Consider the following 57,056-nt stretch of genomic DNA (forward strand, 5'->3'; position numbering starts at 1 on the left):
CCATGAGCTCCCTGCGCTCCCGTCTCGATGCCGCGACGTCCCACCTGCCTGCGCCGCTCGCCGTCGTCGACCTCGACGTGCTCGAGGCCAACGCCGACGACCTCGTGCGGCGTGCCGGCGGCACGCCGGTGCGTCTCGCGTCGAAGTCGGTGCGGGTGCGCGCGCTCCTCGACCACGTGCTCGCCCGGCCGGGCTGGGCGGGGATCATGGCGTTCTCGCTCGCGGAGGCGCTGTGGCTCGTCGAGGAGGGGCACGGTGACGTGCTGCTCGGCTACCCGGTCGTCGACCGGACGGCGCTCGCGGCGCTCGCGGCGTCGCCCGCGGCGCGGGCGGCGGTGACGCTCATGGTCGACGACGTCGCGCAGGCCCGGCGCGCGTCGGAGGCTCTCGCGGCGACGGGCGGGCCCGACGTGCGGGTGTGCCTCGACGTCGACGCGTCGTGGCGACCAGGTGTCGGGCGCCTCCGCGTGCACCTCGGCACGCGGCGTTCGCCGTTGCACGAGGTCGGAGACGTCGTGCGGGTCGCGCGCGCGGTCGACGGGCTGCCGGGTCTCGTCGTCGGCGGGCTCATGTTCTACGAGGCGCAGGTCGCGGGCCTGCCGGACTCGAGCGCGGCCGTGCGGCTCGTCAAGGCGCGGTCCGTCGCGGATCTCGACCGGCGTCGCGGTGTCGTGCGGGCCGCGGTCGAGGACGTGCTCGGGCGCGGGCTCGACCTCGTGAACTCGGGCGGGTCGGGTTCGCTCGGGACGAGCTCGGCGGACCCGACGGTCACGGAGGTGACGGCGGGCTCGGGTCTCTACGTGCCGGGGCTGTTCGACGGCTACCGGAGCTTCGAGCCGCGGCCGTCGGCGTTCTTCGCGCTCGACGTCGTGCGTCGGCCTGCGCCGAGCCTCGCGACGCTCTTCGGCGGCGGCTACATCGCGTCGGGCCCTCCGGGGCACGCGCGCGAGCCGCGGCTCGCGCTGCCCGCGGGACTGCGGCTCACGGGGTCCGAGGGTGCGGGCGAGGTGCAGACACCCGTGCGGCTCCCGCGCGGCACGGACGTCCGGATCGGCGACCGCGTGTGGCTGCGGCACGCGAAGGCGGGCGAGCTCATGGAACGCTTCGGCGTCGTCCACCTCGTCCGTGGCGAGCGGGTCGAGGCCAGCGTGCCGACGTACCGCGGCGAGGGCCGCACGTTCGGCTGAGCCCCTGCACGCCGTGGTCCCGGGCGCGGCAGAGCCGTGCGGGTGCGGGCCGATAGGCTAGGGCCTGTGACTCTCCGCCTCTTCGACACCGCCGCGCGCGAGCTGCGCGACCTCACGCCCCTCGAGCCGGGCAGGGTCGGCATCTACCTGTGCGGTGCGACGGTCCAGAGCGCGCCCCACGTCGGGCACATGCGCGCGGCCGTCGCGTTCGACGTCCTCGTGCGCTGGCTGCGCCGGAGCGGGCTCGACGTCACGCTCGTCCGCAACGTCACGGACATCGACGACAAGATCCTCGCGAAGGCCGAGGCCGCGGGGCGGCCGTGGTGGGCGCACGCCGCGCTCTTCGAGCGCGCGTTCACCGAGGCGTACGACGCGCTCGGCGTCGACCGCCCGACGTACGAGCCGCGCGCGACCGGTCACGTCACCGACATGGTCGACCTCATGGAGCGGCTCGTCGAGCGCGGCCACGCGTACACGACGACGCCCGGCAACGTCTTCTTCGACGTCGGCTCGTACCCTGAGTACGGGTCGCTCACGCGTCAGCGCCGCGAGGACCTCCAGCCGGCCGAGGAGACCGCGGACGCGCACGGCAAGCGTCACCCGCATGACTTCGCGTTGTGGAAGGCCAACCGTCCGGGCGAGCCCGCGTCAGCCTCGTGGCCGACGCCGTTCGGCCCCGGACGCCCGGGCTGGCACCTCGAGTGCTCCGCGATGGCCCGCCGCTACCTCGGCGACGCGTTCGACATCCACGGCGGAGGCCTCGACCTGCGCTTCCCGCACCACGAGAACGAGCAGGCCCAGTCACGGGCCGCAGGCCTGGGCTTCGCGCAGCACTGGATGCACTCGGCGTGGGTGACGCAGGGCGGCACGAAGATGAGCAAGTCGCTCGGCAACGGGCTCGGCGTCGCCGAGCTCCTCGAGCGCGCACGCCCGGCCGCCGTCCGGTGGGCGCTCGCGACCGTCCACTACCGCTCGATGCTCGAGTGGACCGACGAGACCCTCGTGGACGCCGAGGCCATGTGGTCGCGGCTCGAGGGCTTCGTCGAGCGTGCCTCCGAGCGTGTCACCGTGACGTCCGACGACGTCGCAGCGGCGCCCGTCCCGCAGGCGTTCGCCGACGCGATGAACGACGACCTCAACGTCTCGGTCGCGCTCGCGGTCGTCCACGAGGCGCTGCGTGCCGGCAATTCTGCGCTCGCCGCCGGCGATGACGCGGCGCTGCGTGCGGCGCTGCTCGACGTCCGTGTCATGCTCGACGTCCTCGGCCTCGACCCGGCGTCGCCCACGTGGGCCGGTGCCGCGAGCGACGACCGAGCGCAGCGCGCGCTCGACGTCCTCGTCGAGGCCGAGCTCGCCCGCCGCGCGCAGGCGCGCGCGGACCGTGACTTCGCGACGGCCGACGCCGTGCGCGACCGCCTCGCGGCGGCCGGCGTCGTCGTCGAGGACTCTCCGACGGGGGCCCGCTGGTCCCTCGCTTCCGACTCACCGAAGGACCTCTGATGGCAGCAGGCAAGGCGAAGCGACCCGGAGCGGTCCGCAAGGCGGGCTCGAAGAAGGGCCCGAAGGTCGGGACGGGCGGGCACAGCCGGAAGGCGCTCGAGGGCAAGGGCCCGACGCCCAAGGCCGAGGACCGCTCGTACCACGTGGCCGCGAAGCGCAAGGCTGCCGCGGCCGCACGTTCGCCGCAGCGTCCCGCGGGCAAGGGTGTGCAGGCGGGGCGTCGCACGGGCGGCGGACGGTCGTCGACCCACGAGATGGTCGCGGGCCGCAACTCGGTTCTCGAGGCGCTGCGCGCGGACATCCCGGCGACGAGCCTCTACCTGGCCTCGCGCCTCGAGCAGGACGACCGTACGAAGGAGATCCTCCAGATCGCCGTCGAGCGCAACGTCAACCTTCTCGAGGTGACGCGCACGGAGCTTGACCGGCTCACGGACGGTGCAATCCACCAGGGTGTCGCGCTCCAGGTGCCGCCGTACGAGTACGCGGACCTCGACGACCTGCTCGACGCCGCCGCGGCGTCGGGGCGGGCGCCGCTCATCGTCGCGCTCGACCAGATCACGGACCCGCGCAACTTGGGCGCTGTGCTGCGCTCGGCGGCGGCGTTCGGCGCGCACGGTGTGCTCGTGCCCGAGCGGCGTGCGGCGCAGATGACGGCGGCCGCATGGAAGGTGTCGGCCGGTGCGGCAGCGCGGCTGCCCGTCGCGCGTGTGACGAACCTCGTGCGGGCGCTCGAGGAGGCGCGCAAGGCCGGGTGCTTCGTCGTCGGGCTCGACGCCGGTGGCGAGACGACGATCGACGCGCTGCCGTTCTCGACGGACCCGCTCGTGCTCGTCGTCGGCTCGGAGGGCAAGGGGCTCGCACGGCTCGTGCGCGAGACGTGCGACGCGATCACGTCGATCGAGATCGACGCTGCGACCGAGTCGCTCAACGCGGGTGTCGCTGCGGGCATCGCGCTCTACGAGGTCGCTCGCACCCGCCGCAACGCCTGACCCGCTCTCGAGCGCTCCGCGCCCACGGTCGATAGCCGATCCATACACGTCAGGCGTACCGAACTGCTATCGAGCGCTCCGCGCCCACGGCCGATAGCCGATCCGTACACGTCAGGCGTACCGACCCGCTATCGAGCGCTCCGCGCCCACGGTCGATAGCCGATCGGACCACGTGAGGTGGGCCGATCGGCTATCGGAACATCTCAGCCCCAGCTGCCGCCGTCCTCCTGGAGCGCTGCGTCCTCGGGCGCGAGGCCGAGCAGCTGCTGCTCGTCGCGACGGTGCGCGAGGACGTTCGTCACGTAGCTCTCGACGGCCTCGGGCATCGGGACGTCGCGACGCTGCTTCTCCGAGATGTACCAGCGGTGGTCGAGGATCTCGTGGAACATCTGCGCGGCCTCGAGCTTGCCGCGCATGGTCCGTGGCACGGCACGGACGGTCGGCTCGAACACCTCGGTCACCCAGTCGTGCGCGACGAACTGCTCCTCCTCGCCCTGCCGGTCGGACGCGGCACGGTACTCGTCGAGGTCGTTGAGGAGCCGGCGTGCCTGGTTGTCCTGGACGTCGAGGCCCGTGAGCCGCAGCAGGCGACGCGAGTGGTGGCCGGCCTCGACGACCTTCGGCTGGATGTGCACCTTGGTGCCGTCGAGGTCCGTCGTCATCTCGAGCTCGCCGACATCGAAGCCGAGAGCGTTGAGACGCTCGATACGAGCGGCGACGCGCCAGCGATCGGCCGCACCGAACGTCTCTTCGTCGGTGAGGGCGGCCCACAGCTCGTTGTACCGCTGCACGAGGGCGTCGCCGATCGCGATGATGTCGGTGTCCTCGTCCATGTACTCGCCCGCCTGGAGGTCCATCATCTCGCCGATGATGTTCGTGCGGGCGAGGTCCACGTCGTAGTTGCGCTGCCCGTCGGTGAGCTTCGCGTGGAGGTCACCGGTCTCGGCATCGACGAGGTACGCGGAGAAGCGGTCGGCGTCGCGCCGGAAGAGCGTGTTCGAGAGCGAAACGTCGCCCCAGTAGAAGCCGACGAGGTGGAGGCGGACGAGGAGGACGGCGAGCGCGTCGATGAGGCGCGTCGCGGTCTCGGGGCGCAGCTCCTGGCTGAAGAGCGCACGGTAGGGCAGGGAGAACTGCAGGTGGCGCGTGATGAGGACGGCCTCAAGGGGTTCGCCGTCGTCGGCGGTGCGGCCCGTGATGACGCCGACGGGCTCGACGCACGGCACGCCGCCGATGCGGCCGAGCTGGCGGAGCAGCTCGTACTCGCGGTGCGCGACGGTCTCGCCGATCTCCTTGACGGCGATGATGCCGCCCGAGAGTCGCACGAACCGCACGATGTGGCGGGAGATGCCGCGGGGGAGGGCCGCGAGCCGGTCGGCGGGCCATTCCTCGAGCGGGATGTTCCACGGCAGGTCGAGCAGCGCGGGGTCGGGGTCGGCTGCGGTGATCTGCAGGCGTTGGAGCGGCACGGTGTCCTCGTTCGGTCGCGGCGGGCGGGCGCGGGTGCGGCGAGCATCCGCATGCGGGGTGCGGCGAGCACCCGCGGGTGGGTGCGACGAGCACCCTCACCCAGCATAGGGAGCAGGAACGCCGCAGGGGCGGCCCGGCGTGCTGCCGGACCGCCCCTGCGTGCGCTGTACGTCAGGCGGGAAGACGCAGGCCCGAGCCGGCGCCGAAGAGGTGCTCCTCGCCGGGACGGATCGCGACGAAGATGCGCTCGCCCTTGGCGGGCACGTTGCGCGGGTCGATGCGGACGATGACCTGGTTGTCACCGGCGCCCGAGTGGACGTCCGCGTCGGCGAGCGAGCCCTTGAGAGTGCCGTAGACGAAGGCGTCGGAGCCGAGCTCCTCGACGATGTTGACCTCGACGGGGAACGCGGACGCCTCGGCCTGCGAGACGACGTCGAGCGACTCGGGGCGGAAGCCGAGCGTGATCTTGCCGTTGTCCTCGGCGCCAAGAGCCGCGATCGCGGCGCGCGAGACGGGGATGCGGGCGGGGCCGACCTCGGCGAAGCCGCCGTTGACCTTGAACGTGCCGAGGTTCATCGCGGGCGAGCCGATGAAGCCGGCGACGAAGACGTTCGCGGGCGTGTCGTACATGTCGCGCGGCGTGCCGACCTGCTGGAGGAGACCGTCCTTGAGGACCGCGATGCGGTCACCCATGGTGAGGGCCTCGGTCTGGTCGTGCGTGACGTAGACGGTCGTGACGCCGAGGCGGCGCTGGAGCGACGCGATCTGCGTACGGGTCTGGACGCGGAGCTTGGCGTCGAGGTTCGACAGCGGCTCGTCCATGAGGAACACCTGGGGCTGACGCACGATGGCGCGGCCCATGGCGACACGCTGACGCTGACCACCGGAGAGGGCCTTGGGCTTGCGGTCAAGGTACTCGGTGAGGTCGAGGATCTTCGCGGCCTCTTCGACGCGGGCACGGATGTCCGCCTTCGGGGTGCCGGCGATCTTGAGCGCGAAGCCCATGTTGTCGGCGACGGTCATGTGCGGGTACAGCGCGTAGTTCTGGAAGACCATCGCGATGTCGCGGTCCTTCGGCTGGATGTGCGTGACATCCTTGTCGCCGATGAGGATGCGGCCGCCGTTGACGTCCTCGAGGCCTGCGAGCATGCGCAGGGAGGTCGACTTGCCGCAGCCGGAGGGGCCGACGAGGACGAGGAACTCGCCGTCCTCGATGTGGAGGTCGAGCTGGTCGACCGCCGGGCGCTCGGTGCCCGGGTAGATCCGCGAAGCCTTGTCGTACGTGACGGTAGCCATGGTGGTAACCGTTCCCTTCACCGGCAGGTACGTGCCGGACGATCCGTCGTGAAGAGTGTCAGCGTTGATTCGATTGTGCGTCGTCTCTGACACGGACCGCGCGTCGGCGCGTGGTCCGCCGCCTATCCTGCCACAGGTCTGGGTGTGCGGGCTGCGGGACCTAGGTCACGGACCGAGTTCACCCGTCCGCGGAGCCTGTGAGGTGGTGACCGCGCCGCCGACGTGTGCGAGCACGCTGGCTGCCGCCGCCGTCCCGGGCACGCGGAACCGGGCAACGGTGTCGCCCGGTCCGACGCGGACTGTGACGTCGTCGGGCCCGAGGACGGCGAACGCACGCTCGTCGGTGACGTCGTCGCCGAGGTAGAGCGTGCGGGCCGCGTCGGTCTCGGCGCCGAGCGCCGTGAGCGCGGCGCCCTTCGACGTTGTGACGACGTTGCAGTCGACGACGTCCTTGCCGAGCATCGCGTCGACGCCGAGCGCGCGGACCTGCGCGAGGGCGTCGGCGCGCAGCTCCTCGGCGCGCTCGTGCGCCACGAGACGGACGTGGAGGACGGCGGACGTCGGCTTGCGCTCGACCCACGCGCCGTCGGCGCGTGCGGCGACGTCCTTGAGCGTCGTGACGACCGCCTCGAGACGGGCCGAGTCGGCGGCTGGCAGGTCGAGGGGCCGGGCGTCGAGCGTCCCGTCGGGTGCGACGATGCCCCGCTCGGCACCGTGCGAGCCGATGAGCACCGTCCCTGCGGGGGCGCTGGACAGTCGCGCGAGCGTCGCGACGTCGCGTCCCGAGACGAGCGCGAGGACGACGTGCTCGCCGGCGCGGGCGAGCACTGTGAGTGCTGCCGTGGCCTCGGGGCGCGGCCGGGACGCCTCGGGGTCGTCGACGAGGTCGGCGAGGACCCCGTCGAAGTCGGACGCGACGAGGACGGTCCGCCCGGCGCGCGTGAGAGCGGCGAGGTCGTCGAGCGCGGCGGCGAGGTCGGCGGGCAGGGCTGTCACGCAGGCGCCCCCGAGACGTTCGCGTACGAGTCGGGGTGACGCTCCTCGAGGGACGTGTCGGCGTGCGTCGACGTGCCCCGCACGACATCGAGGAACGTGCGCGACCACAGCGCGACGTCGTTCTCGAGCACCTGCTTGCGCAGCCGTCGCATGCGGGTGCGCATCTCGCGCCGCGGCATTGACGCCGCCCGCATCATCGTCGCCTTGAGGCCGTCGATGTCGTGGGGGTTGCACAGGAGCGCACCGCGGGCGAGCTCGTCGGCGGCGCCCGTGAACTCGGAGAGCACGAGGACGCCGGACTCGTCGGAGCGGGCGGCGACGTACTCCTTGGCGACGAGGTTCATGCCGTCGCGCAGCGACGTGACGAGCATGACGTCGGCGGCGCAGCACAGCGCCGCCATCTCCTCGGCCGGGTAGGAGTGGTGCATGTAGTGGACCGCGGTGTGCCCGAAGTCGGCGACCTCGCCGTTGATGCGCCCGACGAGTCCTTCGACCTCCTCGCGCAGCTGCATGTACGCGCCGACGTTCTCACGGCTGGGGCTCGCGACCTGAACGAGCGTCACGGAGGAGACGTCGACGGTGCCGTCCTCGACGAGCTCGCCGAACGCCTTGATGCGGTGGCGGATGCCCTTGGTGTAGTCGAGGCGGTCGACGCCGAGCATGATGACCTCGGGGTCCCCGAGCTCGTGGCGGATCTCGCGGGCGCGGGCCTGGACCTCGGGGGTGCGGGCGAGGGCGTCGAACGAGCTCGCGTCGATCGAGATGGGGAACGCGCCGGCTCGGACCTCGCGCGTGCCGCCGTCGGCGTCCGGGACGACGACGTGGTGGCGGCGGGTCGTGCGTGCCGTGAGGCGGCGGACTGCCCGCAGGAAGTTCGCGGCGTCCGCCGTGCGCTGGAAGCCGACGACGTCCGCGCCGAGGAGACCTTCGAGCACCTGGCTGCGCCACGGGAGCTGAGCGAAGAGCTCGACGGGCGGGAACGGGATGTGGTTGAAGAAGCCGATGCGGAGGTCGGGCCGCAGACGGCGGAGGATCGCGGGGACGAGCTGGAGCTGGTAGTCCTGCACCCAGACGACGCCGCCGGGCGCCGCGACGTCCGCGGCGGCGCGCGCGAAGCGTTCGTTGACCTCCTGGTAGGTGTCCCACCATGCGCGGTGGTACTTCGGCGGCGCGATGACGTCGTGGTAGAGGGGCCACAGGGTGTCGTTGGAGAAGCCCTCGTAGTAGCGCTCGACCTCGCCCGCGGACAGGGTGACGGGGACGCAGCGGATGCCGCTCGCGTCGAACGGCTCGTGCTCGACGTCGGCGGCGCCCGCCCAGCCGACCCAGGCGCCCTCGTCGGCCTCCATGAGCGGGGCGATCGCGGTGACGAGCCCGCCGGGGGCCCTGCGCCACGTCGTCGTGCCGTCGGGCTGGACTGTGTGGTCGACGGGAAGGCGGTTGGCGACGACGACGAGGTCGTAGCCGTCGTCCGTCGTGCTCGTCGTGGGGGCGCTGCTGAGGTCCTCGGTCATGCGTCTTCCGCTCCTCCGTGGTACGTGCCGTCCCTGCGCGCGCGTCGCACCGGGGCGGCGACTCTGCTCGGCGCGACGCCTGCTGGTGCGCGGCGTCGGCTCCGGGCCTCACCCTACCTGGGGAGACGTTGACCGTCCTGGGGAGAAACCATGGGGTCGCTCCCGGGCGGGGACGGCGTGTGCCGGGCGCGGCTGCGGACCCGCTCGGTTAGGTTGCGAGGATGGAGCGCAACGAACGGAAGCCCGGGGACGAGGTCGGCGGCTACACGATCGAGCGGGTGCTCGGCGCAGGGGCGTCGGGCACCGTCTACCGCGCGGTCGACGGTGGTGGCACGCCCGTCGCGCTCAAGGTCCTCCACCGGTCGCTCGCCGCGACCGACGACGCGCGCGCACGCCTCGTGCGCGAGGTCGCGGCTCTGCGTAAGGTCGAGGACGACGCGTTCGTCACGGTCCTCGACGCGGAGGTCGACGCGGACGAGGCGTTCGTCGTCACCGAGCTCGTCGACGGCCCGAGCCTCGAGGACGAGGTCCTCGGCGGCGGCCCGCTCGACGCGGAGGACACCCTCGAGCTCGCGGAGAAGCTCGCGCGGGCGCTCCACGCGGTCCACGACGCAGGCCTTGTGCACCGTGACGTCAAGCCGTCGAACATCCTCCTCGCGGAGCATGGGCCGGTCCTCATCGACTTCGGCATCGCGCAGGCGGTCACGGACGCGCGCGTCACGTCGCACGGCTTCGTCATGGGCACGCCCGGCTATCTTGCGCCCGAGCTCCTCGACGGCGCCGACCCGTCCCCGGCGGGGGACTGGTGGGGCTGGGCGGCGTCGATCGCGTTCGCGGTGACGGGCCGCGCCCCCTTCGGGGTGCGTCCGCTCGAGGCCGTGCTCGGTCGCGTGCGTGCCGGCGACGTCGACCTCGGCGGTGCCGGCCCGCTCACGGCGGCGGCGCTGCGTGGCGCGCTCGTCACGGACCCGTCGGCGCGGACGTCGCCCGACGAGGTTGTCGCAGCCCTCCGGGAGGCGGCCGCGGCGGGGGAGACGCACGCGGTCGTGCCGGCTGCGCTCATGGTCGGGCATGCTGCCCGCCCGGACGACGAGGCGGCGGCGGAGCCCGACGCACGCGTCGTCGAGCACGAGGGCACGGGCCCGTACGGTCCGGGCGCGGGCCCGCGTGTCACGACGACCCCCGGTCCCGTCAACGACGGCCGCACGGACGTCCTGCGCGTGCCGACGGGCGCGTTCGGCACGCCCGTCCCCGAGCCCGAGCCCGATGCCCCGCCGCTGCCGGCCTTCGACGACGTCGTCGCGGGGCGTGCCGTCCCGACGGGCGGCGTCGCGCTCGCGGCCGCCGCGGCGGCCGCCTCGCACGGACTCGACCCGACCGCCGTCGTGCCGGCGCCCGGTCCGGACTTGACGACGCCGCTGCCCGCGGGCGCCGATGGATCGACGCGCGCGCTGCCCGCGCACGACGTCCCGGTGCCGCCCGGGCCACCCACCGCCGTCGTCCCCGTCAACCCGTACGCCCCGCAGCCCGTGGCCGCCCCGACGACACCCGAGGACGCCCCGGCGGACGAGCCGGCCTGGGAGGGGGACCCGCTCGACGAGGACGTCCCGAGCGTGCACGACGCCGACGGCGACGGCGTGCCCGACGACGTCGAGCACCCGCGCCGCCCGGGTGCCGTGCTCGCCCTCGCAGTGCCCGCCGCCCTCGCGATCGGCCTCTTCCCGGTCGTCGCGACGTTCGTCCTCGTCCTCGTCGTCGTGCTCGTGCGTTCCGTCGGCGTGACGTCCGACGCGCTCCGCACGCGGCGCGCGACGCGTGGCAGGGGACGCGCCGACGGCGCGCGCGCGACCCTCTCCTACCCCTGGTACCTCCTCAAGGCGGGGCTCACGCTCCTGCCCGGCTTCCTCGTCGCCGGGTCCGTCGCCGCGATGCTTGGCGGACCGCTGTGGTGGATGCTCCAGACGAACCGGCTCGTCGTCTCGACGCACGAGCTCGGCGAGCGCGGCCACGCAGAGCTCGTCGTGCCAGCCGAGGGCACCGTCAACGCGACGTGGGTGTTCGTCGCGGCGCTCGCGGCCGTCGGGTTCGTCTGGCTGCTCCTGCTGTGGTTTGGGCCCCTCGGCTGGTCGACGCGCTGGGGTGCGCGGACGATCCTCGGGCATCTCGCACCCGGCCGTGGTGGGACGCTGTTCGTCGTGCTCGTCGCACTCGCCCTCACCGCGGTCGGCGGGCTGCTCGTCGCCGTGGGCATGCCGATCCTCTGGTCTCCGCTCGGCGGGCCGCCCAACCTCTCGTGAGCGACGGCTCTCCCAGGACGTCCACGGGAGCGTGCAGTATCCTCGGCCCCGTGCGCACCAGGACGATCCCCTCGGACGGCGCTTCGTCGCGCGTCCGTGCGGCGAGCGTGCTCGTGCGCGGCGTCGGTGCGGTGACCGTCCTCGGGTACCTTGCCGTCCAGGTGAGCCTCCACCTCGCGTTCGTGCTCGGCGAGGCCGGGATCTCGGTCGTCTCGCGCTGCGTGAGCGCCGCCGGCGCCCCCGCCTGGTGGGCGACGCACCTCGCGATGGTCCGGGCCGACGCGGCCTGCCCCGAGGGCTCGCTCGCGCTCGGCGGCGCCGCCGGTGACGTCGCGGTCGTCGTCGCGACGATCGCCCTGCCCGTGCTGCTCGCGCACGTCGCGCTCCTCGTGCTTGCGGGAGGGCTCGTCGCCGCGTTGCGCGCGACCCTGCGGAGCGTGCACGCCGTCGCCGGACGACGCCTCGTCGTGCACGCGACCATGCCGGTGCTCGTCCCGCGCGGCCGCGTGCGCCTCGCGCCGCGGGCCCACGTCCGACGCGCCCGCGTGCGCGTCGGGGGACCGGTGCCGGTGCGCCGGGGACCGCCCGTGCCCGCGGCCTGAGCCGCCCGCACCCGCCCGCACCAGCACCCGCACTCCCCGAACCATCCGGAAGGGACCACCATGTCCTCGAAGAAGTCCGCCCCCGCCCAGAGCCGCGACGCGGCCCGCAACCTTGCCGCGACGATGCGCGCCGAGCAGGCCGCACGCGAGAAGCGCGTGAAGATCATCACGATCTCCGCGTTCGGCGTCGCTGTCGCCGCGCTCGTCGCCGCGATCATCTGGGCCGTCATCGCGTCCCGTCCCGCCGAGCTGCCCGAGCCCGCTCCGCTCGCGACGCCGTCGGTCGCAGCCGAGTCGGGCGGGATCTCGCTCGGCAAGGACGGCGTGGCCGGCACAGCGAACGAGGGAGCGCCCGTCGTCGACGTCTACCTCGACTACATGTGCCCCTGGTGCGGTGTCTTCGAGGAGACAAACTCTGCGCTCCTCACTGAGCTGCGCGAGGCCGGCGACATCACGCTCGTCGTCCACCCCGTGACGATCCTCGATCGCCTCTCGTCCGGCACGGCGTTCTCGACGCGCTCCGCCGCGGCCGCGGTCTATGTCGCCGAGAAGGCGCCCGAGCACTTCGACGCTTTCAACACGGCGATGTTCGCCAAGCAGCCGGAGGAGAACTCCAAGGGTCTGACGGACCGTGAGATCGCCGACATCGCGAAGAGCGTCGGTGTGCCCGCAGACGTCGTCGACGGCATCGCGAACCTCGATTCGTACAAGCAGTTCGCCCGCTGGGTCGGCTCCCAGACCGAGAAGGCGAGCGCCGACACCAAGCTGCACACGCAGGACGGCATCTTCTCGACGCCGACCATCGTCGTCGGCGGCACGAAGTTCGAGGGTGACTGGCGCAACGAGCAGCAGTTCCGCGCCGCGATCGACGCCGCGAAGCAGGGCTGACACTGACGCTTGCGGGCCCGGTCGTCACGGCCGGGCCCGCGAGGGCGGGTACACTCGTGGCCGCACCGTCCGCGAGGACGCGCCGCCTTAGCTCAGCTGGTAGAGCACCGCTCTTGTAAAGCGAAGGTCGTCGGTTCGAACCCGACAGGCGGCTCCGTGACAGAAGGGCCCCTGACCTGCACCTGCGCAGGTCGGGGGCCTTCGTCGTTCCGGCGCGTGCAGCGTGCGCGCACGCCGCGGCTACGGGGAGGTGCTGGGGCGGGCGGCGAGGAGGTGGCCGAGGTGGGTGAGCAGGCCGTCGACCGCGTCGGGGACGAGCGTGTAGTAGGCCCACACGCCGCGCTTCTCGCGGGTGACGAAGCCGGCTTCGGTGAGGACCTTGAGGTGGTGGGACACGGTCGGCTGGGAGAGTCCGACGGGGTCGACGAGGTCGCAGACGCACGCCTCGCCGCCGTCGTGCGCCGCGATGATCGACAGGAGCCGGAGGCGGGTGGGGTCCGCGAGGGCCTTGAGGGTGCGTGCGGTGCGCTCGGCGTCGTGGGGGCCGAGCGCGCTGCCGGCCGGCGGGGTGCAGCAGGCGGTCGGTGCTGTCGGGAGCGGGTCGCGTGCCATGGCCTCATCGTGCGTCATGGGGCGGCCCCTGTCGACATTGACAGGCGTCGATGTCTGCAGCATGCTCGAAGGGATCGACCAGTATCGATATCAAGGAGGAACGATGACGCAGGACATCCGGGAGCAGGTGAAGGCCCGCTACGCGCTGGCCGCGGTGCAGGCCAGCGGGGACGCCGGCTGCTGCGGCGGTGACGCGGTCGGCCAGAACGGCCCGAAGGATCTCGTCATCGACGAGCGGTTCGGCTCGGGGCTCTACGGCGCCGACGACGCCGCCGCGGTGCCCGCCGAGGCCCTCGCCGCGTCGCTCGGCTGCGGCAACCCGCTCCTCGTCGCCGAGCTGCGCGAGGGCGAGCGTGTGCTCGACCTCGGCTCAGGCGGCGGCATCGACGTGCTCCTCTCCGCACGCCGCGTCGGCGCGAACGGCTTCGCCTACGGCGTCGACATGACCGACGAGATGCTCGATCTCGCCCGCGCCAACGCTGCCAGGGCCGGCGCGACGAACGTCGAGTTCCGCAAGGGCACGATCGAGGACCTGCCCCTCGAGGACGCCACCGTAGACGTCGTCATCTCCAACTGCGTCGTCAACCTCTCCCCGGACAAGCCTGCCGTGCTCGCCGAGGCGTTCCGCGTGCTCGTCCCCGGCGGCAGGTTCGGGATCTCCGACGTCGTCGCCGAGGACCGTCTCAGCCCCGGCGAGCGCGCCGAGCGCGGCTCGTACGTCGGGTGCATCGCCGGCGCGCTCTCGCGCACCGAGTACCTCGACGGCCTGGCCGCGGCCGGGTTCGTCGACGCCGAGGTCGTCTTCACCCACGACGTCGCCGACGGCATGCACGGCGCGATCGTACGCGCACGCAAGCCCGCCGAGCAGGACGGCTGAGCCATCCGTCCGTCGCGGACGTCCGCGCGGACGCTCGGGCCGGACATGGCGGAGGGGCCGCACCCGACAGGTGCGGCCCCTCCGCCATGTCCGGTCGTCCGTCAGGCGCCGACGGGCTCGACGCCGAGCTCGGCGAGAAGCCCCAGGACGCGGTCGCGGATCTTGTCGCGGATGGGACGCACCGACTCGATGCCCTGGCCCGCCGGGTCCTCGAGCTTCCAGTCCTCGTATCGCTTCCCGGGGAAGAACGGGCAGACATCTCCGCAGCCCATCGTGACGACGACGTCCGAGGCCTCGACGGCCTCGGTCGTGAGGACCTTGGGAGCCTCGTCGCGGATATCGATGCCGACCTCGAGCATCGCGTCGACGGCGACGGGGTTGATCTGCTCGGCGGGCATCGAGCCTGCCGAGCGGACCTCGACCGCTCCTCCCGACAGGACGCGGAGGAAGCCCGCGGCCATCTGGGATCGGCCGGCGTTGTGCACGCACACGAAGAGGACGGAGGGGGTGGTCGGGTTCGTCATGTTGATCTCCACGGGTGGTCAGGCGGGCAGGGTGAGGTCGCACACGCACGCTTCGTCCGCCGGGGTCGTCGCGATGAACGAGAGCATGCGCAGGCGCAGAGGCTCGGCAAGGGCCTTGAGCGCGGTCGCGACGACGCCGGCGACATCGGCGCCCATGGCGCGAGACGCGGGCCCCGGGCCGCAACCTGTGACGGTCGGCTCGGTCGAGAGCGGCACGGAGGTCATGGCGTCTCCTCGTGCGGTGCCGCGGACCCGCTCGTGCCGGGCACGGAGGCTACGGGGTCGACGCCGAACCAGCGGCGCGCAGCCCACAGCGAGACGTAGACGAGGCCGACGAGGACGGGCACCTCGATGAGCGGCCCGACGACGCCCGCGAGGGCCTGGCCCGAGGTGGCGCCGAACGTCGCGATCGACACGGCGATCGCGAGCTCGAAGTTGTTGCCGGCCGCGGTGAAGGCGAGCGTCGTCGTCCTCGCGTAGCCGAGCCCGAGAGCCTTGCCGAGGATCATGCCGACGGCCCACATGAGCGCGAAGTACGCGAGCAGCGGCACCGCGATGCGCACGACGTCGAGCGGGCGCGACGTGACGGCCTCGCCCTGGAGCGCGAAGAGCAGGACGATCGTGAAGAGCAGGCCGTAGAGCGCCCACGGGCTGACGGCGGGCAGGAACCTCTCCTCGTACCAGGTGCGTCCCCGCGTGCGCTCACCGATGAGGCGGGACGCGAAGCCTGCGACGAGCGGCACGCCGAGGAAGACGAGGACGTTGAGCGCGATCTGGCCCATGGAGATGTCGATGCCTGCGGTGTCGAGGCCGAGCCAGCCGGGCAGGACGGTGAGGTAGAAGTAGCCGAGCAGGGAGAACGCGAGGACCTGGAACACCGAGTTGATCGCGATGAGGACGGCGGCGGCCTCGCGGTCGCCGCATGCGAGGTCGTTCCAGATGACGACCATGGCGATGCAGCGGGCGAGGCCCACGATGATGAGGCCCGTGCGGAACTCGGGGAGGTCCGGCAGGAACGTCCAGGCGAGCGCGAACATGAGCGCGGGGCCGACGAGCCAGTTGAGGACGAGCGAGGAGACGAGGAGCCGCTTGTCGCCGGTGACGGAGGCGACCTTGTCGTAGCGGACCTTCGCGAGGACCGGGTACATCATGACGAGGAGGCCGAGGGCGATGGGCAGGGAGATCCCGCCGACCTCCATCGAGGTGAGGGCGTCGGAGAGTGCGGGGACGAAGCGACCGAGCAGGAGGCCGGCGACCATCGCGATGCCGATCCACGCGGGGAGGAGCCGGTCGAGCTGCGAGAGGGTGCGGGGTGGTGCGGCAGGGGCCGTGCGTATCGACATGCGTCAATATTGACACCCATCGATATCCCCGTCCACCCAGGTCCGTCGCACGCAGGCCCCGGAACCCGCGAGGGTTCCGGGGCCTGCGTCGTCCCCCGAGGCGGCCCGTCAGGCGGGTCCCGTCTCCTCGATGAGCTGCAGCGCGGCGCTCACGCGCGGGTTGCGGTCCGGGTGCGCGTCGATCCCGAGCGTCGAGTACACCGCGTTGACGTGGTTCTGCACGGACTTCTCGGCGATGCCGAGCTCGTGCGCGATCCCCGCGTTCGAGAGGCCCGACGCGAGGAGCCGCAGGACGGAGTACTGACGGTCGGTGAGCTGGGCGACGCGCGAGCCGGCGCGCGGCCGCATGCGCTCGAGCAGCACCGGGTCGAGCGTCGAGCCGCCGGCCGCCGCGACGCGCACGGCGCGCAGCAGCGAGTCGGAGTCGTGCGTCGACGTCTTCGACAGGTAGCTCCAGCTGCCGGCGACGTCGCGCGGCAGGTCGAGCATGAGATCGATCGCGTCCTGCGCGGAGAGCAGCACGACCTTGAGGGCCGGGTCGGCGCGGCACAGGAGCACGCCGAGGCCGATGCCGTTGCCGTCGGGCAGGTCGACGTCGAGGATGACGACGTCCGTCGAGCCGGGCGTGATGCGAGCGCGCGCCTCGGTCGCGGTCTCGACCGAGCAGACGAGCTCCATGTCCGGGACGTCGGCGACGAGGTGCTCGAGCATGCTCCGGAAGAGCGTGTGGTCCTCGACGACCGCGACACGCAGGGTTCCCTCACCGTGTTCCATCGCCCCAGTATTGCGCTTGACGAGCCAGGACGGGAGTGCATGAGCACAGGGTCCTCCCCGGGATCGTCCGCACGCACCGTGCGGCTCACCTCGCGACACCGGGGCGCCGGTGAGGTCGCAGCGCCCGAGGACTCCCGGAGATGACAGTTCGTGGTGATACTTGGGCATGGGAACCAGCACCCTCGACGCGTTCGACGACAGGCGTGACCGCGTCGCGCACGTCGGTGCGTCGCTCATCATCATCGAGACCTTCTACACCGTCACCGCCGCCTACCTGTGGGCCCAGGGCGTCTTCGCCCTGCCCGCGGCGATCGTCCCGTCGTGGCCCCGGTTCCTCATCAACCTCCTCACGGGCCTCGTCCTCGCCGGGGGTCTCGTCCTCACGAGAGCACACCGGTTCCGGCAGTTCTGGGGCGCGCTGCCCGCGCTCGTGCTCGCCGCCGCGGTCGCGGCCGGCGTGCGGCTCGGGATCTTCGTCGTCACGCGCGAGCTTCCCGACGCCCCCGGGATCCTCTGGGTCGAGACGATCTCAGGGTTCGTGTTCTGCCTGGGAGCGGGCTGCCTGGGCTTCGCGTACGCGGCCGTCCGGCGTGCCGAGAGGCTCGAGGCGCGCTCCGCCGCGCACGCCGCCTACCAGCGCGAGCTGGCCCTGCGGACGCTCGAGACCGAGGAAGTCCGCGTGCGACGGTCGATCGCCGAGGGTCTCCACGGAAGCCTCCAGCAGCGGCTCGTCATCGCGGCCGTCCAGGTCGACATGTTCATCGAGGAGACGCGCCGGCGCGGATTCGGCGACGAGGACGTCGAGGCGCTCATGGCGCTGCGCCGCGACCTCGACGACATCCGGGAGAACGACGTGCGCGCGACGAGCCGCATGCTCTACCCCGAGGGCATCGAGATCGGCGTCGTCCCTGCGGTGCGCATGCTGCTGCGCCGCCTGCCGACGGGGATCGCGACGCGCCTCCACGTCGGTGACGCGCTGAGGCGGCGCGACGACCCGGGCAACTCCGAGGTGCGGCCCGCGGACCGGCTGCTCGTCGTACGCATCGTCGAGGAGGCCGTGACGAACGGGCTGCGGCACGGGCACGCGACGTCGTTCGACGTACGGCTCGATCTCGAGGGCGAGTCGACGATCGTCGTCGACGTCGCGAACAACGGCGCGGCCGTCGACATGAGTCGGGCGACGCACGGCTCGGGGACGCGCCGGCTGCGGGAACGGGTCGAGCTCGCGGGAGGGACGCTCGACGTCGGCTCCGACGTCGAGGCGTCACGCATCGCGTCGGGCGAGATTGACGGCAGGGCGCTGCACCACGCGCACCTGCGGGCGCGCGTCCCCGTGACGCGCGAGACGATCACGGGGCTCGGCCACCTGCCGTCGGACGGCTGAGCGTCGCGCGTCAGCGGGGATCGGGACCGAGCGGCCCGGCCGTGGGACGCTTCGGGGTGCGGCCGTCGCCGGACGAGCGTCCCGTGAGCCGGCGCTGGACCCACGGGAGGGCGTGCTGCCGCATCCACACGGCGTTCTCGCGGGCACGCACCGACCAGGCCTCGGGCGTGAGCGCGTCGAGCGGCACGTCCCACGTGACGTCGGTCGGCTCGAGGCCGAGGGCCTCGAGCGCAGCCTCCGCGACGCGGCGGTGACCTTCGCTCGTGAGGTGGAGGCGGTCGACGTCCCAGAACCGCCAGTCCTTGATGAAGCGCATGCCCCACTGGTCGAGCACGTGAGCGCCGTGGCGGCGCGCGATCGACCACACGTGCGCGTTGAACGTGGCGACACGGGGTCGTGTGAGCCGCAGGAGCGCCGAGCCGTCGGCGTCGACGCCCGTCGCGAGGAGCACGTCGGCGCCGGTCTCGCGGACGCGAGCGACGGCGTTCTCGAGCCGGGCGGCGAGCCGGTCGACGTCGACGCCGGGGCGGAGGATGTCGTTGCCGCCGCCGACGATCGAGACGAGGTCGGGCTCGAGGTCGAGCGCTGCGGGCAGCTGGTCGGTGAGGATCGGTCCGAGGAGCCGGCCGCGGACCGCGAGGTTCGCGTACTCGACGCCGCCAGGGGTGCGGGCGTCGAGGTGCTCGGCGAGGCGGTCGGCCCAGCCGCGGCACGCGTCGGAGCCGGGCGTCTCGCGGTCCCAGAGGCCCTCGGTGAAGGAATCGCCGATCGCGACGTAGCGGCGCCAGCGGGGTGCGGGCGGGGGAGTCGGGGTCGCGTCGGTCGGGTGCTCGGTCGGGTGCTCGGTCGTCACAGCATCCATCCTGCACCCGCGGGCGGGGTGAGGGACCAGTCGACGGGCGGGGCACCCTGGTCCTCGAGCGCGGCGGACGCGCGCGTGAAGGGCTTCGAGCCGAAGAATCCGCGGCGTGCCGAGAGCGGGCTCGGGTGCGCGGAGACGAGGACGGGGTGCCGCGTGAGCCGCGGGGCGAGGCGTTCGGCGTCCTTGCCCCAGAGGATCGCGACGAGCGGCGCGGGGCGTGCGTCGAGCAGGTCGACGACGTGGTCGGTGACGTGCTCCCAGCCGCGGCCCCGGTGCGAGCCCGCGTCGCCCGCGCGCACGGTGAGGACGCGGTTGAGGAGGAGGACGCCGCGGTCCGCCCACGCCGAGAGGTCGCCGCTCGTCGCGTCGGCGACGCCCGTGTCGGACGCGAGCTCGACGAGCACGTTGCGCAGCGAGCGGGGCAGCGGGCTCACGTCGGGTTCGCACGAGAACGCGAGGCCGTGCGCGTGGCCGGGCGTCGGGTAGGGGTCCTGCCCGACGACGAGGACGCGCACGTCGTCGAGCGGGCGGGTGAACGCGCGCATGATCTGGTGCCGGGGCGGCAGCACCTCGCGCCCTGCGGCCGCCTCGGCGTCGAGGAACGTCTCGATCTCGGCGAGGTGCGGCGCGACGGGGGCGAGGGCGCGGGCCCAGGTGGGGTGGACGTCGTCGAGGAGCGGCACGGGGACGACGCTACCGGCTGGTCGTCGGCGGGCGTGGCGCTGGCCGGGAGGAATGACACCCGTGTGGTTCGCGCGTACGATCGGCAGGAGCGTGGCCGCGGGCCGCGCGAGCGACCGACGAGACGAGGGAGGCGGCGGTGGCCGAGCTGCACGCGGTCCCCGACGAGCACGGGGACGCCACGACGACGGACGCACCCGAGAGCCGTCCGTCGGGCCTGAGCGAGCGCGACGAGAAGATCCTCGCGTTCGAGCGTCAGTGGTGGAAGTACGCGGGCGCGAAGGAGCAGGCCGTGCGCGAGCTCTTCGACCTGCCTGCGACGCGGTACTACCAGGTCCTCAACGCGCTCATCGACACGCCCGAGGCCCTGGCGTTCGACCCGATGCTCGTCAAACGTCTGCGACGCCTGCGGTCGAGCCGGCACCGCGCGCGCAGCCAGCGGCGCCTCGGCGCCGAGGCCTGAGGCGGCCGGGCAGGCAGTTGATCTTCGCAACCTCTCCGCGTCCTGACCAGCCGCGCTGTGGTCGTCCGGCACGCACGCACCGGTAGCCTGTCCTCGTGAGCGGATACCCCTACCCGAACGACGAGTTCGACACCGAGCTCGACGACAGCCATGCCCTGGGCATCCACCACGCGCAGCGGTCGACGTGGAGCAAGGTATGGCCCTTCCTCGTCGTCATCGTCGTGTGCGCGGCCCTCGCCGCCGCGCTCGTCACGTGGTTCACCCTGCAGGGACGGCCTGGTTCGGCCGGGACGACGCCGCCCGCGACGACGGCCGCGCCCAGCGTCACGCCGACGGAGAGCAGCGAGCCGACGTCGGCCGATTCCACGACGACCGACGAAGCATCGGACGAGCCGACGACCGAGGAACCGACGACGGAAGAGCCGACGACCGAGGCCCCGACGACCGAGGCCCCGACGACGCCCGAGCTCGACCGCTCGACCCCGATCCGTGTGCTCAACGCGACGCGCACGCAGGGCCTCGCCGCGACGCGCGTCTCGACCCTCAAGGGAGCCGGCTGGACGAACGTCGTCGGCGACAACTTCCCCGCCAGCTCGAACGCTCCCGCGACGTCGTCCGTCTGGTACCGCTCCGTCGACCTCGAGGACGAGGCGAAGCAGATCGCCAAGGACCTCGGGCTCGCCAACGTCACGCTCGTCGAGAGCCTGCGCGGCGACGTGTCCGTCATCCTCGTCGGCTGACCCACGTTCGTCCCGTCGACCCCGGTGGCCGTGCCGCCGGGGTCGACGCACGTCCGGTGGCTTTGCTCGTTGTTGGTACGCGCCGGTCAACCCTTTCCTCCGAGCAGGTCGTTCCCCTAGGCTGGCGGTGTCCGTGACCCAACGGAGGGCGCGGTCGCACGTGAGAGACGAGCAAGGAGCAGTACATGGCCCAGGGCACGGTCAAGTGGTTCAACGCTGAGAAGGGCTTCGGGTTCATCACCCCGGCCGACGGCGGTCAGGACCTCTTCGTTCACTTCAGCGCGATCCAGACGGACGGCTACCGGAGCCTCGACGAGGGCCAGTCCGTCGAGTTCGAGGTCGGCCAGGGCACCAAGGGCCCGCAGGCGGAGCAGGTCCGCCCCCTCTGATCTCGGTCGCAGCGCAGATCTTCCGGGACGGCGCTCGGCAGCGGAGCCTCCGCTGCCGAGCGCCGTCGCGCGTCGGGGCTACGGGAGGTCGTCGAGCGCGTCGAGCGCGAGAAGGACGTTCGCGCTCGACCACGCGAGCGGTGCGACCGCCGACGGCGAGCCGTCGGCGAGGACCTTTTCAGGGATCGCGCCCGACGACGTGCGGTGCGCGTCGACCCAGCCGAGCCAGTGCTCGGCCGTCGCGCGGTCACCGAGCGAGGCCGCGGTGAGCGCGTAGAGCGTCGTCTGCGGGGTCCACGAGATGCCGTCGGGTCGCCACGAACCGCCGGGTGCGAGGCCGCCCGCGGGACGCCTCATGGGAGCGACGCTCGCCCGCCACGCGGTCTCCGCGCCGACGAGCGGCTCGTCGACGAACGGCGGCAGGACGAAGGCCGTCGCGGCGTCCCGGGCGCCGCCCGTGACGTGCCGTGGATAGCCCCGGGCACCGAACGACTCCTCGACGCGCTCGCGCAGTCCCGACGCCGCGTCGGACGCAGCTCGGGCCCGGTCGGGTTCCGCGAGCAGCGTCCACGCGTCGGCGGCCGCCTCGAGCCCCGCAAGGAGCGGCGCGGCCGTGCCGAGCGTCGTCACCGACTCGCGCACCTCCCAGTAGTCGGGGGACGCGGGAGGCAGCCGGCGACCCCCGTCGGTGAGCGCGAGCGCGTGGTGCGTCGCACGCTCGAGGAGCCCGCGCAGACCGAGCGCGACGTCCGTCCGGGTCGGCGACGCCGCCTGCGCACCACCGTCGGGAACCGTCGCCGGCCCCTCGGGCGCGGCCTCGAGCACCTCGCCGAGAGCCCACAGGACCCAGCCCGTGCCGTCCGTCTGCGGGGCGCGGCCGTCCGGCGGCCCGGCGGCGTCGAGCGTGTAACGCGCCTCGAACGACCCGTCGTCGGCCTGCACGCGCGCGAGGAACCCCAGGACGCGCACCGCGTCGTCGACGTGACCCGTGCGTGCGAGCGCCGCCGCGACGAACGCGTTGTCCCGCGGCCACGCGTACCCCCATCGCTCGTGGAGCGCCGCTGGCACCGCCCCGTCGTCGCCGACGAGCGCGTGCAGGTCGGCGAGCGCACCGCGCGCCATGTCCTCGAAGGGCGTCCCCACGCCCGGGACGGTGCCCCCGTCGAGCCACGCCCGCTGCGCGGCCGCACGCTCGTCGAGCGCCGCTCTGCGCGCGGCGGGCGCGGCAGGCTCGTCGGGCACCCGCGTCCCCGGCAGGTACCGCTGGGTGGTGCCGGGAGCGACCGTCGCGACACCCTCCGGCGTCACCGTGAGCCCGTCCGCGTACAGCTCGATGACGTTGCCGTCGACGCCGCCCGAGGCCACGCCCGCCCCCGAGACGAACGCCGTCGCCACGAGGACCGTCGCCGTCGCCAGACCCGCGACCTGACGACCCCGGTGCGCACGCATGGGACGACCGTAACGGGTCGACCGCACCGGGCCCTGCGGCGTCCGCCCGCGTGACCGTCGGGGATGTCGGTGGCACGTGGGAGCGTGCGATGCACGCCGGTGACGGCCGGTACGGTGGGCGCGAGGACCGCAGCGGCGCGAGGGAGACGATCAGTGGTCAAGGCAGCAGAGACGGACCTGTCCGGGGTGCTCGAGGGCAGGAAGCAGTACCAGGTCCCGCTCTATCAGCGGCCGTACTCGTGGGGCCACGCGCAATGTGCGCAGCTGTGGACCGACATCGTGGATCTCACCGCAGCGCGCCGCACGGATCCGAGCCTCACGCACTTCATCGGGTCCCTCGTCCTCACGCAGAGCCCCGACTTCGAGCTCGTCGGCGTCGCCAAGCTGCTCGTCGTCGACGGGCAGCAACGGCTCACGACCCTCTCGCTGCTCCTCGCCGCGCTGCGTGACCACCTCCGTGCCACGGGCGACGCGGCGCGCGCCGAGGGTGTGCAGGCGCAGTACCTCGCGAACGTCTACGACCGGGACGCCCCGCCCAAGCTCCTGCCGACCCTCGCCGACCGGGACGCCTATCTCGCGGTCGTACGCGCGGCACCCGAAGCGGGCGGCAGCGACAAGGTCGGCTCCGCCTACAACCACTTCCGCGCGTGGATCGCCGCGGCCGACGACCCCGACGACCCGCACGACCTCGAGGACATCGAGAACGCGGTCGTGCGCGGACTCTCGCTCGTCGTCGTCACCGCGGAGCGCGGTGACAACGCCCACCGGATCTTCGAGTCCCTCAACAACACCGGGCTGCGTCTCGCCCAGTCCGACCTCCTCAAGAACTACCTCTTCATGCGGCTCGGAGAACGCAGTGAGGCGGTGTACGCCGACGTCTGGCTGCCGCTCGAGAAGAAGCTCGGCCCGGAGAACCTCGAGCTGCTCTTCTGGCTCGACCTCGTGCAGACGGACGAACGCGCGCCGCAGTCCGAGACGTACGTCGGTCAGCAGAAGCGTCTCGAGCGGCTCACGCGCCCCGACGAGATTGAGGCCGAGGTCCGCCGGATCGCGCAGCTCGGCGACCTGCTCGCGACGATCCTCGACCCGTCCCGCGAGCCCGACGACGAGGTACGGGCCAGTCTCGTGAGGATCGCCGCGTGGGGGTCGACGACCGCGTACCCGCTCGTCATGCAGATCCTCGACCGTCGTCGCGCGGGCACTGCGACGACGGAGGAGGCAGCGCGTGCCTTGCGATACCTCGAGTCGTACTTCGTGCGGCGGGTCGTCGTGGGCCGTGCGACGGCGGGACTCAACCGGACGCTCCTGCAGGCCGTCGGCGCCGTGGCGGTGGGCGCGCGCCCCGACGTCGCGCTGCGGGACTTCCTCTCGCGCGGACGCAAGCACTTCGCGTCCGACGCCCAGGTGCGCGAGGCCGTGGCGAGCGTGCCCTTCTACTGGCAAGGACGCGGGCCCCAGCGCAAGCTCATCCTCCAGTGGATCGAGGCGTCCCACGGCCACAAGGAGGTCGTCGACCCCGCCAACCTCACGATCGAGCACGTGCTGCCGCAGACGATGAGCCAGGCCGTGCGCGCCGACTTCGCCCCGAGCCTGCCCGAGGGCGCGGACGTCGTCGCTGAGCACGAGCGGATCGTCCATACCCTGGGGAACCTCACCCTCACGGGCTACAACCCGGAGCTCAGCAACCGCGTCTTCGCCCAGAAGCGGGTGCTGCTCGCCACGAGCGGGCTTCGCCTCAACCAGGCCATCGCCGAGCACGAGTCCTGGGGTCTCGCCGAGATCCGCGCGCGGGGGGCCGCTCTTGCCGAGAAGATCATCGAGTTGTGGCCAGGACCGGACGAGAGCCTCGTCGGCACGGAGGACCCGACCGTCCTGCACCGCCAGGTGGCCGGGATCGTCGCAGAGATCCCGGCGGGTCGGTGGACGACGCCCGACGAGGTCGCGCTCGTCGCGGGTGTTGCTCCGGCGGTCGTCGCGTCGGCGCTGGGTGCTGGTGGCGTGCCCGGTGCGTGGCGTGTGCTCGCGTCCGACGGCCTCCTCACGGATGTCGCGGGCCAGGAGGTCCGTGCCCGGCTCACGTCAGAGGGACTCGACCTCGACGACGAGGGACGCGCCGACCCCGACGCCTTCCTCCCGGCGGGCGACCTCGCCGCGCGGGCGGGGCTGGAGGTCGGCAGCGTGAGCGCCGGACGGCGGCGCCGGACCCGCAACGAGCCTTTGCGTGCTCAGCGCAGGGCGTTCCAGCAGAAGGTCATCGAGCTCGGCACCGCGACGTCGACGCGGATCCCGCGGTGGCCCGGGCCGCAGTCCCAGTACGCGGTTGACATCAGCATCGGGCGGCCCGGTGTCGTCGTCGAGCTCGCGCTCAACTCGCGCGAGCCGGCCGTGTACGTGTCGTTCTACATCCTCGACGACAAGGATCTCTACGCACGGCTGGTGGCGCGTCGCGCGGAGCTCGAGCGTGAGCTCGGTCCCGACCTCTTCTGGAAGAACGACGAGAAGTACAAGTCGTCGAGCGTCGTCGTGAGCCGCGGGGGTGACTGGCGTGACCCCGCGCAGTCCGACGAGCTTGCCCGGTGGGCCGTCGACACGATCGACAGGTTCGCCGAGGTGTTCCCGCGCTACATGTGAACGGGTCACGACAGGAGGTCGCGGGTGGGTGACGTCGACGTCGTCGTCGTGGGGTCGGGGCCCAACGGGCTTGCGGCCGCCGTGACGCTCGTGCGCGCCGGGCTACGCGTGCGGGTGTTCGAGGCCGAGGACACCGCGGGTGGGGGAGCGCGCACGCTGCCGCTCGGCCGGGACGGGCTCGTCGTGCGTCTGGGGTTCGACGCCGAGCAGGTCGCGGCGCTGCCGCACGACGTGTGCTCCGCCGTGCACCCCCTTGCGCTCGCCTCTCCGTTTCTGCAGGCCTTCGACCTCGCCGCCCGTGGCGTCCGGCTCGTGAGCCCCGACGTCTCCTATGCGCACCCCCTGCCCGACGGGGCTGTGCTCGCCCACCGGTCGCTCGACGCGACCGTCGCCAGCCTCGGCAGGGAGGGCGACGCGTGGCGGCGGACGTTCGGGCCCCTCGTCGACCGCCCCGACGTGCTCGCCTCGCTCCTCCTCGGGGACAGGCGCACTCTGCTGGCCGGGGGCAGCAGGACCAGAAGTGCCCGGACCGAGAGAGGCCCGGGCATGACACCGCCGGCGAGCACGCGTGACCGTCTTCGCGTCGCTTCCTCGCTCGCGGACGGGCTGCTGAGGGCCCCGCGCTCGGGCCGGGCGGGCGCCCTGCTCGCCGGCGTCGCCGTCCACGCGATGGCGCCGCTCGCGTCACCGGCCGCGACCGGCACGGGGCTGCTGCTCGGTGCGCTCGGGCACGCGGGCGGCTGGCCCGTGCCCCTCGGAGGCTCTCGCGCGATCGTCGACGCGCTGCTCGCCGACCTGCGCGCGCACGGCGCCCGGGTCGAGACCGGCCGCCGCGTGACGTCGTGGGGGGACCTGCCGTCGGGCGCGGACGTCATCCTCACCACCTCCGTGCCGCGCGCCCTCGGGATCGTCGGGCAGCACCTGCCCCGGCACGTGCGCGCGGCGCTCCGCCGCTTCCGTGGCGGCCCGGGCGCCGCGGCCGTCCAGCTCGTGCTCGACGGTCCCGTGCCGTGGGCTGACGCCCGTGTCGGCACGGCGGGCACCGTCCACGTCGCCGGGACGGTCGACGACGTGCGGCGCGCGCAGGCCGCCGTCCGCGCCGGACGGCACGCCGAACGGCCCGTCGTGCTCCTCGGCGACCCCACCCCGTGGGACCCGGCGCGCGAGCGTGACGGCCTGCGCGTCGTGTGGGCATACGCCCACGTGCCCGCGGGCTCGGGACGTGACGTCACCGATGACGTCCTCACGCACGTCACCCGGTATGCGCCCGACGTGCGCGACCGCGTCGTCGCGACGCGCTGCGTGCCCGCCTCCCGCATGTCGGCGCACGACGAGAACCTTCTCGGCGGCGACATCGCCGCCGGAGCCGTCACCGCGTGGCAGATGCTCGCGCGGCCGCGGCTCGCCGCCGATCCCCACCACCTCGGTGAGGTCGACGGGCGGCACGTAGTGCTCGGCTCGTCGGCCACGCCGCCCGGGCCCGGTGTCCACGGCATGTCGGGGTATCTCGCGGCGCTGTCGGTGCTGCGGCGCCGACGCGTGCGACCCGGGAGTCTCGGGCTCGCTCGCAGCACGTCGGTGTGACGGCGGGCGGGACTTCGCCGAGCGCGGACACACCCTGTGCCGTCTTGCACTCGCGAGGGGCGAGTGCCAATAATGGCGTTAGCACTCTCGGCCCCTGAGTGACAGACGTCGCGCGGGGGCGAGGGGACCACCCAGGGTCGCAAGGTGAGGTCCGGGACGTCGGCGTGACGTGAACGCCGACCGTCGCGGGCCGTCCGTCGCGGGCGCCGAGCGACCTCCCACGCCACAAGCGGAGGATCACATCCCCATGGCAAAGATCATCGCCTTCAACGAGGAGGCTCGTCGCGGTATGGAGCGCGGGCTCAACGCCCTCGCTGACACCGTCAAGGTCACCCTCGGCCCGAAGGGCCGCAACGTCGTCCTCGACAAGAAGTGGGGCGCCCCCACGATCACCAACGACGGCGTCTCGATCGCCAAGGAGATCGAGCTCGAGGAGCCGTTCGAGAAGATCGGCGCCGAGCTCGTCAAGGAGGTCGCCAAGAAGACGGACGACGTCGCCGGTGACGGCACGACGACCGCCACCGTCCTCGCCCAGGCGCTCGTCCGTGAGGGCCTGCGCAACGTCGCGGCCGGCTCCAACCCCATCGCCATCAAGCGCGGCATCGAGAAGGCCGTCGAGGCCGTCACCTCCGAGCTCGTCGCCTCCGCCAAGGAGATCGAGACGAAGGAGGAGATCGCCGCGACCGCCGCCATCTCCGCCGGCGACCCGGCGATCGGCGAGCTCATCGCCGAGGCCCTCGACAAGGTGGGCAAGGAGGGCGTCATCACGGTCGAGGAGTCGAACACGTTCGGCCTCGAGCTCGAGCTCACCGAGGGTATGCGCTTCGACAAGGGCTTCCTCGCCCGCTACTTCGAGACGGACCCGGAGCGCCAGGAGGCTGTTCTCGAGGACCCGTACGTCCTGCTCGTCGAGTCGAAGATCTCGAACGTCAAGGACCTCCTCCCGCTCCTCGACCAGGTGATGAAGCAGGGCCGCTCGCTCCTCATCATCGCCGAGGACGTCGAGGGCGAGGCCCTCGCGACGCTCGTGCTCAACAAGATCCGCGGCACGTTCAAGTCCGTCGCCGTCAAGGCCCCGGGCTTCGGCGACCGCCGCAAGGCGATCCTCCAGGACATCGCGATCCTCACGGGCGGCCAGGTCATCTCCGAGACCGTCGGCCTCAAGCTCGAGACCGCGACGCTCGACCTCCTCGGCACGGCCCGCAAGGTCGTCGTCACGAAGGACGAGACGACGATCGTCGAGGGTGCCGGCGACGCCGACCAGATCGCCGGTCGCGTCAACCAGATCCGCTCCGAGATCGAGAAGTCGGACTCCGACTACGACCGTGAGAAGCTCCAGGAGCGTCTCGCGAAGCTCGCCGGCGGCGTTGCCGTCATCAAGGCGGGCGCGGCCACCGAGGTCGAGCTCAAGGAGCGCAAGCACCGCATCGAGGACGCCGTCCGCAACGCGAAGGCTGCCGTCGAGGAGGGCATCGTCGCCGGTGGTGGCGTCGCGCTCATCCAGGCCGGTGCCAAGGCCACGGCCGCGCTCGAGGCGCTCGAGGGTGACGAGCTCACCGGTGCCCAGATCGTGCTCCGTGCGATCGACGCGCCGCTCAAGCAGATCGCCGTCAACGCGGGCCTCGAGGGTGGCGTCGTCGCCGAGCGCGTGCGCTCGCTGCCGTCGGGCCAGGGCCTTAACGCCGCGACCGGCGTCTACGAGGACCTCCTCGCCGCGGGCGTCAACGACCCGGTCAAGGTCACGCGCTCCGCGCTCCAGAACGCTGCGTCCATCGCTGCGCTCTTCCTCACGACCGAGGCCGTCGTCGCCGACAAGCCCGAGAAGGCCCCGGCCGTGCCGGGCGGCGGCGACGACATGGGCGGCATGGGCTTCTGACCCCCCGCCGTCTGAGTCGGCCCCTCGCGGGCCACGCAGGACACGCGAAGGCCGTCGGCCGGGCTCACGCCCGACCGGCGGCCTTCGCCGTTGCCGCCGCGCACGCTGTCGCGGCGTGCGCCGTTCCGCGCATGCCGCGACGGCGGCCGGGTATGGTGAGCCTTACCTCAGTATCAGTAGTGTGAGCGAGAGGCCCACGTTGACGACGAGAACGACGACGACCCCACCCACCAGCGCGCCGTCCGCGCCTGGGACACGGACGCGGCGCATGCACCCTCTGCGGGTGCGTACCCTTACTGTCGTCGGTGTCGAGCGTCTCGCCGCGCGCATGGTGCGCGTCCGCCTTCACGGCGATGACGTCGCCGACCTGCCGACGGCCTCGGCTACCGACCACGTCAAGCTGTTCGTCCCCGCCGAGCCCGGCACGGAGCCCGCGCTGCCCGTCGTCGTCGACGACCGCTGGGTCTCAGGACGCGACCTGCCCAGCCGCGACTACACGATCCGTGCGATCGACCGTGAGGCCCGGACGCTCGACATCGATCTCGTCGAGCACCCGCACGGTGTCGTCGGACGCTGGGCATCCTCGGTGCGGCTCGGCGACCGCGTCGGCGTCCTCGGGCCCCGCGGTTCCGTGCTCCCGCCCGAGGCAGCCTGGTACCTGCTGGCCGTCGACGAGACCGGGCTGCCCGCGGCCGCACGCTGGCTCCACGAGCTGACGCCGGGCGCCCGCGCGCTCGTCATCGTCGAGGTCCAGGACGCAGGAGACGTCCTGCCGCTGCCGACCGACGCGCACGCCGACGTCACATGGCTCTTCCGGGGCGAGCGCGCACCCGGCACGACGTCGCTCCTCGCGGACACCGTCCGCGATCTCGAGCTCCCGGACGGCGACGGCTACGTGTGGGTCGCCGGTGAGGCTGGCGCCGTGCGTCCCCTGCGGCGCTACCTGCGTGACGATCTCGGTCTCCCCCGGGACGCGGTCGACGTCGACGGCTACTGGCGTCGCGGCGTCGCAGGCCACGACCACCACGAGGACGATGACTCATGACGACCTGCCCACAGGTGGGGTGGGTCGCCACCCCGTCCACGGATGCGCCCGACTCCCGCGACACACCGCCTCGACGGCCCTAGCGTCCTCCACGTCCCCGGCGCACGGCCGGGGCACGACTCCAGGAGGTAGCGACATGTCGAGCTTCGAGGTCGACTCTGTCCAGGTGGCGCAGGCGTCCCAGAAGGTCCAGACGAGCAGGGCGACGATCAGCGGCGAGGCTGCCGCGATGGTCGTGCACCTGCGCGAGCTCAGCCAGGTGTGGAAGGGATCGAGCGCCGCAGGTTTCGCGAGCGTCCTCAGCGAGTGGGACCTCGCACGCCAGCAGCTCGAGGAAGCGCTCGACTCGATCGGACGCGCCCTCGCGAGCGCCTCGTCGATCTACGAGACCGCCGAGGCCGACGCCGGACGCATGTTCCAGCGCTGAGCGACCGGCTCAGTCCTCGTCGTCCTCGTTGTCGAACGGGTTCGCGGACGCGACCTCGGTCGCAGACGAGACGACGGGGACCGCCGCGGTGAGCGGAGGCCGCTCGGCGAACGGCTCGTCGAGCAGCGCAGGATCCTCGCCGAGCGCCGCCCACTCTTTGCGCAAGCGCACGAGTTCGCCCTGGACGTTCTGGCGCGCCGCATCCTCCCACGCCGTACCGAGCGGGCTCGAGAAGAGCGCCCGACGTTCGAGGAGCCGTGTGAGGATCGCGACGCGCGCGCGGACGAAGTCACGGGCCGGGATGTGCGCGTATTCCCTGCGGACGTCCGCGAGATACGCCTTGTACCGCTGCGGCTCCGCCGCAAGCATCCCGAGGTCAGCGTCGCACAGCACCGCGCAGTCGAAGTCCGCCGGGTCGGGAGCGTGACGCAGGAGCGCCGTCACGAGCTGGGCTACCCGGTGCGCCGCACGCTCTGGGACACCGAGCTCGAGAAGCTGCTCGTGGGCGAGCACCGCACTCGCCGTCTCGTTCTCGCCACCCCGTGCCTCGTACGCGGCCTTCGTCTCCGCGTCGAAGATCGCCCCGTGGTACCACGCGGCGAGACGCACGAGCGCAGGCTCGTGCGTCTCCTCAACGAGCTCGTCGACCCGGTTGAGGACGTCCGCAAGATGACGCAGGTCGTGGAAGCGCCGAGCCGGATCGCACCAGCGAGCGAGCAGCGCCTCGCCCACCTGCCTGATGCGCTCGGGCGACGCGGTCGCGCCCGCCTCTGCGCACGCACGGGACCAGGATGAGAACAACCACTGCGGGGCGTCCACGTAGGACACGCTCATGGGACAGCTTTCCTCGGGCGACAACTGACAAACTGCCACCCTACCCGCGTAGGGTCCGCCCGTGCAGCGCTCCCGGTCACGTCCTGGACACGGTCCGGGAACGTTCAGGTCGCGACGGGCAGTGACACCTCGAACGTCGCCCCGCCGCCGGGCGTCTCGACGACGACGACGTCCCCGCCGTGCGCGCGGACGAGCGACCTGACGATCGCCAGCCCGAGCCCCGAGCCGCCCGACGCCGAGTTGCGCGACGCATCGACCCGGTGGAATCGCTCGAACACGGCCTCCCGGTGCTCCTCGGGAACACCCGGACCGTGGTCACGCACCGCTGCGCGCACCGTCCGACCGTCGGATGTCAGAACGATCTCGACGGGAGAGCCCGCGGGCGTGTGCCGCGCGGCGTTCCCCACGAGGTTCGTGAACACCTGCCGCAGGCGCGCGTCGTCCGCGACGACCGGCAACGACGGGGCGTCGTCGTCGGCGACCTGCTCCGAGCCGTGAGCCGCTGCGACGAGCAGTGTCGTCGTGCGCGACGGGTCCATCGCGCGCAGGTCCGCGAGAGCGTCGGCCGCGACCTCCGAGAGGTCGACGCGCTGGAGCGTGAGTGGCCGCTGCTCGTCGAGCCGCGCGAGCGCGAGCAGGTCCTCGACGAGCGTGCCCATCTGCACCGCCGACGACTCGATGCGCCCCATCGTCTCCGACGTCTGCTCGGGCGTCGTCACCGCGCCCATCCGATAGAGCTCCGCATACCCGCGGATCGAGACGAGCGGCGTGCGCAGCTCGTGGCTCGCGTCTGAGACGAAGCGCCGCATGCGCGCCTCCGACGCCGCCTGTGCCTCGAAGGACTCCTGGATGCGAGCCAGCATGACGTTGAGGCTCTGCGCAACCGCCCCGACCTCCGTCGTCGTCGGCATGTCCGGGATGCGGCTCGACATGTCGCCGTCCGTGATGCGTCGCGCCGTCGCCTCGATCTGCCGCAGCGGACGCAACGACCTGCGCACCGCGAGATAGCCGAACGACGCCGCCGCCGCGACGAGCAGCGCCGAGACGAGCATGAGCACCTTCGCGAGCTCCGCCGTCGTCTGCGTCACCGGAGCGACCGGCAACGCCACGAGGACCGCGCCGATGAACCTGTCGCCGGAGCCCACGACCGGGCGCGCCACGGCACGCCACTGTGTCCGCAGCCCCGACGGCGACGGCTCACCCTGGAGCGTGAACGGCACCCCGTCGAGCTCGGCCGAGTCGAGCGCGAACATCGGGACGTCAGGCGTTCCCCATCGAGGGTCACGGTTGTCCGACGGCGTCACCTGCCGACCGTCGATCTGCAACGACAGCTGAAGGTCCGACTCGAGCGCCGTCCGGTTGATCGACCGCACGAGGTCGTCGAGGGGCATGCCCTCGCTCGAACGCAGGGCGACCGAGAGCTGCTCGTCGATCTGGTCGAGCATGTGCGAACGCAGCTGCGTCGTCGCGGCGACCGTCGAGATGACGAGCCCGATCGTCAGGACGACGACGACGAGGACGACCATGCGCGCGCTCAGCGTCACGCGGCTCGCGAGCGCGCGGAACGTCCCGGCGCCGCCGACGGGGCCGGTCGCCGGGATCTCGGTGGCGGGTGGGACGGGAGCGGGCGCGTCGGGCTCGGGAACGGGGAGCTCGGGAACGGCGGGGTCTGGAGCGTCGGGGGGCGGGGGTGGCGGCGGAACCAGGCTCATGCGCCCTGCGGCTCACGCAGCATGTAGCCGACACCGCGCTTCGTGTGGATGAGCGGGGTCGGCGGCGTCCCGTCGGGACCAGCGACGTCGATCTTCCGCCGCAGGTAGGAGATGTACGACTCGACGATATTCATGTCGCCCGTCCAGTCGTACTGCCAGACGTGGTCGAGGATCTGCGCCTTCGACAGGACCCGGTTCGGGTTGAGCATGAGGTAGCGCAGCAGCTTGAACTCGGTCGGGGAGAGCTCGACGAGCCGGCCCGCCCGGTGCACCTCGTGCGTGTCCTCGTTGAGCTCGAGGTCGGCGAGGCGGAGGACCGCCGAGTCGTCGAGAGCGTCGAGCGCATGCGTGCGCCGCAGGACCGCGCGGATGCGGGCGATGACCTCCTCGAGGCTGAACGGCTTCGTCACGTAGTCGTCGCCGCCGACGGTGAGACCCGTGATCTTGTCCTGCGTGTCGTCGCGCGCCGTGAGGAAGAGGACAGGCATGGTCTGACCCTTCTCGCGCAGGCGGCGGGTCACGGTGAAACCGTCCATGTCGGGGAGCATGACGTCGAGCAGCACGAGGTCCGGTGCGGCCTCGCGCGCGAGGCGCAGGGCGGTGCCGCCGTCGGGGGCAGAGCGCACCTCGAAGCCCGCGAACCTCAGGGAGGTCGCGAGGAGCTCACGGATGTTGGGCTCGTCGTCGACGACGAGGATGGATGCCTCGGGCTCGGTCATGCGTCCAGCATGCGCCCGAAGTCTGGGAGTGTCCTGAGGGCACGCTGACCATTCCCGACGATGCCGCTCCGCCCCGCCCCGCCCCGCCCCGCCCCGCCCCGCCCCGCCCCGCTGTCGAGGAATCCGCGCGGTTGGCTACTGGGACTAGCCACGCGTGCGGATTCTCGGCTGGGTGGGCGTTGGGCTCGCGTCGCCACGGTGAGGAATCCGCGCGGTTGGCTACTGGGAGTCGCCACGAGTGCGGAATCTCCGCGGGGGGGGGGTGAGGCAGGGCGTCAGGGGGATGGGGCGTGCGCGGATGTCCACAGGACGGGGGAATGGCCGGCGCGTCCACAGGAATGCGCGATCGCCAGTGAGCTGGCTGTGCAGGTGCGGGAGTGTCGGCGCATGCGAAAGCTCCCTCGTGGTTATCGGCCCTCCGGCGCGCATCGGTTGACCGGCGTCTTCACCGTCGCCATGGCGTACGCCGACGGCGTCACACGCGCGCAGGCGCGGCACCGACTCGCATCCGGGGAGTGGCGGGCCGGCGTGGGCGATGGGATCCGGCTCGACTCCGATGCCCCGCACCGGCTCGCGCCGCTCGTCGCGGCGATGCTCACGTGGACCGACGGGGTCCTCCTCCGTGAGAGCGCCGCGATCGCGCACGGCCTGGCGATCGACGTCCCCGTCCTTCCCGTGCACGTCTGGGTGCCCGCCAACCGTCGTCCACGTGCAGGGATGGTGCCACACCGGTACGACCTCGACCCCGATGACGTCGTCGCGCTTCCCTACGGACGTGCGACGTCACGTGTGCGTACGGTCCACGACGTCCACGCGCACCTGCCCGCGCGCCAGGTCGACGAGCTCATCGCGTTGAGCATCATCCGGGGCGACGTCACGAGCGCGTCGCTCGAGGAGCACCGGCGGGCGCGCCCGGGCTGCTGGGGCAACGGGCAGCTCGCGCGACTGTCCGACGAGACGCGGGACGGAGCGCTCAGCCATCCTGAGCGTGTCGTCGTCTCGCTGCTACGCCGTGCGAACATCCGCGGCTGGACCCTCAACACGCCGGTGCACGACGAGCGTGGGCTCATCGGTGTCGTCGACGTGCTGTTTGAGGAGTGCCGTCTCGCGATCGAGATCAACGGGTACGCGTACCACTCGGTCGCGGGCTTCGAACGCGACCACGAGAAGATCAACCGTCTCGCGCTCCAGGGATACACGCACCTGGCGTTCACGGCGCGCGCGGTGCAGGACCGGCCAGAGCGCGTCATCGAGCAGATCCACGAGGCGCTGGCGCTCCGCCGCAGTGAGTAGCGCCGGCACCCCTCCGCAGCGAGGAATCCGCGCGGATGGTTGCTGGGAGCAGCCATCCGCGCGGATTCCTCGGAGAGAGGGGCGGTGGGGCCGTGGGCGGGCGCCAGCGTCAGATGAAGTAGAGCGGGTCGAACTCTTCGATCGGGATGATGCGGACGCGCGGCAGCGGGGCATTGAATGCTGCGACGTCGTACTCGAGGTCGAAGAACTCCACGCCGCGCTCGCCGAGCTCGGCCATGCGCGCGTTGACGAACTCCCGGAAGCACAGGACGCCGATGCGGCGGCCGGGCGTGATGAGCGCCTCGATCTGCGGGATGAAGTCGCCGTCGTGGCTCGCGAGGAGGATGTCGGCGTCGCGGGGGATGAGCGCCTCGAGGGTGCGCTGGATACCCATGTCGACGACCTTGAGGCCCGGGCCGCCCGAGAGAGGGATGGGCGTGTAGCCCATCGCGAGCAGCGCCTGGACGAACGGCATCGGCATGGAGCCCGAGGTCGCGTTGAGGAAGAACAGCGGGTGGACCGGCTGGCCCCACGCCTGCTCCGCGTGCTCGGTGATGCGGTCCCAGCGCGGACGCTCGTCGGGGCTCGGCCGGTGCCCAAGGACGTTGACGCCGAGGGTGGCGTCGATGTTCTCGCCGTCGACGAGGAGGTAGGTCTTGCGAGGGGCTGCGCCGGGGGTCATGCCCCCAGCGTAGCGGCGCCCCGGCTAGCCCCGTCGCGCGCCAAGAATCCGGGCAGGTGGCTACTGGGACTAGCCATCAGCGCGGATTCCTGGGAATGGGTGGGGCGAGCCGGGGCGGGTGGGGGCAAGAATCCGGGCAGATGGCTACTGGGGGTAGCCACCTGCCCGGATTCCTGGGACGCGGGGGGGGCGGGGGCCGTCAGGCTTCCGGGGCCTCGATCTGTGCGGCCTGCGTGCCGCCGAGCGCGCGGTTCTTGAGGGCGGCGAGGCGCGCCTCGACCTCGATCTGGCCGGCGTCGAGCTCGAGCTCCGCGAACTGGGAGTCGAGCGACGAGGCTGCGACCTCGGCCTGGCCGAGCGCGAGGGCCTCCTCGCGGCGGACCTTCTCCTCGAAGCGCGAGAGCTCCGAGGTGGGGTCGAGAACGTTGATCGACGAGATCGCGCCCTGGACCGCGGACTGTGCCTGCGCCGACTTCGAGCGGGCGACGAGCTGGTCGCGGCGGTTCTTGAGGTCGCCGAGCTTGTCCTTCATCTGGGCGAGGCCCGACTTGAGCTTCTCGACGACGTCGCGCTGCGAGGCGATCATCGGCTCGGCGGCCTTCGCCTCACCCTCGGCTGCGATCTGCTTGGAGATGGCGACCTTCGCGAGGTTGTCGAACTTGTCGGCCTCGGCGGTGTTGCCCTGGGTGCGGAGCTGATCGGCGCGCGTCGACGCGGCGATGGCCTTGGCGCCCCAGTCCTGCGCGGCGTTGAGGTCCTCCTGGTAGTCCTGCTCGGCGAGACGCAGGTTACCGATCGTCTGGGCGACAGCCTGCTCGGCCTCCGCGATGTTGTTCGTGTAGTCGCGGATGAGCTGGTCGATCATCTTCTGCGGGTCCTCGGCGCGGTCGAGCAGCGCGTTGATGTTGGCCTTGGCCAGCTGGGCCACGCGCCCAAAGATCGTCTGCTTCTCAGCCATGGTGTCGCCTCTCTCGAAGGTGTGTCGTGCTCTGGTCGTGCTCACCGGCCTGGGCCGGTCGGTCTGTGGTGTCCGTCGCGCCGAGCGTCGACGGTCGCGTGCGAGGACGGGTACGAGGCGTGGACGTCAGAAGGAACCGCCGCCGCCCCCGCCGCCGAAGCCCCCGCCCCCGAAGCCGCCCCCGCCCCCGAAGCCGCCGCCGCCGAAGCCGCCGCCGCCGCCGCCGCCGCCGAATCCACCCCCGCCTCCCCCGCCGCCGCGCAGCAGGGAGTCGAGGATGATGCCGCCGAGGATCATGCCGCCGACGTTGTTGCCTCCGCCGCCGAAGCCGCCTCCTCCGCCGAACCCGCTGCCCCGGTCGACGTCGGACTGGGCGATGTCACGTGCGGAGCGGGCGAGGTCGAGTGCGCGCTGAGCGGCGGCGAGCGCGCGCTGCGGGTCCTTCTGCTGAAGCTCGTGGGCTTCCTGCATGTGACGGATGGCCTCGGCGAGGCGGGTGCGGGCGGTGGGTCCGACGGTGCCGCGGCGAGTGTTGATGAAGTCGTCGGTGCCGCGGATCATCGCGTCGGCCTGGCCCATCGTCTGGCCGAGCATCGCGGTCGCGCGTCGGATCTGCTCGTCGGCAGCGCGCAGCGGGGCGAGGACCTCGTCGATCGCGGCCTCGGCGGCGGTGAGCTCGCGGAGCGCAGCGAGCGGATCGCCGCCGGCCTGGGCGTCGCGACCCGCGGTGATCGCGGCCTGTGCGCGTGCGACGTAGGGGGTGACGGCCGGGTTCGAGGGTGCGAGCCGCTGCGCGTCGGTGACGTCGGAGCTGATCGAGGCGATCGCGCTCACGAGGCGGGGCGCGGCGGCGTCGAGCTCGGCGCCCGCGCCGTCGACGGCGTCGAGGAGCGTCGCGGCCTGGCCGACGGCGAGCTGGGCGGCGCGCGTGCGGACGACGGCTGTCGGGCGGTCGTCCTTGTCGACGTCGGCCCGGGCCTCGCGGACGGACTCGGTCGCGCCGTCAAGCAGTTGGAGCGCCTGGTCGGGGTTGTCGATGATCGAGGCGAGGGCGCGCGCCGGGTAGCGGCGTGAGAGCTCGGCGAGGGCGACGCGCGACGTCTGGACGCGCGCGCGGACCTCGGCGGTGCGCTGCTCGAGCTCGGCGAGGTGCTCGGGGAGGCGCGACTGCATGTTGCGCAGCTCCTGGAACGCGGCCTCCTCGGCGCGGAGGGTGGCCGACGCCTTCTCGCACAGGGCGAGGATGTCGGTGAGCATCTGGCCCTTGACGTGGTCCGGCTCGGGGATCTCGTCGTCGAGGAGCTGCTGGATGTGGAAGGCCTTCTGCACGTCTGCGCGGGCAGCGTCGACAGCGGCGGTGAACTGGTCGGTCGCCTGGAGGCCGAACTGGGCCTTGGCGAAGGCGAGCTCCTCGTCGGAGGACTTCACGGCGTCGTCGGCGGCGACGAGCGCGGCGCCGGCACGCTTGCGGAGCTCCTCGAGCGAGAGCTGCGGGGCGACGTTCGCGCCGCCGATCGCCTTGCGCTTGCGCGAGCGGACGACGGTGACGATGACGACGACGGCGATGCCCGCGAGGAGGAGAAAGACGATGGCGCCGGGTCCTGAGGTGGCGGATGCCGTGCCGGCGCTGTCGGCCGATCCCTCGTCGTAGGAGCCGTCGGCCACGGCCGTGAGGGTCGTGATCGTCGAGGCGACGGCAGCGGGGTAGTCGAAGTCGTCGCGGAGGGCGTCGCGGGAGTCGGCGATGATCTGATTGACGGCGTCCTGCGGAAGCGAGCCTTCCTCGGCGCCGAGGCCGACGAAGCGGTCCTCCTCGGCGACGGCGAAGACGAACTGTGTGCTGCCGAAGCCGGAGAGCTGTCCTGAGCTCTCGGCCCAGTCCTGGCCCTGCGCGCCGTCGAAGGTGCGGGTGACGACGAGGTAGAGCTCGAAGTTCGTGGCGTCGGCGAAGGCCTTGAGCTGGCTCTCGATCTCGCTCACCTGGGACGACGTGAGGAGGCCGTCGGGGTTGGTGACGGGCTGCGTGAGTCGCTGCGGCGCACGGCCCGGCAGTGCGCCCTGCGCGACGTCCCGCACGGCGCTCTGCGCGATCCCGAGCGCGGGGACGCCCGGTCCGGCCGCGAGCGCGTGGGCGGGTGCGGTGGTGAGCCCGAGCAGGCCACCCACGACGAGGGCGCCCGCGAGTGCGCGGCGGAACGGGACGGTGCGTGCAGGTGTCACCCCACGATCATCACGGACCCGTGCGTGTCGGCGCAAAGGATGGGCAAAGAAGTTGTCACGCCGTGAGCGAAACCTCGGGATCGCCGAGGCCGCCGCGCAGCGCGCCGACGAGGGTCGTCACGGGGCGGAGGAGCTCGTCCCAGAGGTGCAGGAACGTCGCGCCGCCGTCGCCGCACGGATTGACGACGTCGTCATCCTCAGATGTCGTGGCGCCGAGGAGCCGACGATCCGTGACCGCGTCACGTGCGCGTTCCCGCCGCGGCCCGCGTTCCGGCTATCCTCGAAGGCGGACGACACGTCGCGCGGTCTCGCGCGTACTCCTACTTCTCATCTGAGGTGCTTGTGCCCAGCGGCAAGGTCAAGTGGTTCGACGCAGAGCGCGGCTTCGGTTTCATCGCGTCCGAGGACGGTTCGGAGGTCTTCCTCCACGCCTCGGCGCTGCCTGAGGGAGCCGTCGTCAAGCCGGGCGCGAAGGTCGACTTCTCGGTCGCCGACGGTCGTCGTGGGCCGCAGGCGCTCCAGGTGACGCTCACGGACCCGCTGCCGTCGGTCGTGAAGGCTGCGCGCAAGCCCGCCGAGGACATGGCGATCATCGTCGAGGACCTCATCAAGGTGCTCGACCGCGTCGGCAACGACCTGCGTCGTGGCCGCTACCCGGAGAAGGCGCAGGGCACGAAAGTCGCGAGCCTGCTGCGTGCCGTCGCCGAGAACCTTGAGGCCTGAGGTGGCTGCTGCGACGATGACCCGCCCTGCACGCCGCAAGGCCGACCCGGTGCTCGACGCCGCGATCGAGATCGCGCGCGCGTCCGCGGAGGACGTCGCCGAGGTCGCGGCCCACGTCGGGGAGCACCTCGGGACGTTCACGGTCGAGGACCGTCTGGTCGAGCACAGGTTCGCGGCGACGATGCCGGGCTACCAGGGCTGGGCGTGGACGGTGACGCTCGCGCGTGTGCCGCGCGGTCGCACGGCGACGGTGTGCGAGGTCGAGCTGCTTCCCGGTGACGGGGCGATCCTCGCGCCCGAGTGGCTGCCGTGGTCGGAGCGGATCCGTCCGGGCGACGTCGGCCCGGGCGACATCCTGCCGTTCGTCGCGGACGACCCGCGTCTTGCGCCCGGCTGGGAGCCGAGCGGCGACGACGAGCTCGACGCGGTCGCGATCGGCGAGCTCGCGCTCGCGCGTGCGCGCATCCTCTCGGAGGACGGCGTCGCCGAGGCCGCGCAGCGGTGGTACGACGGGGCTGCGGGCCCGCGCAGCGCGAGCGCGCAGGCCGCGACCGACCCGTGCCTCTCGTGCGGGTACCTCGTGCCGCTCCAGGGCACGCTCGGTCAGGTCTTCGGCGTGTGCACCAACCCGTGGTCGCCCGACGACGGTCGTGTCGTGGCGTTCGACCACGGCTGCGGTGCGCACTCGGAGACCGACGTGCCGGAGCGTCCGTCGGACTGGCCGGCGCCGAACCCGCTCATCGACGAGGCTCGGATCGACGTCGTGACGCTCGAGCGTCCGACGCCAGCAGGGGGTGGCGTTGAGGAGACCCCTGTCGCGGAGCTGACCGTCGACGTCGCCGACGGTGCCGAGGTCGAGGTCGAGGGCGACCCGGCTGCTGCTGACGCCTGACGTCAGGGCCTGGCGCGGCCGTTCGCGCCGGTCTCCGTCACCTGGGCGAGCCCAGAGGCCTGAGCGATCGCGGGCGCTGACCCGTGGTCGCGCCACCATGTGGCTGCCGCGTCGGCGAGCTCGTCGGGCGTCGCGGTGACGTCGAGGACCGTTCCGGGTTCGTCGTCGGCGAGGCTCTCGAGGGTCGCGAGCTGGGTGCCGAGCAGGGACGCGGGCATGAAGTGGTCGGTTCGGGCGCCGATCCGTGCGGCGAGGAGCTCGGGGGTGCCGTCGAGGTGGACGACGACGGTTCCGGGGGCGCCAGCGCGCAGACGGTCGCGGTAGGAGCGGCGGAGGGCGGAGCAGGCGACGACGACGCCGTCGGGGGCGGCGGCGATCGCGGCGGCGACCGTGTCGAGCCAGGGTGCGCGGTCGTCGTCGGTGAGCTGGATGCCGGCGCTCATGCGGGCGACGTTCGCGGCGGGGTGGAGGTCGTCGGCGTCGACGTAGGGGACGCCGAGGCGTGCGGCGAGGAGCGTCGCGACGGTGGACTTGCCGCAGCCGGAGACGCCCATGACGACGATCCGCGGGGGCGGGGTGTCGGAGGTGCTGTGGGTCATGGGTGGGGTGTCTCCTCGGTGGTGCTGGTGGCGTTGTCGCTGTCGGGCGCGGGGTACGTGAGGGTGCCGTCGGGGTGGAGGACCGCGCCGGCGGAGAGCTCGGCGGGACGGGTCTGGCCGGGCGCCATGAGGTGGACGACGGGCTCGCCGCGCGCGAGGAGCTGGTCGGCGATGAGTCTGCGGTGGCAGCGCCACCAGACGGCCTCGGCGCACATGAGGGCGACAGTGCGTCCGTGGGCGGCGGCCGTGTCGCGCAGCTCGCGGAGCTCGGCGAGCGCCGCGCGGAAGTCGGCGGAGAGGGTCCAGTCGGCGTAGTTGTGGAAGCTGCGGTGCTCCCACCAGCCGTTGGTCGTGGGTGGGACGTCGCGCTGGACGGGGCGACGGCCGGTGAGAGCCGGGAGCCGGCGGAGGTCGATGCCGCGCTGGGCGAGGGCGTCGCGGAGCGGGTCTTCGTCGAAGTGGGGGTAACGGGCGGAGCCGGGGAGCCTGCGGACGTCGACGACGATGCCGACCTCGGCGTCGTCGAGGAGGTCGAGGAACTCCTCGAGCGTGCGCGTGGAGTGGCCGACGGTGAGCACGGGCGTGGTCATGGCACCTCCGGGATCGACTGTCAGGCTATCGCGGGGTTGCGAACGCGTCCGGGTCCTGAGAAGTTCCCGCATGAAGTTGCGTTCCCGTGGGAATATGCGGGTCATGACTTCCTCCCCCTCCACGGTCGCGCCCACCAGCGCGATCGACCGCTTCTTCAAGATCACCGAGCGCGGCTCGACGATCGGTGCGGAGATTCGCGGCGGCCTCGTGACCTTCGCCGCGATGGCCTACATCATCGCCCTCAACCCGCTCATCATCGGCACGGCCCAGGACGGCACCGGCAAGTTCCTCGGCGGCAGCACCGACGCGCCGAACCTCGCGATGGTCGCCGCCGTCACGGCGCTCGCCGCGGGCGTGCTCTCGATCCTCATGGGGGTCGTCGCCAACTTCCCGATGGCGCTCGCCGCAGGTCTCGGCCTCAACGCCGTCGTGGCTTTCCAGGTCGCTGCGCTGCCGGACATGACGTGGGCCGACGCGATGGGCATCGTCGTCCTCGAGGGTCTTGTCATCCTCGTGCTCGTCCTCACGGGCTTCCGCACCGCGGTGTTCCGTGCGGTGCCGCGCACGCTCAAGACGGCGATCTCGGTCGGCATCGGCCTCTTCATCACCCTCATCGGCCTCGTCAACGCGGGCTTCGTCCGCAAGGCGCCCGAGGGTGTCGCGCTCGAGCTCGGCCAGTTCGGCTCGCTGCAGACGTGGCCGGTGCTCGTCTTCGTCATCGGCCTCACGCTCGCGATCGTCCTCACGGTGCGGGGTGTCCGTGGTGCGATGCTCATCTCGATCGGTGTCGCGACCGTCGTCGCCGTCATCGTCGAGGCCGTTGCGAAGCTCGGCCCGGCGAAGGACAACCCCAAGGGTTGGAACCTCAACGTCCCTGCGCTCGACGGCTCGCCCGTCGCGGTGCCGGACTTCGGGCTGCTCGGCCAGTTCTCGCTCTTCGGTGCGATCGGCAAGATCGGGATCGTCGCGGTCGTCCTCCTCGTCTTCTCGCTGCTCCTCGCTGACTTCTTCGACACGATGGGCACGATGGTCGCGGTCGGCTCTGAGGCCAAGCTGCTCGACGCGGACGGCAACCCGCCGAAGTCGACGCAGATCCTCATCGTCGACTCGGTGGCCGCAGCTGTCGGTGGCATGGCGTCGGCGTCGTCGAACACGAGCTACGTCGAGTCGACGACGGGTGTCGCCGCAGGTGCCCGCACGGGCCTCGCGGCGGTCGTCACGGGCGTGTGCTTCCTGCTCTCGACGTTCCTCGCGCCGGTCGTGGCGCTCATCCCCAACGAGGCGGCCGCCCCGGCGCTCGTCATCGTCGGTTACCTCATGATGACGCAGGTCCTCGACATCGACTGGAAGTCCCCTGACATCGCGATCCCGGCGTTCCTTACGCTCGCGATCATGCCGTTCTCGTACTCCATCACGGCAGGCATCGGCGTGGGCTTCATCGCGCACGTCATCGTCAAGGCGGCGACGGGCAAGGTCCGCAAGGTGCACCCGCTCATGTGGGTCGCCTCGGTGATGTTCGTCGTGTATTTCACGCTCGTTCCCCTTCAGAACCTCCTGGGCCTGTGAGTCTTCGCTAGGCTCGGTCGGAACGATCGAACGGGGCCCCGGGCACGTGACGTGCCCGGGGCCCTGGCCGTCCCGCCGTGTTCCGGGACAAGACAGGAGCCCGATGCACCGCCTCACGAACCCGGTCAAGCACTACGACTGGGGATCGACGACCGCGATCCCGGCGTTCCTCGGCCGGCCGGCCGACGGACGCCCGGTGGCCGAGGTGTGGATGGGCGCGCACCCGTCGGCGCCGTCGAGCGTCAAGGGTCGTGGGCTCGACGAGCTGGTCCTCGACGACCCGTCCGGACTCCTCGGTGAGCGTGTGCTCGCGCGTTTCGGGCCGCGCCTGCCGTACCTCTTCAAGATTCTTGGTGCGTCGCGTCCGCTGTCGCTCCAGGTGCACCCGGACCTCGCGCAGGCTGCCGCGGGCTTCGCGCACGACGAGCTCTCGGGCCTGCCGGCCGGGGACCCGGAGCGCAGCTATCACGACGACCAGCACAAGCCGGAGATGCTCCTCGCTATCTCACGTTTCGAGGGGCTGTGCGGCTTCCGGCGCCCCCGGCAGGTGCTCGAGTTGCTCGAGCCGCTCGAGGGCGAACTTGTCGACACGATCCGGTGCGCGCTGCGGGACACGCCGACGTCCGACGGCATGCGGGCGGCGTTCGAGGCGGTGCTCCATGCGCGCGGCCGAATCAGCGCCGCTGACATCGAGGTGACGGTCAGGGGGTGCGAGCAGCAGCTTGCGCAGGGCTTCGGCTCGCAGCAGGCGTACGGCACGGTCGCGGCCCTCGCCCACTGGTACCCGGGAGACCCGGGTGCGGTGGCGTCGCTCCTGCTCAACAGGTTCACGCTCGAGCCGGGGGAGACGGTGTTCGTCGGTGCGGGTGTCGTCCACGCGTACCTCGCGGGGCTCGGCCTCGAGGTCATGGCGAGCTCGGACAACGTGCTGCGGGCGGGGCTCACGCGCAAGAAGATCGACGTCGACGAGCTGCTGCGGATCGTCGACTACACGGACCTCACGCCGGTGCGGCCGGCGGTCGTCCCTGGCGAGGAGGGCCGGCCTGCGGTCGTGCGCGCCCCTGCCGACGAGTTCGCGCTCGCGCTCGTCGAGCCGACGCGTACGGAGCGCGGCCGGGCGACGTACCTCACGCAGGACGGGCCCCGCATCGTCCTGTGCACGGAGGGCACGCTCGCGCTCCGGACCGCGGAGGGTTCGGAGGTCGCGCTCACCCAGGGGGAGTCGGTGTTCGTGCCGCACGCCTCGGGTCGTATCGAGGCGCGGGGTGAGGGCCGGGCGGTCATGGTCTTCGTTCCCTGACTCACCCTGCCTGCGTCCTCTACCGTGAGTGGCATGGGGAGACGGGGGTCGCGCGACGCGACGGAGCAGCCGGTCGGGAACGTCCTCGGCGGTGCGGACGAGGGCAACGACGACGGGGAGGTGCGTGAGCGGCGCGCAGGCAGGCGTGCGCTCGTCGGCGCGCTCGCGGCGCTCGGCGGGCTCGTGCTCGTCGTGGTGCTCGCGCTCGGTGGCGGTGCCCTGTGGCTCGACTCGCGGGTCGAGCGGTTCGGTGACCCGTTCACGGCGATCCCGGAGGAGGGGCGCCCGACGCGTCCGGCGCCGGTCGTCGCCGCGGACCGTGAGCCGCTGAACTTCCTCGTGCTCGGCTCGGACTCGCGGATCTCGGCGGGCGACCCGTCGCAGTGGGAGGCGGGCGCGCAGCGCACGGACGCCATCATGCTCGTGCACCTCGACGGTGACCGGGAGCATGCGAGCGTCATGTCGATCCCGCGTGACTCGTGGGTGGACGTCCCGGGGCGGGGCATGGCGAAGATCAACGCGTCGTACTCGTACGGCGGGCCTGCGCTTCTCGTGCAGACGGTCGAGCAGCTCACGGGGGTGCGGATCGACCATGTGGCGATCGCGGACTTCGACTCGTTCACGGAGCTCACGGACGCGCTCGGTGGTGTCGAGATCACGGTGGGGCAGGACGTCTACGAGTACGGCGCTCCCGACAGGCTCGTCGTCGGCACGGGCACGCACGTGCTCGACGGCAAGCAGGCGCTCGCGTACGCGCGGCAGCGCTACGGCCTGCCGGGCGGTGACTTCGACCGGGTGAAGCGGCAGCAGAACTGGGCGCGCGCGATCCTCACGAAGGCGGTCTCGCAGGGGACGCTCACGGATCCGGCGAAGGCGACGCGGTTCGTCCGGGTGGTGTCGGGCGCGGTCGCGGTGGACGACGGTCTGGGGCTCACAGATCTTGTCGGGCTCGCGACGGAGCTCAAGGGCCTGCGGGCTGGGGACGTCGCGTTCCTCACGGCGCCCGTCCTGGGGACGGGCTGGAGCCCGGACGGCACGCAGTCGATCGTCAACCTTGATCTGGAGCTGTTCGCGCCGCTCGCGGAGGCGATCGCGACGGACGACGTCACGCGGTACCTCGCGGAGGACCCCGACGCTCCGGAGCTGCTCGGCAAGGACGTGCGCTGAGCGTGTGGTGAACCGGTGTGACGTGTGTCCCGACCCCTGTCGTTAACTGAGGTAATGAACTAAGGTAATGACCTGTGGGACAGGACGACATCTGCGCACCGGGCACGTCCCGGACGGCACTCAGCACCGAGCTCACCTCCGCCGTCAACCGGCTTCAGCGCAGGCTGCGGTCGCAGCGCGGTGACGTCGAGATCGGTGAGGGGCAGATCGCCGTCCTCATGACGCTCAAGCACCACGGGGCCATGTCGCCGGGTGCGCTCGCGGACCACGAGCGCGTCTCCGCGCCCGCGATGACCCGGTCGGTCAACGCGCTCACGGAGCTCGGGCTCGTCACGAAGCTCGAGCACCCGACGGATCGTCGTCAGGTGCTCGTCGAGCTCACCGAGCGCGGTACGACAGAGGTCGGCACGGTGCGACGTCGTCGCGACCAGTGGCTGTCGAAGCAGCTGAGGTCCCTCACCCCCGACGAGCGCGCCACGCTCGCCGCCGCTACGGAACTGATGACACGGATCGCTCACGGATGACCCAGACCTTCGCCTCGCTTCGCTTCTTCAACTACCGGGTGTGGTTCGCCGCCGCACTCGTCGCCAACATCGGCACGTGGATGCAGCGTGTCGCACAGGACTGGCTCGTCCTCACCGAGCTCTCGGACAACTCGGGCGTGGCCGTCGGCATCGTCACGGCCCTGCAGTTCGTGCCGGCGCTCCTCTTCTCCCCGTATGCGGGTGTCATCGCCGACCGGGTCGACAACCGCAAGCTCCTCATGTGGACGCAGTCGCTCCAGGGCGTCCTCGCCGTGCTCCTCGGTGGTCTCGTCATCTCGGGCCGTGCCGAGCTGTGGCACGTGTACGTGCTCGCGTTCGCGCTCGGCAGCGTCTCGGCGTTCGACGGCCCCGCCCGCATGACGTTTGTCGCGGCGATGGTCCCGCAGGACTCGCTCGCCAATGCCGTCGGCCTCAACTCGGCGTCCTTCAACGCCGCGCGCCTCATCGGTCCGGGCCTCGCGGGCCTGCTCATCGCTGCCGTCGGCTCCGGGTGGGCGTTCGTCCTCAACGGCGTCTCGTTCGCGGCCGTCATCGTGGCGATGTCGTTCATGCGCACGTCCGAGCTGCGGCCGCTGCCTCGCGCCGACCGTTCCAAGGGCGGCCTGCGTCAGATGCGTGAGGGCGTCGGGTACATCCGCCGGCGCACCGACATCCTCGTCATCATGGCCGTCGCCGGCGTCGTCTCGGCGCTCGGCCTCAACTTCCAGCTGACGAGCGCGCTCATGGCGACGGCTGAGTTCGGCAAGGGCGCGGGCGAGTACGGCATCCTCGGTTCCGTCCTCGCGATCGGCTCGCTCACCGGCGCCCTGCTCGCTGCCCGGCGCAAGCGTCCACGCGTGCGCCTCGTCATCGGTGCAGCCTTCGCGTTCGGCGTGACGAGCGGCGTCATGGCACTCATGCCGACCTTCTGGTCGTACGCCGCCGCTTCGATCCTCGTGGGCCTGTGCTCGCTCACGATGCTCACCGCCGCGAACACGACGCTGCAGATGAGCGTCGACCCCGCGATGCGCGGCCGCGTCATGTCGATCTACCAGATGGTGCTTCTCGGTTCGACGCCCATCGGCTCACCCCTCGTCGGCTGGATCGGCGAGCACTGGGGCGCACGCTGGTCGATCGGCGTCGGCTCGATCGCTGCCGTGCTCATCGCCGTCGCGGCAGCCTGGTGGACCAAGCGCCGCTGGGAGTACGACGTCCGATACTCGCTCACCGAGCGCCCGCACCTCCAGGTGCGCTACCACGCTCCCGTGACCCGCGGGGCGGTCCGTGAAGGCCTGCGGACGGGCGAGGCGGGGGAGAGGGCTGCGGCGGCGTAGCGGCCCGAGAAATGACGGTGGCCGGTCACCCCGTGAGGGGGTGACCGGCCACCGTGCGTCGGGTGTCAGCGCTTGCCTGAGGCGATGAGCTCGCGGAGGAAGGCGGTCTGCGCGGCGACGTCGTCGAGGCCTGTCATGGATGCCGCGTGCCGCGATCCTTGCGGCGATCGCACGCGCGAGCGGGTCACCTCCGGGCGGGGCCAGACGACGGTCGCCGTGGGTGTCGTACATGAGCGGGTCGGAGAACTCCGCGGTCCAGCGGACCGAGGGTAGCCGCAGCTTGTACTGCATGGCGAGGAAGTGCGATGCCGGTATCACCGCGCGGCTGTGGGCCCGGCGGTACGGGCCGCGTGAGCGCTCGAACCTCCTGATCTCCGCGTCGCCCCGGGCGACGAAGCCTGCGACGACCGGCCAGTCCTTGAGGGGATTCTTCTTGCCCTTGATGCGCGCGACTCGGGTGACCCGAGGGCCTGCGATCTTCAGCGTGCCGGAGTCTGGCTTCCGCTTGCCTGGCGGCTCGTTGGCGATAACGGCGACGTCGCGGGGCCAGTCGCGCAGGCGCTTGGCCATAACGATGCCTGCGGTCTCGTTGGCGGGCGGGAAGAGGAACGGGATGACGAGGTCGCGGTCGGACGGGACCCTGAGCCTCGTGCCCAGCTTCCGGGCACGGTGGGCGAGGGCCCGCTTGAGACGCGTCGGGGTGAGGCGTGTCGTTGAGGTGCTCACGTGGGTCGCTGCTCCGTTCGGCCTGCTGCGTCGGGCTCGGGAAACCGGTGCGGACGGGAGGAGGCGAAACCGCTCGTCGTGAGCAGCATGGTGGGCGAAGCGCCGCTGGGGCTACGACGTGCGCTGCGCGTTCACGCAGCGGCCGCACCTGTAGATGCAGTACCACGAGCCCGTGACGCGTGAAGACGTGCGCAACGGGCTGCGCCCGATCGACGACAGGCAGCAGTCAGCGGTGGCGGAGGCCGCTGCGGTCCTGTTGGCGCGGCGGGAGTGCACAGACCGCCATCGTGACCGTGGTAAACGGCGCGCGACACGGGTGCCCTGTATCCTCGGTCAGTGAATGGGTGGGTGGCGCTGGGCGACGAAGTGATCGTTCGATGTGTGGCTCGCACAAACCGAGGCACTAGTAGATGGGGACGAACAGCGTCGTGCGGAGAGAGATTCGAAAGCGCCTGGGTCGAGCGATTCGAGCCATTCCAGGCGGTTCGCGGATGATCGGCACGGTTCGCCGTGCGTCTCGTCGCTGGCGCAAGGCACCCGCGCCTCAAGTCCCGAAGCCCCTGACGGCAAAGCAGGTCATTGCTAGGGACGCGCGAACCCTCAGCTCTACAGGGCTCTTCGACGCGGAGTTCTACGCTGCGCAGTCTGGCGTCGAATTTGCGTCGGAGGCCGCTGCTGCCCGTCACTTTATCCGAGTTGGGGCACGGCGTGGTGCCTCAATTCACCCGCTCGTAAGCACCGGGTGGATGCAACGCACCCTCGCCGCTCACCTCGTGGAAGGCCGGACTTCGAAGTTTGTCTCTGGCATCAAGAGCCAAGGCGCGCTGAAGTTTGCATGGAGCCCGCTCTTCGACCCGCGGGTGGATCTCAGAGACTGGACGGAGGCGAACTGTTCGTACGAGGGCCATCCTCCGCTCGAAGAGGGCGCGGTGTGTGAGTTGCATGCCTATGACGCGCCGTCGCGAGTTCTAGCGCTTGAGGAGTCGGACCTCCTTCCCGTCGATCCGAAGCTCGGAAGCATTCGCATCACGTGGGGCGAGGCACGCTCCAGACTGCTCGCCGCCGCCCGAGAGACTGCGGTCGCACGGCCTCGCAATTCGCGAAGGGTCACGGAGGAATGGGACGAGGAGGCGGAGCAGGCCTGGCTCGCAAGTATCTCCGATCTGCCAGAGCCCGAGGGCGACGGGCCGCTCATCTCGGTCGTGATGCCGGTCTGGAACCGACCGGCGCAGGTTGTTGAAGCGATTCGATCAGTCCAAGCACAGAGCTTCAGTCGCTGGGAGCTCGTCGTCGTCGACGACGGATCGACTGACAACACTATCGAGGCTGTGCGTGCTGAAACGCTGACGGACCCGAGAGTTCGGCTGATCGAGGCCGAGCACGGGGGCGTGTGCCGCGCGCGGAACCACGGGCTCGAGAGTGTGAGCACTCGCTACGTCGCGTTCCTCGACTCCGATAACTCGTGGCGTCCGAACTATCTCGAGACCATGGTGCGGGCGATGCTGCACCAGGGGCTCCGCGCTGCGTACTCAGCACTGCGCGTCGACGGGGGTGTCGATGAACCTTCGCTCTACCGTGCCTACGTGGGGGGCCTGGAGGACCTCAAGTCTCTCAACCACATCGATCTCAACGTCTTTGTCGTAGAAACGGATCTCGCACGGCAGGCCGGAGGCTTTGACCCTGCAATCCGCCGGTGGAACGATCACGACTTCGCGCTCAGGGTCGCCGACATCGTGGTGCCAGTACTCCTGCCCTTCATCGGGTGCGACTATGACCACGATGAAGATGGAGATCGAATCACGACTCGTGAGTCCAGCAACTGGCAGTTTGCGGTGCTGGACAAAGCCTGGACCGGATGGGATCGGGTCCGCGAAACCGTTGCCGATCGAACGGCAGGTCGGACGTCTGTTGTCATCCCGACATATAATGATTCGTCGATGACGCTCGCGTGCGTGCGGTCGCTTGTCGAGCACCGGAGTCCCGAAGATGACCTTGAGGTCGTGGTCGTTGACAATGGATCCTCGCTCCGCATCGCCAACGACCTCAGGGCGGCTCTGCTCCCCTATCCGGACGTGAAGGTGGTCAGACTTCCTCGCAATCTCAACTTCGCGACGGGCTCCAACTACGGATTTGCGCGATCGTCGGGCGAGTTCGTGCTGTTCCTCAACAATGATACAGTTGTGCGTCCGGGCTGGCTTCGTCCATTGCTAGAGGAGATTCGAAAGCCAGCGGTTGCGGGAGTCCAGCCGCTGCTGGTGTACCCCGACGACCTGATCCAGGCGTGCGGGACTGTCTTCCCCGCTCGCGACGGGCTCCCAGTTCATCTGATGCAGGGACATCCAAAGGAGGACGCCGCGCGGGTGGCGGGGCTCAAGTTCCGCGCCGTCACGGCAGCCGCGCTGCTGATGCGAGCCACAGATGTCGCAAGGCTCAAGGGCTTTGACGCACTCTATGCGAATGGGCAGGAGGACGTGGACCTCTGCCTGCGGGCCGCTGACGGCCAGGGGAGCTATTTCAGCGTTGTGCCGACGTCAGTTGTCGAGCACCACGAGAGCAAGACTCCCGGTCGGGGAACGCACATCCTGGAGAATCGAAAGATCTTCCTCAAGCGATGGAGGGGGAATCTGCCGGGACCCGAGCATGATCTCTATGAGGCCGTCGGACTCCGAATTGATCGCTATGGTTCGTCGAGTCCTCCGCTTGCGCACCCGATTCCCGTGGTCGTCAGGGTCCGAGCCGATGAGTCCTCTGATGGGACGGCCGCGGGATCTGCATCACTGCGATGGTCCGTCAAGAATCCCGCGAACGCGGGCCCGCGTGGCGATGTGTGGGGCGACACGCACTTCATCGCCGCGCTCGCTGGCGGGCTTGAGAAGCATGGGCAGGAGGTCGTGACGTACCGCCACGGAACCCACGGTGCGCCCGCGACGTCGTTCGATGACGTCAACCTCGTGATCCGCGGACTTGACCGCGGATACGCTCAGCCGGGGAAGGTCAACATCCTCTGGGTGATCAGCCATCCAGATGATGTGACTGTTGACGAAGTGTCGGAGTTCGATCTCGTCTATGCCGCGTCGCACCGTTGGGCGCGCGACATGTCCGAGCGTTCGGGCCGCGAGGTCAAGGTTCTTCTGCAGGCCACGGATGTCTCGCGGTTCGCGTTCCCGGACGCGCTTCCGCAGATCGAGCGTGACGTGATCTTCGTTGGACAGGCTCGTCGGTTCGAGCCCCGACGCGTCGTCATGGACGCCATCGAGGCGGGCATCGACGTGGCGGTGTGGGGACCTCGCTGGGAGATGCACCTGCCGGAGCGTCACGTCATGGGCAGCTACCTTCCCAATGAGGAGCTGGCCGCCGCTTACGCGTCCGCTGGCGTTGTGCTGAACGATCACTGGGAGGACATGGCCTCCGAGGGTTTCATCTCGAACAGGCTCTTCGATATCGTTGCGAGCGGCGGGCGTGCGGTGAGCGACTACGTCGAGGGCATCGACGAGGTCTTTGGGGGATCCGTCCGGATCTACTCCTCGGTGGAAGAGCTGCGGGAGCTCTGTGATCCCGCTCGTCTCGATGAGCACTTCCCCGACTTCGAGTCAGCGCGGAAGAACGCCGAGCTCATGGCAGAGCGGCATTCCTTTGACGCGCGGGCGGCCACGCTGGTCGGGGATGTCGCGGAGTTCATCAAAGGGAATGCGGTGTGAACGGCGGTTGATGGGCGAGGTTGGGAAAGGCGGCGCGGTGAACGCTTCGAGTGACTCCACTAGTGTCGTGAACCACTTGGGTCGCACGCTTCACGTCTCGCTGCTCGATAGCCGCGGCCTACAGCTCGTCGAAGCGGCTGGCGACCTGAACCCGCTCTCGCTGAGGCTCTGGAATCTCCTTGTGGGACGGCGCGACTGGGACCTGGTGGTCGATGTCGGTGCCAACTACGGAGAGATGCTGCTTGGCGCAGCGTTTCCGCCCGGGGCGAGGGCGGTCGCGTTCGAACCGCTCCCCGAGGTGAATCGACTGCTTCGGCGTTCGATCGCGGAGTCCGGCCTTGACGTTGAAGTCGCGGAGCTCGCGGTCTCGGACTTCGAGGGCGACGTCGCACTGATGCGCGATGTCAGTTGGTCTGGTAAGTCCTCTCTGAAGCGCGCTTCGTCGGCGACCGAGGTGGAGAGGGTCGACGTCAAGGCGACCACGCTGTCGGCCTACTTCCGGGACGCGTCCGTGCGCTCGGCCTGCGTCAAGATCGATGTCGAAGGGGCGGAGGCGGAGGTGCTGGCCGGTGCCAGGGAGTTTGTCGACTCCGTCGACGAGATTGCACTCATGGTCGAGGTGCTTCACATGAGCAATGAAGAGATCGCGCAGTTGGCGCAGGAGTGGCAAGTCTTCGCGTTCGATTCTCGGTACGGTCGCCTGGTTCGTGTGTTGGGTACGCCACGCGCCGTCATAGCGATCGTCAGAAGCAACTGGTGCTACAGGCAGGACGTTGTTCTTGTCCCAAAGGGCAGGCCTCTGCCCTGGCGGCCGCAGTAGAGAGCGAGGCTGTTATGAGACGAGTTGTATATTCCGCGTTGCTGGGGCGTTATGAGGAACTCCTCGAGCAGCCAGTGGCTCACGAGAGCAACGTTGATTTCATCATGTTGACGGATCGCCCGGGGCTGACGAGCGACACTTGGGATGTGCGCGTTATTGAGCCCGAGCTGTTGGGCGACAGCATCAGGTCGGCCCGGGCTCTCAAGATTCTTGGACACGAAGAGCTGGCGGAGTACGACGAGTCGCTGTGGATCGATAATCGAGTGCTTCTCAAGGTGGACCCGAGCGTCATTCTTGACGACTGGCTCTCCAATGCAGACATTGGCATGCCGCTACACAGTTTCAGGGACTCGGTCTTCTCCGAGTTTGAAGCAGTGCTCGACGCCGAGCTCGATGATCCTGGCCGTGTGTACGGACAGCTGGCGCACTATCTCCGACAGATCGAGTCGGCGCTTGACGAGCAGCCGCTGTGGACTGCCCTGATAGCGCGTCGCCATAGTCGAGATGTGGCGCGGTTCGGACGATGCTGGCTCACGCACGTCATGCGGTACTCCCGAAGGGACCAGCTTTCGGTGAACGAGGCCGCCCGTCGTACCGGCATGCTGATGAGGCGAGTTCCGCTTGATAATCGAGCGTCGGATCTCCACCGATGGTTGACCCGGGACGTCGTTGGGAGGCCTGCGCGAAACGGGCTTGCACGCCCGCTCGAGGAGCTTCGGCCGCTCTCGCTCGAACTTCGGTCGGTCGAGGCGAGGCTTCAGTCTGTCGAGGCAGAGCTTCATTCGGTCGAGGCAGAGCTTCATTCGGTCGAGGCGGAACGGGACGCTGCTCTCGTGAAGGCCACCGAGCTCGCTGGTGAGGTCGAGGCGCACGTGTGCGGATCGGCTCCTGCTACCCCGAAGCCTGAGGCTGATGCCGGACTCGTCGCGAGGTTGCATGAGGCGGAAGCGATCGTTCTTGGTCTGTGTGCAGCGATCAGCACACGCGAAGGAGCGTTGTCCCGAGCCCTGGCCGAACTGGACGAACTCCGATCCGCGCGCCAGCCCGGCACCGACGGCGCGTAGCTGAAGTGCCTGGTGCGAAGGTTGCGCTCATGGGTCGCTTCTGCAGTTCGGGTCCCTCAGTCAGTCGCGCCCGTAGATGTCGCGGGTGTAGACCTTCTCGCTGACGGCCGCGAGCTCGTCCGCGCGCCGGTTCGCGACGATGACGTCGCAGCGTGCCATGAACTCGTCGAGATCGTTGACGACCTCGGACCCGAAGAATCTGTCGTCCTTGAGCGCCGGCTCGTAGACGACCACCTCGACGCCCTTCGCCTTGATGCGCTTCATGACGCCCTGGATGGACGACGCCCGGAAGTTGTCGGAGCCCGCCTTCATGACAAGCCTGTACATCCCGACCACACGAGGCTTGCGACGAAGGATGTCCGCGGCGACGAAGTCCTTGCGGGTGGTGTTGGAGTCGACGATTGCCGAGATGAGGTTCTGGGGGACGTCCTGGTAGTTCGCGAGCAGCTGCTTGGTGTCCTTGGGGAGGCAGTAGCCGCCGTAGCCGAAGGACGGGTTGTTGTAGTGCGTGCCGATGCGAGGGTCGAGGCCGACGCCTTCGATGATCTGCGCGGAGTCCAGGCCGTGCGTCGCCGCGTACGTGTCGAGCTCGTTGAAGTAGGCGACGCGCAGCGCGAGGTACGTGTTGGCGAAGAGCTTGATCGCCTCCGCCTCGTCGCTCTCGGTGAGGAGCACCGGCACGTGGGTGGCGAGCGCTCCGGCGCGCAGCATCTCGGCAAAGTCGCGCGCCTGCTCCGAGGTGTCGCCCACGACGATGCGCGACGGGTAGAGGTTGTCGTGCAGGGCGCGGCCCTCACGCAGGAACTCCGGCGAGAAGGCGATCGCGGCACCGGGGTGGCGGCCGCGGAGGGCCCGCGTGAAACCGACCGGCACCGTGGACTTGATGACGATGAAGGTGTCCGCGTTGGCAGCCAGGGCCTGGGTGACGGCGGCCTCGACGGACGACGTGTTGAAGAAGTTCGACTCGACGTCGTAGTCCGTCGGGGTGGCGATGATGACGATGTCGGCATCCGCGTACGCAGCGTCGCCGTCGAGCGTCGCCGTGAGATTGAGAGGAACCTCGCGCAGATGGCGCTCGATCTCATCGTCCTCGATCGGGGAACGTCCGGCCGAGAGGAGCTCGACCTTGCCGGCGTCGATGTCGACGGCGGTGACCTCGTGGTGGCGGGCGAGCAGGACGGCGAGAGAGAGACCGACGTATCCGGTCCCAGCTACAGCGATCTTCACGAGGTCGAGTCTAGGCTCAACTCGCCGAGAAGGGGTCTCAGCGGCGACTGCCGCGTCCTAGCCTGCGCGCGAGCTCCCGCACGAGCCCGCGGAGACCGTCACGCATTAGCCCGAGAGGTGCCCGGAAGCCGCGGGGGAGGGGCGCCTGCGTCGGGGCGGCCGTCGCCGGCGGCACGGTCGACGATACGGGGCCGCCGTGGTCGGTGGGGTCGTCCAGCAGCATGGGTGAGTCGAGGTGGTCGACCGTGGAGAGGTCGACGATGTCGTCGAGCCGTGCCCACCAGACGCCCCACACCGCGTCGATCCGCTTCTGGAGGTTGTCCACGTCAGGCAGGTAACGACGCGCCCGTGCGTCGGCAGCTGTCCGGAGCAGCGCGACGTCACCGCCCGGCGCAGGGACCCTCACGAGCCCCGCGTGGCGCGACGCCGCGACGTCCAGGATGTCGCCGAGAGAGTCGGGGCCCAGCCCCGCGACGACCGGGACGTCGAGCCGGAACGCCGCCGGGAAGACGTCGTCAGGTGCATCAGCCGCGATCGTCACCCGTGGGTCGGCGCGGAACCACTCGAGCGCGGCCGCGAGCACGTCGGGCGTGCCCTGCGGGCCGTCGGACCAGGGGGCGACGAGCGTCACGTGGAGATCCGTCCTCCGCGAGGCGAGCAGCCGCTCGACGCACGCGCGCGCGAACCGCGCGGAAGCCGCGTCGCACCGGACGACCGCATGGACGAGGGGCACCTGCCAGACGCGGCCGACGGACCGCAGCCGGCCACCGTCGAGCGGGACGCGCTGGGCGTCGAACGGGTCGGCCGCCCGCAGCGACGACGCGAGGGGCTCCTCCCCTGCACGTACGACGACGGCCAGGGGCGCGGGGACGAGGACGGCCCCGCGTGCTGCGAGCCGATGGACGAGATCGCGCTCCCCGCCGTGCGGGAGCGCGGGGTCGAGGCCGCCCGCACGGGAGTACAGGTCGCGCGAGGTCGAGATCGACGTGAGGGTGACGTCCGCGAAGGACGGCTCGATGTCCGGCTCGGGCGTCTCGGCGGCGCCCGGTGCCCCATCGGTGGCCGCGATCAGCGGCTCGAGACCCGCAGCGTCCGGCAAGAGTAGTTCCTCGGGCCGGAGGTCCAGGTTCCCGAGGTACGTGGTCGTCCGCAGCGTCACCGCGTCGTCGATCCGGTCGTGCCACCGGGCAACCTCCGTGAGCGTCTCGGGAGCAGGCACGTCGCCCGCCTCGAACCACACGAGGATCTCGCCGTCCGTCGCGGCCACGCCCGCGTGCAGCGCGGCTGCGCGGCCCCAACCCTCCTCCGCAGTGACGACGCGGACACGCTCGGGGCGTCGCTCCGCGAGGTCGGAGGCCCCGGACGTACCGACGACGACCGCGATGTCGAGCAGCTCCTGCCCGCACGTCTGGCCCGCGAGGGCCGAGAGGGTGAGGTCAAGCCCTGCCGGGTCGTCGGTCGCGACGACAGTCACGGCGATCGACCGGTGCGGTGCCCAGCCCTCCGGAAGCGTTCGCGCGGCATCGCGCGAGCGGTGTCGGAAGGGGACTCCCTGCGAGACACCAGCAGGAGTGCGCGGCTCTTCGTGGGGCACGCCGGTACAGTAGCAGCCGTCGGACGAGGGCAGGCGGAGCACATGGACAAGCACACCGACGGTGCGAAGGCGTGGTCGGTCGCAGACCTCGGGGCGACGCTCACGGGACTCGTCGACGACGGCACGGGAGCCGCAGTGTCGCTCGTCCTCGCCGACGTCGACGCGGTGCGGGCCCTCACGATGCTCGGAGCCGGGCGCCTTGTCTCGACCCGGCACACGCTCGTCGTGGCCCGCTACCGTGCGCCGCTCGCGCGCTGGCGCGGACGCGTCGGCCACCTCGTCGGCCTCCTCGACCTCGACGTCCGCTGGCCCGAGAAGCGCACCGGGCGGCTGAGCGTCGAGATCCGGCTGGACGCTCCGAGCGACATAGCGACGGTGGCGGCGGCCGTCATGCCGTTGCTCCTCCCGAGCAA

Annotated in this window: 50 protein-coding genes and 1 tRNA gene (1 of these 51 running past the window's edge); 29 read left to right on the forward strand and 22 right to left on the reverse strand. The window is 71.2% G+C overall.

From position 1 onward, the window contains the following. Positions 1-2: 2 nt before the first annotated feature. The 3 genes from IGS67_RS01230 (at position 3) to rlmB (ending at position 3,676) form a co-directional block, all read left to right on the forward strand. On the forward strand, positions 3-1,187 hold the full coding sequence (locus tag IGS67_RS01230) for an alanine racemase (RefSeq protein ID WP_192277023.1): 1,185 nt from the start codon (positions 3-5) through the stop codon (positions 1,185-1,187). A 66-nt stretch (positions 1,188-1,253) separates the two neighbouring features. Next, the gene (gene cysS, locus IGS67_RS01235; protein WP_192277026.1) at positions 1,254-2,687 is read left to right on the forward strand and encodes a cysteine--tRNA ligase; all 1,434 of its coding nucleotides are present in this window, start codon (positions 1,254-1,256) and stop codon (positions 2,685-2,687) included. Then, a complete protein-coding gene (gene rlmB / locus IGS67_RS01240; RefSeq protein WP_192277029.1) occupies positions 2,687-3,676 on the forward strand; it encodes a 23S rRNA (guanosine(2251)-2'-O)-methyltransferase RlmB in 990 nt (329 codons plus the stop codon). The genes cysS and rlmB overlap by 1 nt, the downstream gene beginning before the upstream one ends. Before the next feature lie 203 nt (positions 3,677-3,879). Here rlmB and IGS67_RS01245 read toward each other — a convergent pair whose 3' ends face one another. The 4 genes from IGS67_RS01245 to IGS67_RS01260 all read right to left on the reverse strand — a co-directional run bounded on the left by IGS67_RS01245 (position 3,880) and on the right by IGS67_RS01260 (position 8,952). Then, entirely contained in the window at positions 3,880-5,145 is a 1,266-nt protein-coding gene (locus IGS67_RS01245) for a DUF4032 domain-containing protein (protein ID WP_192277032.1), read from the reverse strand. Positions 5,146-5,317: 172 nt separating this feature from the next. Further along, complete coding sequence (locus tag IGS67_RS01250) at positions 5,318-6,442, reverse strand: ABC transporter ATP-binding protein (protein ID WP_192277035.1); 1,125 nt, start codon at positions 6,440-6,442, stop codon at positions 5,318-5,320. 165 nt (positions 6,443-6,607) lie between these two features. Then, a complete protein-coding gene (gene otsB, locus IGS67_RS01255; protein ID WP_192277038.1) occupies positions 6,608-7,438 on the reverse strand; it encodes a trehalose-phosphatase in 831 nt (276 codons plus the stop codon). Continuing rightward, the gene (locus tag IGS67_RS01260) at positions 7,435-8,952 is read right to left on the reverse strand and encodes an alpha,alpha-trehalose-phosphate synthase (UDP-forming) (RefSeq protein ID WP_192277041.1); all 1,518 of its coding nucleotides are present in this window, start codon (positions 8,950-8,952) and stop codon (positions 7,435-7,437) included. Before IGS67_RS01260 ends, otsB begins: the two co-directional genes overlap by 4 nt. Before the next feature lie 221 nt (positions 8,953-9,173). Here IGS67_RS01260 and IGS67_RS13585 point away from each other — a divergent pair, with 221 nt between their 5' ends. The 4 genes from IGS67_RS13585 to IGS67_RS01280 all read left to right on the forward strand — a co-directional run bounded on the left by IGS67_RS13585 (position 9,174) and on the right by IGS67_RS01280 (position 12,893). Then, complete coding sequence (locus IGS67_RS13585; RefSeq protein ID WP_210766949.1) at positions 9,174-11,249, forward strand: serine/threonine-protein kinase; 2,076 nt, start codon at positions 9,174-9,176, stop codon at positions 11,247-11,249. Between the two features lie 50 nt (positions 11,250-11,299). Next, positions 11,300-11,851 carry a hypothetical protein gene (locus tag IGS67_RS01270; RefSeq protein ID WP_192277044.1) on the forward strand — a complete coding sequence of 184 codons (552 nt, stop codon included), beginning with the start codon at positions 11,300-11,302 and terminating at the stop codon, positions 11,849-11,851. A gap of 60 nt (positions 11,852-11,911) precedes the next feature. Continuing rightward, positions 11,912-12,739: a DsbA family protein gene (locus tag IGS67_RS01275; protein ID WP_192277047.1), complete on the forward strand. Its 828-nt coding sequence runs from the start codon at positions 11,912-11,914 to the stop codon at positions 12,737-12,739. 81 nt (positions 12,740-12,820) lie between these two features. After that, positions 12,821-12,893 (forward strand) — tRNA-Thr (locus tag IGS67_RS01280). 86 nt (positions 12,894-12,979) lie between these two features. Here the strand turns inward: IGS67_RS01280 and IGS67_RS01285 are convergent. Next, positions 12,980-13,351, reverse strand: coding sequence for an ArsR/SmtB family transcription factor (locus IGS67_RS01285; RefSeq protein WP_192277050.1), 372 nt, complete (start codon positions 13,349-13,351; stop codon positions 12,980-12,982). A 103-nt stretch (positions 13,352-13,454) separates the two neighbouring features. Here IGS67_RS01285 and arsM point away from each other — a divergent pair, with 103 nt between their 5' ends. After that, on the forward strand, positions 13,455-14,228 hold the full coding sequence (arsM, locus tag IGS67_RS01290; RefSeq protein WP_192277053.1) for an arsenite methyltransferase: 774 nt from the start codon (positions 13,455-13,457) through the stop codon (positions 14,226-14,228). Positions 14,229-14,329: 101 nt separating this feature from the next. Here the strand turns inward: arsM and IGS67_RS01295 are convergent, their stop codons facing one another. The 4 genes from IGS67_RS01295 to IGS67_RS01310 all read right to left on the reverse strand — a co-directional run bounded on the left by IGS67_RS01295 (position 14,330) and on the right by IGS67_RS01310 (position 16,869). After that, positions 14,330-14,752, reverse strand: a complete 423-nt coding sequence (locus IGS67_RS01295) for an arsenate reductase ArsC (protein ID WP_192277056.1) — start codon at positions 14,750-14,752, stop codon at positions 14,330-14,332. Positions 14,753-14,770: 18 nt separating this feature from the next. Continuing rightward, on the reverse strand, positions 14,771-14,977 hold the full coding sequence (locus IGS67_RS01300; RefSeq protein WP_192277059.1) for a hypothetical protein: 207 nt from the start codon (positions 14,975-14,977) through the stop codon (positions 14,771-14,773). After that, on the reverse strand, positions 14,974-16,095 hold the full coding sequence (gene arsB / locus IGS67_RS01305; protein WP_192277062.1) for an ACR3 family arsenite efflux transporter: 1,122 nt from the start codon (positions 16,093-16,095) through the stop codon (positions 14,974-14,976). The genes IGS67_RS01300 and arsB overlap by 4 nt, the downstream gene beginning before the upstream one ends. 108 nt (positions 16,096-16,203) lie before the next feature. Continuing rightward, positions 16,204-16,869, reverse strand: coding sequence for a response regulator transcription factor (locus IGS67_RS01310; RefSeq protein WP_192277065.1), 666 nt, complete (start codon positions 16,867-16,869; stop codon positions 16,204-16,206). A 166-nt stretch (positions 16,870-17,035) separates the two neighbouring features. On the opposite strand from IGS67_RS01310, the gene IGS67_RS01315 reads away from it, so the two are divergent. Then, positions 17,036-18,253: a sensor histidine kinase gene (locus IGS67_RS01315; RefSeq protein ID WP_192277068.1), complete on the forward strand. Its 1,218-nt coding sequence runs from the start codon at positions 17,036-17,038 to the stop codon at positions 18,251-18,253. Between the two features lie 10 nt (positions 18,254-18,263). On the opposite strand, the gene IGS67_RS01320 is transcribed toward IGS67_RS01315, so the two are convergent. Continuing rightward, positions 18,264-19,115: an SGNH/GDSL hydrolase family protein gene (locus IGS67_RS01320; protein WP_192277071.1), complete on the reverse strand. Its 852-nt coding sequence runs from the start codon at positions 19,113-19,115 to the stop codon at positions 18,264-18,266. After that, positions 19,103-19,798 carry a uracil-DNA glycosylase gene (locus IGS67_RS01325; RefSeq protein WP_328741351.1) on the reverse strand — a complete coding sequence of 232 codons (696 nt, stop codon included), beginning with the start codon at positions 19,796-19,798 and terminating at the stop codon, positions 19,103-19,105. The genes IGS67_RS01320 and IGS67_RS01325 overlap by 13 nt, the downstream gene beginning before the upstream one ends. 146 nt (positions 19,799-19,944) lie before the next feature. Between IGS67_RS01325 and IGS67_RS01330 the strand changes: the two genes are divergently transcribed. The 3 genes from IGS67_RS01330 to IGS67_RS01340 all read left to right on the forward strand — a co-directional run bounded on the left by IGS67_RS01330 (position 19,945) and on the right by IGS67_RS01340 (position 21,388). Next, positions 19,945-20,259: a DUF3263 domain-containing protein gene (locus IGS67_RS01330; protein WP_192277820.1), complete on the forward strand. Its 315-nt coding sequence runs from the start codon at positions 19,945-19,947 to the stop codon at positions 20,257-20,259. Positions 20,260-20,354: 95 nt separating this feature from the next. Next, a complete protein-coding gene (locus IGS67_RS01335; RefSeq protein WP_192277074.1) occupies positions 20,355-20,999 on the forward strand; it encodes a LytR C-terminal domain-containing protein in 645 nt (214 codons plus the stop codon). A gap of 185 nt (positions 21,000-21,184) precedes the next feature. Next, positions 21,185-21,388: a cold-shock protein gene (locus IGS67_RS01340; protein ID WP_192277076.1), complete on the forward strand. Its 204-nt coding sequence runs from the start codon at positions 21,185-21,187 to the stop codon at positions 21,386-21,388. Between the two features lie 78 nt (positions 21,389-21,466). Here IGS67_RS01340 and IGS67_RS01345 read toward each other — a convergent pair whose 3' ends face one another. Further along, positions 21,467-22,837 carry a glycoside hydrolase family 15 gene (locus IGS67_RS01345; protein WP_192277078.1) on the reverse strand — a complete coding sequence of 457 codons (1,371 nt, stop codon included), beginning with the start codon at positions 22,835-22,837 and terminating at the stop codon, positions 21,467-21,469. Positions 22,838-22,990: 153 nt separating this feature from the next. On the opposite strand from IGS67_RS01345, the gene IGS67_RS01350 reads away from it, so the two are divergent. The 5 genes from IGS67_RS01350 to IGS67_RS01370 all read left to right on the forward strand — a co-directional run bounded on the left by IGS67_RS01350 (position 22,991) and on the right by IGS67_RS01370 (position 30,400). Next, a complete protein-coding gene (locus IGS67_RS01350; protein ID WP_328741352.1) occupies positions 22,991-25,468 on the forward strand; it encodes a DUF4268 domain-containing protein in 2,478 nt (825 codons plus the stop codon). A 24-nt stretch (positions 25,469-25,492) separates the two neighbouring features. After that, positions 25,493-27,052, forward strand: a complete 1,560-nt coding sequence (locus IGS67_RS01355) for a phytoene desaturase family protein (RefSeq protein ID WP_192277082.1) — start codon at positions 25,493-25,495, stop codon at positions 27,050-27,052. A 247-nt stretch (positions 27,053-27,299) separates the two neighbouring features. Then, entirely contained in the window at positions 27,300-28,928 is a 1,629-nt protein-coding gene (gene groL, locus IGS67_RS01360) for a chaperonin GroEL (RefSeq protein WP_192277084.1), read from the forward strand. Positions 28,929-29,211: 283 nt separating this feature from the next. Continuing rightward, on the forward strand, positions 29,212-29,973 hold the full coding sequence (locus IGS67_RS01365; RefSeq protein WP_192277085.1) for a siderophore-interacting protein: 762 nt from the start codon (positions 29,212-29,214) through the stop codon (positions 29,971-29,973). A 136-nt stretch (positions 29,974-30,109) separates the two neighbouring features. Continuing rightward, positions 30,110-30,400 carry a WXG100 family type VII secretion target gene (locus tag IGS67_RS01370; protein WP_192277087.1) on the forward strand — a complete coding sequence of 97 codons (291 nt, stop codon included), beginning with the start codon at positions 30,110-30,112 and terminating at the stop codon, positions 30,398-30,400. Positions 30,401-30,409: 9 nt separating this feature from the next. On the opposite strand, the gene IGS67_RS01375 is transcribed toward IGS67_RS01370, so the two are convergent. From IGS67_RS01375 to IGS67_RS01385, 3 genes are all read right to left on the reverse strand, one after another. After that, a complete protein-coding gene (locus IGS67_RS01375) occupies positions 30,410-31,234 on the reverse strand; it encodes an HD domain-containing protein (protein ID WP_235977475.1) in 825 nt (274 codons plus the stop codon). A gap of 104 nt (positions 31,235-31,338) precedes the next feature. Continuing rightward, complete coding sequence (locus tag IGS67_RS01380) at positions 31,339-32,946, reverse strand: sensor histidine kinase (RefSeq protein ID WP_192277089.1); 1,608 nt, start codon at positions 32,944-32,946, stop codon at positions 31,339-31,341. Further along, on the reverse strand, positions 32,943-33,665 hold the full coding sequence (locus IGS67_RS01385) for a response regulator transcription factor (protein WP_192277091.1): 723 nt from the start codon (positions 33,663-33,665) through the stop codon (positions 32,943-32,945). Before IGS67_RS01385 ends, IGS67_RS01380 begins: the two co-directional genes overlap by 4 nt. 387 nt (positions 33,666-34,052) lie before the next feature. Here IGS67_RS01385 and IGS67_RS01390 point away from each other — a divergent pair, with 387 nt between their 5' ends. Further along, positions 34,053-34,958, forward strand: coding sequence for an endonuclease domain-containing protein (locus tag IGS67_RS01390; protein ID WP_192277093.1), 906 nt, complete (start codon positions 34,053-34,055; stop codon positions 34,956-34,958). Positions 34,959-35,067: 109 nt separating this feature from the next. On the opposite strand, the gene IGS67_RS01395 is transcribed toward IGS67_RS01390, so the two are convergent. The 3 genes from IGS67_RS01395 to IGS67_RS01405 all read right to left on the reverse strand — a co-directional run bounded on the left by IGS67_RS01395 (position 35,068) and on the right by IGS67_RS01405 (position 38,818). After that, the gene (locus tag IGS67_RS01395; RefSeq protein ID WP_192277096.1) at positions 35,068-35,640 is read right to left on the reverse strand and encodes an NYN domain-containing protein; all 573 of its coding nucleotides are present in this window, start codon (positions 35,638-35,640) and stop codon (positions 35,068-35,070) included. Positions 35,641-35,839: 199 nt separating this feature from the next. Further along, positions 35,840-36,598, reverse strand: coding sequence for a PspA/IM30 family protein (locus IGS67_RS01400; RefSeq protein WP_192277099.1), 759 nt, complete (start codon positions 36,596-36,598; stop codon positions 35,840-35,842). 126 nt (positions 36,599-36,724) lie between these two features. Further along, a complete protein-coding gene (locus IGS67_RS01405; protein WP_192277102.1) occupies positions 36,725-38,818 on the reverse strand; it encodes a TPM domain-containing protein in 2,094 nt (697 codons plus the stop codon). A 342-nt stretch (positions 38,819-39,160) separates the two neighbouring features. On the opposite strand from IGS67_RS01405, the gene IGS67_RS14100 reads away from it, so the two are divergent. Beyond that, on the forward strand, positions 39,161-39,541 hold the full coding sequence (locus IGS67_RS14100) for a cold-shock protein (protein WP_192277822.1): 381 nt from the start codon (positions 39,161-39,163) through the stop codon (positions 39,539-39,541). Between the two features lie 16 nt (positions 39,542-39,557). Further along, complete coding sequence (locus IGS67_RS01415; protein WP_192277105.1) at positions 39,558-40,433, forward strand: DUF3027 domain-containing protein; 876 nt, start codon at positions 39,558-39,560, stop codon at positions 40,431-40,433. Between the two features lie 2 nt (positions 40,434-40,435). On the opposite strand, the gene IGS67_RS01420 is transcribed toward IGS67_RS01415, so the two are convergent. Together IGS67_RS01420 and IGS67_RS01425 are read right to left on the reverse strand one after the other, a co-directional pair. Next, complete coding sequence (locus IGS67_RS01420; protein ID WP_192277107.1) at positions 40,436-41,032, reverse strand: gluconokinase; 597 nt, start codon at positions 41,030-41,032, stop codon at positions 40,436-40,438. Beyond that, positions 41,029-41,622 (reverse strand): DUF488 domain-containing protein, encoded by a 594-nt coding sequence (locus IGS67_RS01425; protein WP_192277109.1) that lies wholly within the window; start codon positions 41,620-41,622, stop codon positions 41,029-41,031. Before IGS67_RS01425 ends, IGS67_RS01420 begins: the two co-directional genes overlap by 4 nt. A gap of 103 nt (positions 41,623-41,725) precedes the next feature. Between IGS67_RS01425 and IGS67_RS01430 the strand changes: the two genes are divergently transcribed. The 8 genes from IGS67_RS01430 (at position 41,726) to IGS67_RS01465 (ending at position 53,822) form a co-directional block, all read left to right on the forward strand. Beyond that, positions 41,726-43,189: an NCS2 family permease gene (locus tag IGS67_RS01430; RefSeq protein ID WP_192277111.1), complete on the forward strand. Its 1,464-nt coding sequence runs from the start codon at positions 41,726-41,728 to the stop codon at positions 43,187-43,189. A gap of 103 nt (positions 43,190-43,292) precedes the next feature. Beyond that, the gene (manA, locus tag IGS67_RS01435; protein WP_192277113.1) at positions 43,293-44,489 is read left to right on the forward strand and encodes a mannose-6-phosphate isomerase, class I; all 1,197 of its coding nucleotides are present in this window, start codon (positions 43,293-43,295) and stop codon (positions 44,487-44,489) included. Positions 44,490-44,522: 33 nt separating this feature from the next. Beyond that, positions 44,523-45,656, forward strand: coding sequence for an LCP family protein (locus IGS67_RS01440; RefSeq protein ID WP_192277115.1), 1,134 nt, complete (start codon positions 44,523-44,525; stop codon positions 45,654-45,656). A 74-nt stretch (positions 45,657-45,730) separates the two neighbouring features. Then, the gene (locus IGS67_RS01445; RefSeq protein ID WP_192277117.1) at positions 45,731-46,180 is read left to right on the forward strand and encodes a MarR family winged helix-turn-helix transcriptional regulator; all 450 of its coding nucleotides are present in this window, start codon (positions 45,731-45,733) and stop codon (positions 46,178-46,180) included. Beyond that, positions 46,177-47,514, forward strand: a complete 1,338-nt coding sequence (locus IGS67_RS01450) for an MFS transporter (RefSeq protein WP_192277119.1) — start codon at positions 46,177-46,179, stop codon at positions 47,512-47,514. Before IGS67_RS01445 ends, IGS67_RS01450 begins: the two co-directional genes overlap by 4 nt. Positions 47,515-48,986: 1,472 nt before the next feature. Continuing rightward, on the forward strand, positions 48,987-51,938 hold the full coding sequence (locus tag IGS67_RS01455; RefSeq protein WP_192277121.1) for a glycosyltransferase: 2,952 nt from the start codon (positions 48,987-48,989) through the stop codon (positions 51,936-51,938). 67 nt (positions 51,939-52,005) lie between these two features. Continuing rightward, complete coding sequence (locus IGS67_RS01460) at positions 52,006-52,758, forward strand: FkbM family methyltransferase (protein ID WP_192277124.1); 753 nt, start codon at positions 52,006-52,008, stop codon at positions 52,756-52,758. A gap of 38 nt (positions 52,759-52,796) precedes the next feature. Further along, entirely contained in the window at positions 52,797-53,822 is a 1,026-nt protein-coding gene (locus IGS67_RS01465) for a glycosyltransferase domain-containing protein (protein WP_192277126.1), read from the forward strand. A 60-nt stretch (positions 53,823-53,882) separates the two neighbouring features. Here the strand turns inward: IGS67_RS01465 and IGS67_RS01470 are convergent, their stop codons facing one another. Further along, positions 53,883-55,049, reverse strand: a complete 1,167-nt coding sequence (locus tag IGS67_RS01470) for a nucleotide sugar dehydrogenase (RefSeq protein WP_192277128.1) — start codon at positions 55,047-55,049, stop codon at positions 53,883-53,885. A 37-nt stretch (positions 55,050-55,086) separates the two neighbouring features. Continuing rightward, positions 55,087-56,643 carry a glycosyltransferase gene (locus IGS67_RS01475; RefSeq protein ID WP_192277130.1) on the reverse strand — a complete coding sequence of 519 codons (1,557 nt, stop codon included), beginning with the start codon at positions 56,641-56,643 and terminating at the stop codon, positions 55,087-55,089. Between the two features lie 42 nt (positions 56,644-56,685). On the opposite strand from IGS67_RS01475, the gene IGS67_RS01480 reads away from it, so the two are divergent. After that, a protein-coding gene (locus IGS67_RS01480) for a glycosyltransferase (RefSeq protein WP_192277132.1) crosses the window boundary here: on the forward strand, positions 56,686-57,056 show its 5' portion. Its footprint extends 1,402 nt past the window's final position; only the first 371 of its 1,773 coding nucleotides appear in the window; the start codon lies at positions 56,686-56,688; the stop codon falls past the right edge of the window.

The organism is Flavimobilis rhizosphaerae (assembly GCF_014852685.1).
GTDB lineage: Bacteria > Actinomycetota > Actinomycetes > Actinomycetales > Cellulomonadaceae > Flavimobilis > Flavimobilis rhizosphaerae.

Bases quoted from the DNA above. Each gene is read 5' to 3' on its own strand.
- IGS67_RS01310 (WP_192277065.1), bottom strand. From the start codon at position 16,869: ATGGAACACGGTGAGGGAACCCTGCGTGTCGCGGTCGTCGAGGACCAC.
- IGS67_RS01370 (WP_192277087.1), top strand. From the start codon at position 30,110: ATGTCGAGCTTCGAGGTCGACTCTGTCCAGGTGGCGCAGGCGTCCCAG.
- arsB (WP_192277062.1), bottom strand. From the start codon at position 16,095: ATGTCGATACGCACGGCCCCTGCCGCACCACCCCGCACCCTCTCGCAG.
- IGS67_RS01380 (WP_192277089.1), bottom strand. From the start codon at position 32,946: ATGAGCCTGGTTCCGCCGCCACCCCCGCCCCCCGACGCTCCAGACCCC.
- rlmB (WP_192277029.1), top strand. From the start codon at position 2,687: ATGGCAGCAGGCAAGGCGAAGCGACCCGGAGCGGTCCGCAAGGCGGGC.
- IGS67_RS01320 (WP_192277071.1), bottom strand. From the start codon at position 19,115: ATGGATGCTGTGACGACCGAGCACCCGACCGAGCACCCGACCGACGCG.
- IGS67_RS01385 (WP_192277091.1), bottom strand. From the start codon at position 33,665: ATGACCGAGCCCGAGGCATCCATCCTCGTCGTCGACGACGAGCCCAAC.
- IGS67_RS01420 (WP_192277107.1), bottom strand. From the start codon at position 41,032: ATGACCCACAGCACCTCCGACACCCCGCCCCCGCGGATCGTCGTCATG.
- IGS67_RS01450 (WP_192277119.1), top strand. From the start codon at position 46,177: ATGACCCAGACCTTCGCCTCGCTTCGCTTCTTCAACTACCGGGTGTGG.
- IGS67_RS01285 (WP_192277050.1), bottom strand. From the start codon at position 13,351: ATGGCACGCGACCCGCTCCCGACAGCACCGACCGCCTGCTGCACCCCG.
- IGS67_RS01300 (WP_192277059.1), bottom strand. From the start codon at position 14,977: ATGACCTCCGTGCCGCTCTCGACCGAGCCGACCGTCACAGGTTGCGGC.
- IGS67_RS01275 (WP_192277047.1), top strand. From the start codon at position 11,912: ATGTCCTCGAAGAAGTCCGCCCCCGCCCAGAGCCGCGACGCGGCCCGC.
- IGS67_RS01400 (WP_192277099.1), bottom strand. From the start codon at position 36,598: ATGGCTGAGAAGCAGACGATCTTTGGGCGCGTGGCCCAGCTGGCCAAG.
- IGS67_RS01440 (WP_192277115.1), top strand. From the start codon at position 44,523: ATGGGGAGACGGGGGTCGCGCGACGCGACGGAGCAGCCGGTCGGGAAC.
- IGS67_RS01315 (WP_192277068.1), top strand. From the start codon at position 17,036: ATGGGAACCAGCACCCTCGACGCGTTCGACGACAGGCGTGACCGCGTC.
- IGS67_RS01395 (WP_192277096.1), bottom strand. From the start codon at position 35,640: ATGACCCCCGGCGCAGCCCCTCGCAAGACCTACCTCCTCGTCGACGGC.
- IGS67_RS01340 (WP_192277076.1), top strand. From the start codon at position 21,185: ATGGCCCAGGGCACGGTCAAGTGGTTCAACGCTGAGAAGGGCTTCGGG.
- IGS67_RS01415 (WP_192277105.1), top strand. From the start codon at position 39,558: ATGACCCGCCCTGCACGCCGCAAGGCCGACCCGGTGCTCGACGCCGCG.
- IGS67_RS01455 (WP_192277121.1), top strand. From the start codon at position 48,987: ATGCAACGCACCCTCGCCGCTCACCTCGTGGAAGGCCGGACTTCGAAG.
- IGS67_RS01260 (WP_192277041.1), bottom strand. From the start codon at position 8,952: ATGACCGAGGACCTCAGCAGCGCCCCCACGACGAGCACGACGGACGAC.
- IGS67_RS01250 (WP_192277035.1), bottom strand. From the start codon at position 6,442: ATGGCTACCGTCACGTACGACAAGGCTTCGCGGATCTACCCGGGCACC.
- IGS67_RS01230 (WP_192277023.1), top strand. From the start codon at position 3: ATGAGCTCCCTGCGCTCCCGTCTCGATGCCGCGACGTCCCACCTGCCT.
- IGS67_RS01295 (WP_192277056.1), bottom strand. From the start codon at position 14,752: ATGACGAACCCGACCACCCCCTCCGTCCTCTTCGTGTGCGTGCACAAC.
- groL (WP_192277084.1), top strand. From the start codon at position 27,300: ATGGCAAAGATCATCGCCTTCAACGAGGAGGCTCGTCGCGGTATGGAG.
- IGS67_RS13585 (WP_210766949.1), top strand. From the start codon at position 9,174: ATGGAGCGCAACGAACGGAAGCCCGGGGACGAGGTCGGCGGCTACACG.
- manA (WP_192277113.1), top strand. From the start codon at position 43,293: ATGCACCGCCTCACGAACCCGGTCAAGCACTACGACTGGGGATCGACG.
- arsM (WP_192277053.1), top strand. From the start codon at position 13,455: ATGACGCAGGACATCCGGGAGCAGGTGAAGGCCCGCTACGCGCTGGCC.
- IGS67_RS01430 (WP_192277111.1), top strand. From the start codon at position 41,726: ATGACTTCCTCCCCCTCCACGGTCGCGCCCACCAGCGCGATCGACCGC.
- IGS67_RS01425 (WP_192277109.1), bottom strand. From the start codon at position 41,622: ATGACCACGCCCGTGCTCACCGTCGGCCACTCCACGCGCACGCTCGAG.
- IGS67_RS01390 (WP_192277093.1), top strand. From the start codon at position 34,053: ATGCGAAAGCTCCCTCGTGGTTATCGGCCCTCCGGCGCGCATCGGTTG.
- IGS67_RS01345 (WP_192277078.1), bottom strand. From the start codon at position 22,837: ATGCGTGCGCACCGGGGTCGTCAGGTCGCGGGTCTGGCGACGGCGACG.
- IGS67_RS01375 (WP_235977475.1), bottom strand. From the start codon at position 31,234: ATGAGCGTGTCCTACGTGGACGCCCCGCAGTGGTTGTTCTCATCCTGG.